We start from the raw sequence: 57,671 nt of genomic DNA, 5'->3' as shown, positions 1-57,671 counted from the left end.
ACCTCGGCATCAAGGACGCGGTTGCGCTCCAGCAGACGTTCATTTTCGGCGTGCTGGTCGGCAATTTGCTGAGTCAGTTCTTCCACCTGCGCAAAGCTGCCATTACCGACCCATAGACGGTACTGCAGGCCAGCCAGCAACAAGAGCAAGACGAGGAACAACCAATTGGGACTGCGCATCGAAATCCGGGTATCCAGTGAAAAAAGACAATCACGCAAACCTTTTGCAGCAACTGATAGCACGAAGCCTGGAAAACCCAGGCTTGTGCTTGTCAGTCAGCAGAGTAACGCCGAAACTCACACTATCGTGAGATTTCCGACGTAGTCCGCTGACTTTTTACCATTTACTGCTTAGCCGCGAAACTCGCTGCGACCGTTGTACTTGGCTTTACCCGCCAGTTGCTCTTCGATGCGCAGCAATTGATTGTACTTGGACACGCGGTCGGAACGGCACAGGGAACCGGTCTTGATCTGACCCGCCGAAGTGCCCACGGCCAGGTCGGCAATGGTGGAATCTTCGGTTTCGCCGGAGCGGTGGGAGATCACGGCAGTGTAGCCCGCAGCCTTGGCCATCTGGATGGCTTCCAGGGTTTCGGTCAGGGTGCCGATCTGATTGAATTTGATCAGGATCGAGTTGGCGATCTTCTTGTCGATGCCTTCCTTGAGGATCTTGGTGTTGGTCACGAACAGGTCGTCGCCCACCAATTGGATTTTCTCGCCGATCTTGTCGGTGAGGATTTTCCAGCCGTCCCAGTCGGACTCGTCCAGGCCGTCTTCGATCGAGATGATCGGGTAGCGCTGGGTCAGGCCTTTCAGGTACTCGGCAAAACCTTCGGAGTTGAACACCTGGCCTTCACCGGACAGATTGTACTTGCCGTCTTCATAGAATTCGCTGGCGGCGCAGTCCAGCGCCAGAGTCACGTCGGTGCCCAGTTTGTAGCCGGCGTTGGCCACGGCTTCGGAGATCACTTTCAGTGCATCTTCGTTGGACGCCAGGTTCGGCGCGAAACCACCTTCGTCACCCACAGCAGTGCTCAGGCCACGGGCCTTCAGTACAGCCTTGAGGTGATGGAAAATTTCGGTGCCCATGCGCAGGCCTTCGGAGAAGGTCTTGGCGCCCACTGGCTGCACCATGAATTCCTGGATGTCGACGTTGTTATCAGCGTGCTCGCCACCGTTGATGATGTTCATCATCGGCACCGGCATCGAGTACACGCCCGGAGTGCCGTTCAGGTTGGCGATGTGCGCGTACAACGGCAGGTCCTGATCCTGGGCAGCCGCCTTGGCGGCGGCCAGGGACACGGCGAGGATCGCGTTGGCGCCCAGGCTGCCTTTGTTTTCGGTGCCGTCGAGCTTGATCATCGCGTGGTCCAGGGCTTTCTGGTCCAGCGGGTCCTTGCCCAGCAACAGGTCACGGATCGGGCCGTTGATGTTGGCCACGGCCTTGAGTACACCCTTGCCCAGGTAACGGCTCTTGTCGCCATCACGCAGTTCCAGCGCTTCACGGGAACCTGTGGAAGCACCGGACGGCGCGCAGGCGCTGCCGATGATGCCGTTATCGAGAAGCACGTCGGCTTCGACGGTTGGGTTGCCACGGGAGTCGAGAACTTCACGACCTTTGATGTCGACGATTTTTGCCATTGTTGTAAACACTCCAAAGTTGACGAAAACGACGCAGCTGAAGGAAATCTTTTGACCGACCGCAAGGGTGGAACAACAGGGCAGGCTTGCAGACGACAAGGCTCAGGCCTGGGGCCTGAGCATAAAGCGTGGGAAATTCTACCGGAGAAACGACACTTACGCGGTCTCTACCGTCGGAAAACTCTTGACCAACTCGTCCAACTGCTTGAGCTGGGCCAGGAACGGCTCCAGCTTGTCCAGGCGCAGGGCACAAGGGCCGTCGCATTTGGCGTTGTCCGGGTCCGGGTGGGCTTCCAGGAACAGGCCGGCGAGGGATTGGCTCATGCCCGCCTTGGCCAGGTCGGTGACCTGGGCGCGACGCCCACCGGCGGAGTCCGAGCGACCGCCGGGCATTTGCAGCGCGTGGGTCACGTCGAAGAACACCGGGTATTCAAACTGTTTCATGATGCCGAAACCGAGCATGTCCACCACGAGGTTGTTGTAGCCGAAGCTCGAACCGCGCTCGCAGAGGATCAACTGATCATTACCCGCCTCCACGCATTTGCTCAGGATATGCTTCATTTCCTGAGGTGCGAGGAACTGGGCTTTCTTGATATTGATCACAGCGCCGGTTTTGGCCATCGCGACCACGAGGTCGGTCTGGCGCGACAGGAAGGCCGGCAGCTGGATGATGTCGCACACCTCGGCGACCACGGCAGCCTGCTCAGGCTCGTGGACGTCGGTGATGATCGGCACGCCGAAGGCTTGCTTGATGTCCTGGAAGATCCGCATGCCTTCTTCAAGGCCCGGGCCGCGATAGGAGGTCACGGACGAACGGTTGGCCTTGTCGAAGCTGGCCTTGAACACATAAGGGATACCCAGCTTCTGGGTAACCCGCACGTACTCTTCACAGACCTGCATCGCCATGTCGCGGCTTTCCAGTACGTTCATGCCGCCGAACAGCACCATGGGCTTGTCGTTGGCAATTTCAATGTCGCCTACGCGAATGATCTTCTGGGCCATCAGGGTTATGCCTTCTTCTGATGTTGCGTCAGTGCAGCTTTGACGAAACCGCTGAACAACGGATGACCATCGCGCGGCGTCGAGGTGAACTCAGGGTGGAACTGGCAGGCCACGAACCAAGGATGATCCGGCGCCTCGACCACCTCAACCAACTTGCCGTCACCGGAGCGACCGGAAATCTTCAGGCCGGCTTCTTTGATCTGTGGCAGCAGGTTGTTGTTCACTTCGTAACGGTGACGGTGACGTTCGACGATCACGTCCTTGCCATAACAGTCGTGTACCAGGGAACCGGCTTCCAGCAGGCAGTCCTGTGCCCCAAGGCGCATGGTGCCGCCCAGGTCGGAGCTTTCGGTACGCGTTTCAACGGCGCCAGTGGCGTCTTCCCACTCGGTGATCAGACCCACGACCGGATGGCCACTGGTGTGATCGAATTCGGTGGAATTGGCGTCTTTCCAGCCCAGCACGTTACGGGCGAACTCGATAACGGCCACTTGCATGCCCAGGCAGATACCCAGGTAAGGCACCTTGTTCTCGCGAGCGTATTGCACGGCAGTGATCTTGCCTTCCACGCCGCGCAGGCCGAAACCGCCGGGAACCAGGATCGCGTCAACACCTTCGAGCAGCGCGGTGCCCTGGTTCTCGATGTCTTCGGAGTCGATGTAACGCAGGTTGACCTTGGTACGGTTGCTGATACCGGCGTGGCTCATGGCCTCGATCAGCGACTTGTACGCATCGAGCAGTTCCATGTACTTGCCGACCATGGCGATGGTGACTTCGTGCTCGGGGTTGAGCTTGGCGTCGACCACAGCTTCCCACTCGGACAGATCCGCGCCATTGCACTGCAGGCCGAAACGCTCGACCACAAAATCGTCCAGGCCTTGCGAGTGCAGGATGCCCGGAATCTTGTAGATGGTGTCGGCGTCTTCCAGGGCAATTACCGCACGTTCTTCAACGTTGGTGAACTGCGCGATCTTGCGACGCGAGGAAATGTCGATCGGGTGATCGGAACGGCATACCAGCACGTCCGGCTGCAGGCCGATGGAACGCAGCTCCTTGACCGAGTGCTGGGTGGGCTTGGTTTTGGTTTCGCCGGCGGTGGCGATGTAAGGCACCAATGTCAGGTGCATCAGCATTGCGCGCTTGGCGCCGACTTCGAAACGCAATTGGCGGATGGCTTCGAGGAACGGTTGGGATTCGATGTCACCCACGGTGCCACCGATCTCGACCATCGCCACGTCGGCATCGCCCGCGCCCTTGATGATGCGGCGCTTGATTTCGTCGGTGATGTGCGGGATGACCTGGATGGTTGCCCCCAGGTAGTCACCACGGCGCTCCTTGCGCAGCACGTGCTCGTAGACACGGCCGGTGGTGAAATTGTTGTTCTGGGTCATGGTCGTGCGGATGAACCGCTCGTAGTGGCCCAGGTCCAGGTCGGTCTCGGCGCCGTCATGCGTGACGAACACTTCACCGTGCTGGAACGGGCTCATGGTGCCCGGGTCGACGTTGATGTACGGGTCCAGCTTGAGCATGGTGACTTTAAGCCCCCGCGCCTCCAGGATGGCCGCCAATGAAGCGGAGGCAATGCCTTTCCCCAATGAAGAAACAACACCGCCCGTGACGAATATGTAGCGCGTCATGAAAAACCCTAGAAGTCTGCGTTAAAGCGGTCCGAGCCGCCGGGGAAAGCGAAGAGAGGCCGAAGCCCCCGATCACCTGCATTAATCACAGTGCACCTTTCAAAAAAACCGCCGCGTTGTGACAGACCAGCAATGGAACACCGGTACGTTGATCGCTACACATTTTTTGGAATCGCCCAGCAAAGACTGCTTGGTAATCGGCAACTGCTGCGATTCAGGCGAATCCACAGAAGTTGTATCAAGAAGGGAGCGTAGTCTACCGGAAAGGCGCTATCAGCTCAAACCTTGATCGCAGGTCTGTGGCATCCAATGTAATTGCCAGCCCTCACTTGGCACTGCCCAGCGTCCAGCGACGCTGGGCACCCCCAGCAATTGCTCGCTCCGATACAGCAGCGGCAATCTGCCACGCACGAAGCCCGGCAGCCCGCTTTCGTTAAGCAGCCGCTTCAGGTCGCGCCGACCGCGATTTGGCACTTCGATGACTTCACCACCCTGTCGGTAACGGACCTGCAACGGACCTTCGGGAGCGTTGCCAGTGAACTTCAACTGACCGTTGCCGGGTAACTCCAGTGGTTTTTGCGCATCGGGCCAGCTCACTGACGCGTCGGAAAATTCCGACCACATAGACGGCAACCACCAGATGCGGTCACCGCAACGGTGCAGCTCGCCGTCGGCCAGACGCCACAGGGGCTGCGCATCATCTTTGGCATCGCGCAGAGAAATCCAGCCGGCCCAATGGCCGCTGTCGGGTAGGCGGGTCAGCGGAGCCAGCCAATGGCGCAGTGCGTTGCGCTGACGGGCATCGGGAAGCTCGCGCAAGGGTGCAAGAAGCAAAGAGCGCAACGGCAGCCAGGGAAACGGCGAGGGTTGATCGGCGCACTGCTGGTCCATGACGGCCAGCTCATCGAGCAAACCCTGGGCTTCTCGCAAATGCTCAGCCGTGCGGACCAGGCTTGAAACCACTTGCGGCCAGCGCTGCGCCAGCCCTGGGAAGACATGGTGTCGAAGATAATTGCGGGAGAAGCGTGGATCGGCGTTCGAAGGGTCTTCGATCCACTTCAAGTGATGTTCGTGGGCGTAGGCTTGCAGCTCGACACGCCCGACATCCAGCAACGGCCGCACCAGATGCCCCGCCGCCAGCGTACGCTGCGCAGGCATTGCGGCAAGCCCACGCACGCCCGCACCGCGCAGCAGGCGGAACAACAGGGTTTCGGCTTGATCGTCGCGATGTTGTCCGGTGAGCAACACCTCCCCTGCGCCGATCACTCCGGAAAAGGCCAGATAACGCGCGTCGCGGGCCGCGCGTTCAAGGCTGGGACCGGGTTGTACCTGCACGCGCAGGATGCGCAAGCGCACGCCCTGGCTGTCGCAGACCGACTGGCAATGAGCGGGCCACGCATCGGCGGCCGCTTGCAGGCCATGATGAACATGCACGGCGCAGAGGGGCGGTAATGTTTCGGACTTTGCCAGGGTGGCCAGAAGATGCAGCAGCACGGTGGAATCGAGCCCACCAGAGAAAGCGATATGCCAGGCCGGGGCGTCGCGCCAGGGGGCCAGGGCTTGCAGGAACCTGGCGGGCAGAGCCGGTTTCATCAGAGGTTACCGCCGCAAATCTGGAATACATTGACCGAGCATACACAAAGCAATGTGGGAGGGGGCTTGCTCCCGATAGCGGTGTGTCAGTCACCTGATACAGTGACTGATACTCGGCAATCGGGGGCAAGCCCCCTCCCACATTAACTTACGGCGTCGACTTAGAGACCGTAGCTCATCAGGCGCTCATAACGACGGGCCAGCAGCGCTTCGTTATCCAGCTTCTTGAGCATCGCCAGTTGCGAGCCCAGTTCGGCGCGGATGGTTGCGGCAGCGGCAGCCGGATCACGGTGCGCGCCACCCAGTGGCTCGGCAATCACTTTGTCCACGATCCCCAGGCCTTTGAGGCGATCCGCGGTGATGCCCATGGCTTCGGCAGCGTCCGGCGCCTTTTCGGCGGTTTTCCACAGGATCGAGGCGCAACCTTCCGGTGAGATCACTGCATAGGTCGAATATTGCAGCATGTTCAGTTGGTCGCAGACGCCAATGGCCAATGCACCGCCGGAACCGCCTTCACCGATCACGGTGGCGATGATCGGGGTTTTCAGGCGCGCCATGACGCGCAGGTTCCAGGCAATCGCTTCGCTCTGGTTGCGCTCTTCGGCGTCGATCCCAGGATAAGCACCCGGGGTGTCGATGAACGTCAGGATCGGCATCTTGAAGCGTTCGGCCATTTCCATCAGGCGGCACGCTTTGCGGTAGCCTTCCGGACGCGGCATGCCGAAGTTGCGACGCACTTTTTCACGTACTTCACGGCCTTTCTGATGACCGATCACCATCACCGGCTGGTCGTCCAGGCGTGCGATACCGCCCACGATGGCCGCGTCGTCGGAGAAATGGCGGTCGCCATGCAGCTCGTCGAATTCGGTGAAGATGTGCTGAATGTAGTCCAGGGTGTAAGGACGGCGCGGATGGCGAGCCAGACGCGCGATCTGCCAGCTGGTCAGCTTGCCGAAGATGTCTTCGGTGAGCGTGCTGCTCTTGTCTTGCAGGCGGGCGATCTCATCGCCGATATTCAGCGAATTGTCATTGCCGACCAGGCGCAGCTCTTCGATCTTGGCTTGCAGGTCAGCGATCGGCTGTTCGAAATCAAGAAAATTCGGGTTCATAAGCGTCCGTCTTGGGTCGACGGCCAAGGGGTGCCTGGCCAGCCGGTTGTCTGTTCGCGCCCTACCTTAAGGGAGAGGCGCGTTCAGGTCGAGATTAAATGTTCAGCCGAGGTCAGGGTCGCTGACCATCAACGGTATTGGAGGAAGACGTTGTCTCGCCCGAACTGGTCACGCAATGCTTGAATCAAGCCATCCGCCGGATCAATTCGCCAGGTCTCGCCAAACTGCAACATGGCCTTGGCGTCGTTGCCGGTGTACTCCATGGTCACCGGACACGCGCCACGGTGACGCTTGAGCAGGTCGCCCAACCAGCGTAGCTGATCGCCCTTGAGTGCGTCGGTCCTGACCTTCAGGCGCAGGCTTTCGGCCAGATTGGTGCGTGCATCTTCCATGCTCATCACGCGCTTGATGCGCAGGCGCAGGCCGCCGGAGAAGTCGTCGTTGCTGACCTCCCCTTCCACCACCACCATGGCGTCGGTCTGCAGCAGCGACTGGGCGGAGTGGAACGCGTCGGCGAACAGCGAGGCTTCGATCCGGCCCGAGCGGTCATCGAGGGTAATGAAGCCCATCTTGTCGCCCTTCTTATTTTTCATCACGCGCAGGGCAATGATCATGCCGGCGACGGTCTGGGTATCGCGCGCCGGTTTCAGGTCGATGATGCGCTGGCGGGCAAAACGGCGGATCTCGCCTTCGTACTCATCAATCGGGTGACCGGTGAGGTACAGGCCCAAGGTGTCTTTCTCACCCTTGAGGCGTTCCTTGAGGGTCAGATCCTTGGCTTTGCGGTGGTTGGCATACACATCCGCGTCTTCTTCGACGAACAACCCGCCGAACAGGTCGGCGTGGCCGCTGTCATGGGTCCGGGCGGTCTGTTCGGCGGCCTTGATCGCTTCTTCCATGGCGGTGAGCAACACCGCGCGATTGCGGTCGATATTGGCCTGGTAGGCCTTCGGCTCGTCATGGAAGTACGGGCCAAGACGGTCCAGCGCGCCGCTGCGGATCAGGCCGTCGAGGGTACGTTTGTTGATGCGCTTGAGGTCGACCCGCGCGCAGAAGTCGAACAGGTCCTTGAAGGGCCCGTCCTGACGCGCCTCGGTGATGGCTTCCACGGGGCCTTCACCGACTCCCTTGATCGCGCCGAGGCCATAAATGATGCGGCCTTCGTCGTTCACCGTGAACTTGAACTCAGAGGCGTTCACGTCCGGCGCGTCGAGGCGCAGCTTCATGGTGCGCACTTCCTCGATCAAGGTCACGACCTTGTCGGTGTTGTGCATATCCGCCGAGAGTACCGCCGCCATGAACGGCGCCGGATAGTGGGCTTTCAGCCAGGCGGTCTGGTACGACACCAGGCCATAGGCGGCGGAGTGGGATTTGTTGAAGCCGTAACCGGCGAACTTCTCCACCAGGTCGAAGATGTTACCCGCCAGGTCAGCGTCAATATTGTTGGTGGCGCAGCCCTCAATGAAACCGCCGCGCTGCTTGGCCATTTCCTCGGGTTTCTTTTTACCCATGGCGCGACGCAACATGTCCGCGCCGCCGAGGGTGTAGCCCGCCATGACCTGGGCAATCTGCATCACCTGTTCCTGATACAGGATGATGCCGTAGGTCGGCGCCAGTACCGGCTTGAGGCCTTCGTACTGATAGTCGGAGTGCGGGTACGCCAGTTCGGCGCGGCCGTGCTTACGGTTGATGAAGTCATCCACCATGCCGGACTGCAACGGCCCCGGACGGAACAGGGCCACCAGTGCGATCAGGTCTTCCAGGCAGTCGGGCTTGAGCTTTTTGATCAGCTCCTTCATGCCCCGGGATTCAAGCTGGAACACTGCCGTAGTTTCGGCTTTCTGCAGCAGGCTGTAGGTCGGTTTGTCATCCAGCGGGATGAACGCGATATCCAGCGGCTCCTCGCCCACCTTGGCGCGATCGCGGTTGATGGTCTTGAGCGCCCAGTCGATGATCGTCAGGGTGCGCAGGCCGAGGAAGTCGAACTTCACCAGGCCGGCCGCCTCCACGTCATCCTTGTCGAACTGGGTAACCAGGCCGTCGCCTTCTTCATCGCAGTAGATCGGCGAGAAGTCCGTCAGCTTGGTCGGCGCGATCACCACGCCGCCGGCGTGCTTACCGACGTTACGCACCACGCCTTCGAGCTTGCGCGCCATGTCCCAGATTTCAGCGGCTTCTTCATCAACCTTGATGAAGTCGCGCAGGATTTCTTCCTGCTCGTAGGCTTTTTCCAGAGTCATGCCGACTTCGAAAGGGATCATCTTCGACAGGCGGTCGGCCAGGCCGTAGGACTTGCCTTGCACCCGGGCCACGTCGCGGATTACGGCCTTGGCGGCCATGGAACCGAAGGTGATGATCTGGCTCACCGCATTGCGGCCATACTTCTCGGCCACGTATTCGATCACGCGGTCGCGGCCGTCCATGCAGAAGTCGACATCGAAGTCGGGCATGGACACCCGTTCCGGGTTCAGGAAGCGTTCGAACAGCAGATCATATTCCAATGGGTCAAGGTCGGTGATCTTCTGCACGTAGGCCACCAACGAGCCCGCACCTGACCCCCGGCCCGGACCTACCGGTACACCGTTGTTCTTGGCCCACTGGATAAAGTCCATCACGATCAGGAAGTAACCGGGGAACCCCATCTGGATAATGATATCCAGCTCGAAATTCAGCCGGTCGACGTAGACCTGGCGCTTGGCGTCGTAGTCTTCGGTGGTGTCCTTGGGCAACAGGACGCGCAGGCGATCCTCAAGGCCGTCGAACGACACTTTGCGAAAGTACTCGTCGATGGTCATGCCATCGGGAATCGGGAAGTTGGGCAGGAAGTGCTTGCCCAGCTTCACTTCGATATTGCAGCGCTTGGCGATTTCGACCGAGTTTTCCAAGGCCTCGGGCAGGTCGCTGAACAGTTCGGCCATTTCCTCGGCGCTTTTGAGGTACTGCTCTTCGCTGTAGTTCTTCGAACGGCGCGGGTCGTCCAGGGCGCGGCCTTCACCGATGCACACGCGGGTTTCGTGGGCTTCGAAATCTTCCTTCTTGATAAAGCGCACATCGTTGGTCGCCACCAGCGGCGCGCCCAGCTTGTCGGCCAGGGCCACGGCGGCGTGCAGATGCTCTTCATCGTTGGGACGGTTGGTGCGCTGCACTTCGAGATAAAAGCGGTCGGGAAAGACCTGCATCCACTCGCGGGCCAGCACTTCGGCTTCCTGCGGGTTGCCGCCAAGCAGCGCGATACCGATCTCGCCCTCCTTGGCGGCCGAGAGCATGATCACGCCTTCGCTGGCTTCGGCCACCCACTCGCGCTCGATGATGATCGAGCCATTGCGCTGCCCCTCGATAAAGCCACGGGAAATCAGTTCGGTCAGGTTGCGGTAACCCACGCCGTTCATCGCCAGCAGGCTGATGCGGCTCAGGGGGTTATCCGGGTCCTTGTTGGACAACCACAGGTCGGCGCCGCAGATCGGCTTGATACCCGCGCCCATGGCGTTTTTGTAGAACTTGACCAGGGAGCACATGTTGTTCTGGTCGGTAACCGCCACCGCAGGCATGTTCATGCCCACCAGGGTTTTGACCAGCGGCTTGATCCGCACCAGGCCGTCGACCAGGGAATATTCAGTGTGCAGGCGTAGATGAACGAATGAAGCCGGCATAGTGATCCTGTGCAGTAACTTGGAAACAACAAGGCCCGGGATTGTACCGAGCCTTGAGCAAAACATCAGCCTGGCGGACTAGACCTCGATGAGGCTGTCACGCAACTCATAAGCCTGACGCACCGGGGCGAACGAGCGGCGATGGATCGGCGTAGGACCGAGTCGCGCCAAAGCTTCCAGATGAACGGGCGTCGGGTAGCCTTTGTGGCCGCCCATGCCGTAGCCGGGATAAACCAACTCGAAAGCCGCCATTTCGCGGTCGCGGCTGACCTTGGCCAGGATCGACGCCGCCGCAATGGCCGGTACCTTGCTGTCGCCCTGGACCACGGCTTCGGCGCGCATCGTCAGTTTGGGGCAACGGTTGCCGTCGATCATCGCGAGCCTGGGCGTGATATGCAGCCCTTCAACCGCACGCTGCATGGCCAGCATAGTGGCGTGCAGGATGTTCAGCTCGTCGATTTCTTCCACTTCCGCCCGGGCGATGTGCCAACTCAGGGCCTTCTCACAGATTTCGTCATAGAGCTTTTCACGACGGGCCTCAGTGAGTTTTTTCGAATCATTAAGGCCCAGGATCGGACGGTTCGGGTCGAGGATCACTGCCGCCGTCACGACTGCGCCGCACAACGGGCCGCGCCCGACTTCGTCGACACCCGCCACCAGTTCATGGGCCTGTGCAACCAGGCTGAAATCCAGGCCCATCTGCGTGCTCATAAGGCTTCCTGTTTATGGACGATCAAGTTCAGCACGGCATCCGCCGCCTGGTTCGATGCATCACGGCGCAAGATACGGTGAATATCGTCGAAACCACGGGTCTGCTCTTCGCCGCCGTCAATCAAGGGTAGTAGAGTTTGCGCAAGCGCTTCGGGCGTAGCATCGTCCTGCAACAACTCCGGCACCAGCAACCGTTGGGCCAGCAGATTGGGCAAGGAAATATACGGGCTCTTGACCATGCGCTTTAGAATCCAGAAGGTCAGCGGCGCCAGGCGATAGGCCACGACCATCGGACGCTTGTACAGCAGGGCTTCCAGGGTTGCGGTGCCCGACGCGATGAGTACGGCATCGCAAGCGGCCAGGGCCAGGTGCGACTGACCGTCGAGCAGGGTCAGGGGCAGGTTGCGCCCTTCCAGCAGTGTTTCAATTTGCGCGCGACGCTGCGGGCTGGCGCACGGCAGCACAAAACGAACGCCTGGCTTGAGTGCCTGCAGACGTTCGGCGGCATCAAAAAACAGGCTGCCAAGGCGTCCGACTTCCCCTCCCCGGCTGCCCGGCATCAACGCGACCAGCGGGCCGGCGGCCAACCCCAACTCGGTCCGCGCCGCGTCACGGTCAGCCTGCAAAGGAATGGCATCGGCCAGGGTATGGCCGACAAACCGCACCGGCACGCCCTTCTCTTCGTAGAACCTGGCCTCGAACGGCAGCAGGGTCAGCATCAAGTCGCAGCCTTCGCGAATCTTCAGCACACGCTTTTGCCGCCACGCCCATACGGACGGGCTGACATAGTGCACAGTCTTGATCCCGGCCTGGCGCAGCTTGAGCTCAATATTGAGGGTGAAATCCGGGGCATCGATACCGATAAAGACGTCGGGTTTTTCGTCGATCAGCGTCTTGATCAGCAGCTTGCGCCGAGCGAGCAATTCACGCAGGCGCCCCAGCACCTCGACCAATCCCATGACCGACAGGCGCTCCATCGGAAAGTAGGAGGTGAGGCCTTCAGCCTGCATCAAGGGGCCGCCGACACCGATAAATTCGATTGCCGGGTGCTGGACCTTGAGAGCCCGCATCAGGCCGGCGCCGAGAATATCGCCGGAAGCTTCCCCGGCGACCAATGCGATACGCAACTTGGCCATGATCAGCGGGTAATGCCGCGAGTCGACGCCTGGATCGAGTCACGAAACACCGCGACTTCCGGGAACGACGCTGCAGGTTCTGCCAGTTCGATCAGCGCCTGCTCAACCGTCAGCCCTTGACGGTAAACCGTCTTGTAGGCGCGGCGCAGGGCCTGGATTGCGTCGTCGCTGAAACCGCGACGGCGCATGCCTTCGAAATTCATGCTGCGGGCTTCGGCAGGGTTGCCGAACACTGTGACGAATGCAGGGACATCCTTGCCGATGGCGGTGCCCATGCCGGAAAAGCTGTGGGCGCCGATATGGCAGTATTGATGCACCAGGGTGAAACCGGACAGAATCGCCCAGTCATCCACATGCACATGCCCGGCCAACGCGGTGTTGTTGACCAGGATGCAATGGTTGCCTATCACGCTGTCGTGGCCGATATGCGCATAGGCCATCACCAGGTTGTGATCACCCAGCGTAGTCTCGGCGCGGTCTTGCACGGTGCCACGGTGAATGGTCACGCCTTCACGGATGATGTTGTGGTCACCGATGACCAGGCGTGTTTCTTCACCCTTGTACTTCATGTCCGGGGTGTCTTCGCCTACCGAGGAAAACTGGTAGATACGATTGTGTTTGCCAATGCGGGTCGGACCCTTGAGGATCACGTGTGGCCCGATGACAGTCCCCTCGCCGATTTCCACACCTGCGCCGACGATCGACCAGGGGCCGACCTCAACGTCGGCGGCCAGTACGGCCGACGGATCGATGATTGCGCGAGGGTCAATCAAACTCATAGTTTGCGTTCCGCACAGATGATCTCGGCAGAGCACACCGGCTTGCCATCCACCGAAGCCTGGCATTCGAACTTCCAGATCTGGCGCTTGCAGCTGATGAACTTGGCTTCCAGGATCAACTGGTCGCCCGGAGTGACCGGATTGCGGAAACGCAACTTGTCCGAGCCCACGAAATAGTAGAGCGTGCCGTCAGCAGGCTTGAGGTCAAGCATTTTGAAACCAAGGATACCGGCAGCCTGGGCCATTGCTTCGATGATCAACACACCCGGCATGATGGGATGCGCAGGAAAGTGGCCATTGAAAAACGGTTCGTTGATGCTGACATTCTTATAGGCACGAATGCGCTTTTCCTCAACATTGAGGTCCACTACACGATCCACCAGCAGGAACGGATAACGGTGAGGCAGGTATTCGCGAATCTCGTTGATGTCCATCATTTCGGGGGGAAGCCTGTAATAAAGATTGGGGGCGGGCGGACTAAAAGCACGCCCCGCTAGCAAATCAAGGAGGCAGTCTAGCGGCTGTGCACACTTGATATGGAAATGGTATCAGCCTTCTGATGAAGCATTACCGCCAGGGGTCACGTCCCCAACACGCTTTTCCAGCTGTTTGAGACGTCGAGCCATGTCGTCGAGCTGCCGCAAGCGTGCTGCACTCTTGCGCCATTCAGCCGAGGGCTGCATGGCGGTACCGGAAGAATAGGAACCCGGCTCGGTAATCGAGTGGGTGACCATGGTCATGCCGGTGATGAAGACGTTGTCGCAAATATCGATATGCCCCACCAGCCCGACGCCACCGGCGAGCATGCAATGCTTGCCGATTTTGGTACTGCCGGAAATGCCCACGCATGCCGCCATGGCGGTGTGGTCGCCAATCTGCACGTTGTGAGCGATATGGATCTGGTTGTCGAGCTTCACGCCGTTGCCTATGACCGTATCGGCCAAGGCTCCACGATCGACGGCAGTATTCACGCCGATTTCCACGTCATCGCCGATCAATACGCCGCCGACGTGGGCAACCTTGTGCCAAATACCTTTGGAATTGGCAAAACCAAAACCTTCACCACCGATCACAGCGCCCGACTGCAGAACCACCCGCTCACCGATACGCACGTCGTGGTAAAGGGTCACGCGAGGAGCAAGCCAGCCATCGACACCGATTTCACAACGCGCGCCGATAAAGCAATGAGCGCCGACCGTTACACCCGCGCCAATACGTGCGCCGTTCTCGATCACCGCAAAGGCACCAATGCTGGCCGAGGGATCAACCTGGGCATCATCGGCGATCACCGCAGACGGATGAATACCAGCGCTGGCCTTGGATTTTGGAGCGAACAGGTGCGACGCCCGGGCAAAAGCCAGGTAAGGGTCAGCCACCACCAGCGCGTCCCCAGTAAACCCTTCGGCATCGACGGCCGTAAGCAACACGGCGCCGGCTTGGCAGTCGACCAGATACTTACGGTATTGGGGCTTCGCCAGGAAGCTCAACTGAGCTGGGCCAGCCTCCTGCAAGGTGGCTAGCCCAGTGATTTCCTTCTCCCTGGAGCCACGCAAGGTGGCCCCCAGGAACTCGGCCAACTCGCCGAGCTTGATAGTCGCAGTCATGGTTTACTTCAGCTGGTTCATGCGCTCGATCACCTGGCGGGTGATGTCGTATTGAGGCTTGACGTCAATCACGGCGCCACGTTCGAACACCAGGTCAAAGGCACCCTTCTTGATGACTTCTTCCACGGCGCTGTCGAGCTTGGGCTTGAGCTGCTTGAGCATTTCGCGGTCGGCAACCGCCTTGGCTTCGTTCAGTTCCTTGGACTGGAACTGGTAGTCACGGGCCTTTTGCTTGAACTCAAGCTCCAGACGCTCGCGCTCGCCTTGCTGCATCTTGTCGCCACCGGCAACCAGACGGTCCTGGATGCCCTTGGCGCTGCTTTCCAGAGTCTTGAGCTTGGTCAGTTGCGGACCGAATTTCTTCTCGGCATCCACGGCGTAACGCTTGGCCGCGTCAGATTCCAGAAGGGCCATCTGATAGTTCAGCACGGCAATTTTCATTTCGGCGAAGGCCGGGGTGGTTACCAGCACAGTGGCCAGCAGGACCAATTGAGTCAACTTACGCACGATGTACTCCTACAGAATCCGTTGTCGTTATCTTAGGTCAGACGCTTAGAACGTCTGGCCAAGGGAGAATTGGAAAATCTGGGTTTCAGCGTTATCCGGTTTCTTGATCGGCATGGCCAGAGCAAAGCTCAACGGGCCCAGCGCGGTCACCCAGGTCACACCCACACCGACGGAGCTCGCCAGATTGCTGAGGCTCACGTCGTTGCACTGGGTGTTGGACCGCGAACCGTTGGGGTTGGTGACCTGTTCACACTTGGAGTCGAACACGTTACCCACGTCCCAGAAGACCGAAGTACGCAGGGAACGCTGATCTTTCACGAATGGCAGCGGGAACAGAATTTCCGCACCACCCTGGATCAATACGTTACCGCCGAACGGCAGCGGGTCGTTATCAGAGTCAACCACAGTGCCTTGGTTACCGGTCGCAGCAAAACCACGGCTCGGCGTACCACGAGGACCCAAGGTGCTGTCCTTGAAGCCACGTACCGAGTTGAAGCCACCCGCGTAGTAGTTTTCATAGAACGGCAAGCCATTGGTCGAACCGTAACCGTCGCCATAGCCCAGTTCGGTATGCAGGCGCATGGTGTAGTTGTCGCTCAACGGCTGGAACAACTGGCCGCGGTAGTCGAGCTTGAAGAACGACAGGTCGCTGCCCGGCGTGGTGACTTCCGCAGTCAGGCTCTGGGAATGGCCACGGGTGGCCAGTACGCCTTTGTTCAGGGTCGACTCGGACCAGCCGGCAGACGCCTTGAAGTTCAGGAATTTGTCGCCTTCACGGCGGGTGAAATCGAAGATTTCGTCCACGGTGTAGACACCGGTCTTGATCTCATCCTGCTGCGCGGTCAGGCCGAAGGTGAGACGCGAGGTCTCGCTGATCGGGTAACCCACGTTCACACCGGCACCGAGGCTGTCGATCGCATAGCTTGCAACGTCAACGTCGAGGTCTTTGTAGTCAGTGGTGCGATAGAACGCGTTGTAGCCCAGGCTCACACCGTCTGCAGTCCAGTAGGGGTCGGTGTAGCCGAAGTTGTATCGGCTCTGGTATTCGCTTCGGGTCAGGCCGATGGAGACACGGTTACCGGTACCGAGGAAGTTGTTCTGGGTAATGGAACCACCCAGGATCAAACCGGCGCTCTGCGCGAAACCGACACTGGCGGTGATCGAGCCCGAGGCTTGTTCTTCAACGGCGTAGTTCACGTCGACCTGGTCATCCACACCCGGTACGGCCGGGGTTTCGACGTTGACTTCCTTGAAGAAGCCCAGGCGCTCAAGTCGGGTCTTGGATTGGTCGATCAGGTAAGTCGACGCCCAACCGCCTTCCATCTGGCGCATTTCACGACGCAGCACTTCGTCCGAGGACTTGGTGTTGCCGCGGAAGTTGATGCGATTGACGTAGGCTCGCTTGCCTGGATCGACCACGAACGTGATGTCCACGGTGTGGTCTTCATCGTTCGGGGTCGGCACGCCGTTGACGTTGGCGAAGGTGTAGCCTTCGTTACCCAGGCGACGGGTGATCAGCTCGGAGGTGGTGGTCATCAGCTTGCGCGAGAACACCTGGTCCTTCTGGACCAGCAGCAGGGACTTGACCTGGTCTTCAGGCACTTTCAAGTCACCGCTGAGCTTGACGTCACGAACCTTGTACTTCTCGCCTTCGTTGACGTTGACGGTGATGTAGACGTGCTTCTTGTCCGGGGTGATGGACACCTGGGTCGAAGCGATGTCCATATTGATGTAGCCACGGTCCAGGTAGTAGGAGCGCAGGCGTTCCAGGTCGCCGGACAATTTCTCACGGGCGTACTTGTCATCATTCTTGAAGAATGACAACCAGTTGGTGGTCTTGAGCTCGAACAGGCCGATCAGGTCTTCATCAGCGAACTTGGTGTTGCCCACCACGTTGATGTGCTGAATGGCCGCGACGGTGCCTTCGTTGATGTTGACCTTCAAGCCTACCCGGTTACGCGGCTGCGGAATCACTTCCGTTTCCACGCTCGCCGAGTAGCGGCCCTGGGCAACGTACTGGCGCTGCAGTTCGTTACGCACACCTTCAAGGGTGGCGCGCTGGAAGATCTCGCCCTCGGCCAGACCCGACTGCTTCAACCCTTTCATCAGGTCTTCAGTGGAGATGGCCTTGTTGCCTTCGATCGTGATGCTCGCGACGGAAGGCCGCTCGACGACGGTGATGACCAGGACATTGCCTTCGCGACCCAGTTGGATATCTTGAAAGAACCCGGTTTTGAACAGCGCACGAGTGGATTCCACCAGGCGACGATCATCAGCCTGTTCCCCGACGTTCAACGGCAAGGCACCAAAGACGCTACCCGCGGAAACCCGCTGGAGGCCGTTGACGCGAATATCGGAGATGGTGAAGGACTCGGCGTGAACTTCGGCGATCATCAATACGGTGAGAACCGCAGTTAGCAGCAGACGTTTCATGAAGTCCTTTCTTATTCCAACTGGCAATAAACAAACTGCCGCAAAATGCGGCAGATTCGCAATTCAGCGAAGCGTTACAGTCGTCCCAGATCGTTGACCAGAGCTAACAACATCACTCCGACCACCAAACTGATACCGATCTGTATCCCCCAACCCTGCACCCGATCCGACAAGGGGCGACCACGCACCCACTCGACCAGATAAAACAGCAGATGCCCCCCATCCAATACTGGAATGGGCAGCAAATTCAGAACTCCAAGGCTGATACTCAGATAAGCCAGGAAATTCAGGAAATCCGCGACACCCGACTGGGCAGAAGCGCCCGCCACTTTAGCAATGGTTATCGGTCCACTCAAGTTTTTTACCGAGAGCTCGCCGAACAACATTTTCTTGAGGGATTCGAGGGTCAGCACGCTCATGGTCCAAGTGCGTTTGGCACCCTCGCCAATCGCGGCCAACGGCCCGAAGCTGACCTCTCGCACCATCGATGGCGGCCATTCGACACCTTTGACCCCGGCCCCCAGGTAACCCCCGGCGGCCTTGGCTTCCCCACGAACCGACAAAGTCACCGGGACGTCGATTTGAGCACCTTCACGCTCAACTTTCAGCACAATTTGGGTATCAGGACGTACACGCACCAGGTCGACCACTTGCTGCCAGTCACCCAGCGCCTGGCCATCGAGGGCCAACAGCCGGTCGCCGGCTTTAAGACCTGCGGCCTGGGCCGGGCCTTTGGGGTCAAGCTCGGCCAGCACTGGCGGCAACGCCGGACGCCACGGACGAATGCCCAGGGACTTGATCGGATCCGGCTCGTCAGCGCCTTGAAGCCAATGGTCCAGAGCCAGCTCACGCGGGCTTTCGGCACTGGAGTCCTGCTCGCGCACCACCACATTGACGGTACCGCTCTCGCCCAGTCGGCGCACCAACTGCAAATTGACCGCACCCCAACCGGTGGTGGGCTCGCCATCAATAGAAACAATTTCCTGACCCGCAACCAGCCCGGCCTTGGCCGCCATACTGCCTGACTCGACCGCACCGATCACCGGTCGCACTTGCTGGCTGCCGAGCATGGCAAGGACCCAGAAAAACACCATCGCCAACAAAAAGTTGGCAATGGGGCCGGCAGCCACGATGGCGATACGCTGGCGCACGGTCTTGCGGTTGAAGGATTGGTCCAACTGATCCGCAGGCACCTCGCCTTCTCGCTCATCGAGCATCTTCACATAGCCACCCAACGGGATGGCTGCGATCACGAACTCAGTGCCACGACGATCATGCCAGCGAACCAGCGGCATGCCGAAACCGACGGAAAAGCGCAGTACCTTGACGCCGCAACGACGCGCCACCCAGAAGTGGCCGAATTCGTGGAAGGTAACCAGCACACCCAGAGCAACCAGGGTGCCGACAATCATGTAGAGCGCACTCATCTAATTTCTCCGCATTTCAATCCGATGCCTGAAGGCCCTCACCCGCCCACAGCCTGACGCGCGTTGTGGTCCAGCCATTGCTCGGCCAGGGCCCGAGCCTTGGTATCCGCCTCGAACACGGCCCCCAGATCATTCACCGCCACTACCGGCTCAAGATTCAGAACGTCCTCGATGATACTCGCGATCTGAGGAAAGCGGATGCGCCGTTCGAGAAACGCCGCCACGGCCACCTCATTGGCCGCATTAAGCATGGCCGGCGCACTGTTGCCCGCCTCGGCCGCTTGCCGGGCCAGACGCAGGCAGGGGAAGCGCTGCTCGTCCGGCGCCTGGAAATCCAGACGCGCAATTGCAAACAGGTCCAATGGCGCCACACCGGAGTCAATCCGCTCCGGCCAGGCCAATGCGTTGGCGATCGGCGTGCGCATATCGGGGTTGCCCAATTGCGCCAGTACCGAGCCGTCCACGTAATCGACCAGGGAATGAATCACACTTTGCGGGTGAATCACCACTTCCACCTGATCCGGCCGCGCATCGAACAACCAGCACGCCTCGATCAGCTCCAGCCCTTTGTTCATCATGCTTGCCGAGTCTACGGAGATTTTGCGCCCCATGGACCAGTTCGGATGCGCGCACGCCTGGTCCGGCGACACATGCTCCAGCTCATCCAGCGGAGTTTGCCGGAAGGGGCCACCGGAAGCCGTCAGTAAAATCCGGCGTACCCCCACCTGGCTCAAGCCACGGGCGAAATCGACGGGCATGCACTGAAAGATCGCGTTGTGCTCGCTGTCGAGGGGTAACAGAACCGCACCGCTCTTGCGCACGGCCTGCATAAAGAGCGCACCGGACATGACCAAGGCTTCTTTGTTGGCCAGCAGGATTTTTTTGCCCGCGTCGACTGCGGCCAACGTGGGGCGCAAACCCGCCGCCCCGACTATCGCCGCCACCACCGTATCCACTTCGGCATCGGCCGACACCTGGCACAGCCCCTCCTCACCCACCAATACTCGGGTGGCAAGGCCGGCAGCGCGCAGATCATCCTGCAGGCCTCGCGCGGCAGCCGTCTGCGGCACCACCGCAAAACGCGGCGAGTGGCGCACGCACAGCGCCAGCAGTTCGCTCATACGCGTGAAGCCAGTCAGGGCAAACACTTGATAGCGATCAGGATGACGAGCGATCACATCCAGGCTGCTCAGGCCGACCGAGCCCGTTGCACCCAGCACGGTGACCTGTTGCAAGCGGCTCACGAAGCGATCATCCACAGCAACACGGCAAAGATCGGCAACGCAGCGGTAAGGCTATCGATACGGTCCAGCACGCCACCGTGACCTGGCAGCAGGTTACTGCTGTCCTTGATCCCGGCCTGGCGCTTGAACATGCTTTCGGTGAGGTCGCCCACCACCGAAATGAATACGACCACGGCGGTCCCCAGCAAGGTCAGGAAAATCTGTTTCACCGACCAGTCGCGCAGCACACCGACCACCAACGCAATCAGCAGCGTCAAGGCCAGGCCACCGTATACACCCTCCCAGCTCTTGCCCGGACTGACGGCCGGCGCCAGCTTACGCTTGCCAAAGGCACGACCCGAAAAGTAGGCGCCAATATCAGCGCCCCAGACCAGCACCATGACGGCCAGGATCAATTCGTTGCCATTCGGGAAACGCTTGATTTCCACCAGCCCCTGCCAGGCCGGCAGCAGGATCAGCAAGCCAATCACCAACTTGCACGCCACACTGGACCACTGGCCGCTGGTACGTGGATAGGTCAGCACCAGGAACGTCGCCATGGCCCACCACAGTACTGCCGCACCCAGCACCCAAGGCGCGATATCGGGCAGGATGTACATCAGGAACAGCAACAGTGCGACGATTGCGGCGTACGCCATACGAGGCAATTGATCGCTGAACCCCGCCAGACGCGCCCACTCCCAGGCGCCGAGGGTGACGACCAGACCGATGAACAGCGCAAAACCGGAACCCTCGAGCAGGAAAAAACCACACAAGGCAATCGGCAGCAGGATCAGTGCCGTGATGATTCGTTGTTTAAGCATTTAAACCCGGGCTCCAGCTTCGATCTGCTCGCTCGTTTTACCGAAGCGACGCTGACGGGAAGCGAAATCGGCCAGCGCATTGCGCATGGCATCGTGTTTGAAGTCCGGCCAGAACAGGTCGGAGAAGTACAGCTCGGTATAAGCCAGCTGCCACAGCAGGAAATTGCTGATGCGGTGCTCGCCACCGGTACGGATGCACAAGTCCGGCAACGGCAGGTCGCCGGTCACCAGGCAGGTTTGCAGCAGTTCGGGCGTGATGTCGTCGGGCCGCAGATGACCGGCCTGCACTTCGCGGGCCAGTCGCTGCGCAGCCTGGGCGATGTCCCATTGGCCACCGTAGTTGGCTGCGATCTGCAGCACAAAACGGTTGCTGCCCGCAGTGATAGCCTCGGCTTCACGCATGGCCGCCTGCAGTTCCGGGTGGAACCGGGAGCGATCACCAATGATGCGCAGGCTGATGCCATTGTCATTGAGGCGCTTGGCCTCGCGACGCAGCGCCTTGAAGAACAGGTCCATCAAGGCGGTGACTTCTTCGGCAGGCCGTTGCCAGTTCTCACTGGAAAAGGCAAACAACGTCAGCACTTCGACCTTGGCCTCGGCACACACTTCGATGACGGCGCGCACCGCATCGACACCCGCTTTATGCCCGGCAACACCCGGCATAAAGCGTTTCTTCGCCCAGCGATTATTCCCGTCCATGATGATCGCGACATGGCGCGGCACCACAGAGGGCACAGTCTGCTTGGTCTTTTCCATGAAGGCGTCCTGACCCTTTATACGGCCATCAGGTCCTTTTCTTTTTCTTCGGTGGCCTTGGTGATCTGGGCCTCCGCATCCTTGGTCAGCTTATCGATATCGGCAACGGCGCGACGCTCTTCGTCTTCGCTGATTTCCTTGTCCTTGACCAGCTTCTTCAGATCACCCAATGCATCGCGACGGATGTTGCGCACGGCCACGCGTGCATCTTCAGCCGCGCTGCGCGCCTGCTTGGTGAAGCCCTTGCGGGTTTCTTCGGTCAGGGCAGGCATGGAGATCAGCAGCAACTCGCCCAGGTTGGTCGGGTTGAGGTTCAAGCCGGCGCTCTGAATAGCCTTGTCGACAGCGCCGAGCATGTTGCGCTCGAAAGCCACGACCTGCAGGGTGCGCGAGTCTTTTACAGTGATGTTGGCCACCTGGGTGATGGAGGTGTCCGTACCGTAGTACGGCACCATCACGCTGCCCAGGATGCTCGGGTGCGCCTTGCCGGTACGGATCTGGCCGAACGCGTGGTTCAGAGACTCCAGGGATTTTTGCATACGGTCTTGAGCGTCTTTCTTGATTTCGTTGATCATTGTTGGCCTTCCTCGATCAGAGTCCCTTCCGCACCGCCGTGTACGATATTCAGCAGGGCGCCGGGCTTGTTCATGTTAAATACGCGCAGCGGCATCTTGTGGTCGCGGCACAGGCAGATTGCCGTCAGGTCCATCACACCCAGCTTGCGATCCAGTACTTCATCGTAGGTCAGATGATCGAACTTCTCGGCATGCGGGTCTTTGAATGGATCTGCAGTGTATACGCCATCCACCTTGGTCGCCTTCAGCACCACGTCAGCGTCGATTTCGATGGCGCGCAGACACGCGGCCGAATCAGTGGTGAAGAACGGGTTACCGGTGCCTGCGGCAAAGATCACCACTTCCTTGGAATTCAGGTGGCGCATGGCTTTGCGGCGATCATAGTGATCGGTCACGCCGACCATGGAAATCGCCGACATCACGATCGCCGAGATATTGGCGCGCTCCAGGGCGTCACGCATGGCCAGGGCATTCATCACAGTGGCCAGCATGCCCATGTGGTCGCCAGTGACCCGATCCATGCCGGCGGCACTCAGCGCCGCGCCGCGGAACAGGTTGCCGCCGCCGATCACCAGGCCCACCTGAACACCGATGCCGACCAGTTGGCCGACTTCGAGCGCCATGCGGTCAAGCACCTTGGGGTCGATCCCGAACTCTTCCGAGCCCATCAGGGCCTCGCCGCTGAGCTTGAGTAGAATGCGTTTATAGCGAGCCTGATAACCACTGCCCTGCTGAGCCATTGCGAATCTCTCCTGCGGCGTATTTTTTAAAAATTCTTGGCAAGCCGTTTACGGCTTGCGTTCACTCTAGCTGGACGCTATCACAGCGCCATCGGAACACGGCTTTGTAAGCCAGTTCCGACAGGAAGCCAAATAAAATTAGCCTTCCCATTTGAAAAGAGGCTGCGCGCGTGAGCGGGCAGCCTCTTTCGGGCGACAGTTGAAAACTGTCTTATTGCTTGGCGGCAGCCAACTGGGCGGCAACTTCTTCAGCGAAGTTGTCGACCGGCTTCTCGATGCCTTCGCCTACCTTGAAGTAGGTGAAGGAAACGATTTCAGCACCGGCTTTCTTGGCCAGTTCGCCGACCTTGATTTCAGGGTTCTTGACGAACGCCTGCTCTACCAGGCTTGCTTCAGCCAGGAACTTGCTGATGCGGCCCTTGATCATGTTTTCAACGATATTCTCTGGCTTGCCGGCGATCTTGTCGGCGTTCAGGCTCAGGAACACGGCTTTTTCACGTTCGATGGCGTCGGCGGACACTTCCGAAGGCAGCAGGAACTCAGGGTTGCTGGCCGCCACGTGCATAGCGATGTCTTTGGCCAGCTCAACGTCGCCGCCCTTCAGAACGACGGCTACGCCGATCTTGTTGCCGTGCAGGTAGCCACCCACAACGTCACCTTCAACACGAACCAGGCGACGGATGTTGACGTTTTCGCCAACCTTGCCGACCAGTACCAGGCGATCGGCTTCTTGAGCTTCGATCAGCGGAGCAGCGTCAGTCATTTTCTCGGCGAACGCTTTTTCAACGCTGGCAGCAACGAATGCCTTGAAGTCATCCTGCAGAGCCAGGAAGTCGGTCTGGGAGTTCACTTCCAGCAGAACGGCGGATTTGCCGTCTTCTTTCAGAGCGATCGCGCCTTCAGCAGCGACGTTGCCGGCTTTCTTGGCAGCCTTGATGGCGCCGGAAGCACGCATGTCGTCGATGGCTTTTTCGATGTCGCCGCCGGCCTTGGTCAAGGCCTTTTTGCAATCCATCATGCCTTCGCCGGTACGCTCACGCAGTTCTTTAACCAACGCTGCAGTAATCTCTGCCATTTCAAAATCCTCTTGGATAGGTTTTCAACCATTCCACCCGATCAAACGGGCGATCAATTCTTCCCGAACCACCGTTGTTAGCCGCTGCACGTTACAGTCACTAGGTTGCGCCGTCACAAGTGAGCGCCGACAAACGGTTTTCGAGGTGGCAAAAAGGGGGCCAAGCCCCCTTTTTGCTTACTGAGTCAACGCCAGGGCGTCAGTTACTCAGCGGCAGCTACCGGAGCTTCTTCAACGAACTGCTCGGTACCACCAGCAACGTGGTTGCGACCACGGATTACAGCGTCAGCCATCGAACCCATGTACAGCTGGATAGCGCGGATTGCGTCATCGTTGCCTGGGATGATGTAGTCAACGCCTTCCGGGCTGCTGTTGGTATCGACTACGCCGATAACAGGGATGCCCAGCTTGTTGGCTTCGGTAATCGCGATGCGCTCGTGATCAACGTCGATAACGAACAGTGCGTCAGGCAGACCGCCCATGTCCTTGATACCACCCAGGGAACGATCGAGCTTTTCCAGGTCGCGAGTGCGCATCAGCGCCTCTTTCTTGGTCAGCTTGGCGAAAGTACCGTCTTCGGCTTGCACTTCAAGGTCACGCAGACGCTTGATGGAAGCACGGATGGTTTTGAAGTTGGTCAGCATGCCGCCCAACCAGCGGTGATCGACGTACGGCGAACCGCAACGTGCTGCTTCTTCAGCAACGATCTTGCCAGCGGAACGCTTGGTGCCGACGAACAGAATCTTGTTTTTGCCCTGAGCCAGGCGCTCTACGAAGGTCAGCGCTTCGTTGAACATTGGCAGGGTTTTTTCAAGGTTGATAATGTGGATCTTGTTACGTGCGCCGAAAATGTACTTACCCATTTTCGGGTTCCAGTAACGGGTCTGGTGACCGAAGTGCACACCGGCCTTCAGCATATCGCGCATGTTGACTTGGGACATGATAGTTCCTTAATAAGTCGGGTTTGGCCTCCACGTATCCCAATGACCAACCAGCGGCATCAAGGCCTCCGGCACCCAGGTCATCGTGTCGACACGTGTGTGGATTTAAGCTCTGCGGGGTATCCCCGGAAAGCGGCGCATTTTATACCACAGCATCGGCAAAAACGGAACACGCATTCACGTTTGCCGCGCGTCGCGTTCATGTAACCCCTTGAATAGAGCCGATCTACCCCTACCTTATAGAGAGAAGCGATCATCAGAGGCTCATGATTTGACGCCATCGTCTGTTAGAATCGCGTTTTTTGTGGCTTGTGCGAATTCTGCAACCTTTTGTAGCACGCCCGTGAACCGAATTGATTTCAGCGTATTGCGCTAGAGAGAGCCTGTATGACCGTGAGTTTGAAAACCGCCGAAGACATCGCCGGCATGCGCATTGCCGGCAAGCTGGCCGCCGACGTGCTGGAAATGATCGCCGAGCACGTCAAGCCCGGCGTGACCACCGAGGAACTGAACCGAATCTGCCACGACTATATAGTCAACGTGCAAGGCGCCATCCCTGCACCGCTGAACTACAAGGGCTTTCCCAAGTCGATCTGCACCTCGGTCAACCACGTGGTTTGCCACGGAATCCCAGGTGACAAGCCGTTGAAGGATGGCGACACCCTGAACATCGACGTCACCGTGATCAAGGACCGCTACTTCGGCGACACCAGCCGCATGTTCCATGTCGGCACCGTGGCGCCGTGGGCCGAGCGCCTGTCCCAAGTGACCCAGGAATGCATGTACAAGGCCATCGAGATCGTCAAGCCTGGCTGCCGCCTGGGCGATATCGGTGAAGTGATCCAGAAGCACGCCGAAAAGAACGGTTTTTCGGTGGTTCGCGAGTTCTGCGGCCACGGCATCGGCACCGTGTTCCATGAAGAACCGCAGATCCTGCACTACGGCCGCGCCGGCACCGGCATGGAACTCAAGGCCGGCATGACCTTTACCATCGAGCCCATGATCAACCAGGGCAAGGCTGATACCAAGGTGCTGGGCGACGGCTGGACCGCCATCACCAAGGATCGCAAGCTCTCGGCGCAGTGGGAACACACCCTGCTGGTCACCGAGACCGGCTACGAGATTTTCACCCTGCGCGCCGACGACACGATTCCACGCGTATCGGCGTAAAGGCCGGACAGGTTTTCCCAACGGTGTAATGACTGACTGACAGATAGAAAGGAAAGCCGATCGATGCCCCAGGTGGATCCCGAACTCTTCGACCGTGGCCAGTTCCAGGCCGAACTGGCGTTGAAGGCAAGCCCCATCGCCGCGTTCAAGAAGGCGATCCGCCAGGCGCGCGAGGTGCTCGACGCACGTTTTCGCAGCGGCCGCGACATACGACGGCTGATTGAGGACCGCGCCTGGTTTGTCGACAATATCCTGCAAAAAGCCTGGGAACAGTTCAACTGGAGCACCGAGGCGGATATCGCCCTGGTGGCGGTCGGCGGCTACGGGCGTGGCGAGTTGCACCCCTACTCCGACATCGACCTGCTGATCCTGCTGGGCAGCGCCGACCATGAAATTTTTCGCGATTCCATCGAGCGCTTTCTGACGCTGCTGTGGGACATCGGCCTGGAAGTCGGCCAGAGCGTACGCTCGGTCGAAGAGTGCGCCGAAGAGGCCCGCGCCGACTTGACTGTGGTCACCAACCTGATGGAAAGCCGTACCATCTGTGGCCCCGAGCGTCTGCGCCAGCGCATGCTCGAAGTCACCAGCACCGCGCACATGTGGCCAAGCAAGGAGTTCTTCCTGGCCAAGCGCGCCGAGCAAAAGGCACGGCACCACAAATACAACGACACCGAATACAACCTGGAACCCAACGTCAAGGGTTCGCCGGGCGGGCTGCGCGATATCCAGACGATTTTGTGGGTGGCCCGTCGTCAGTACGGCACCCTGAACCTGCGCGCCCTGGCCGGCGAGGGTTTTCTGGTGGAGAGCGAAAACACCCTGCTGGCCTCGTCCCAGGAGTTCCTGTGGAAGGTGCGCTACGCCCTGCACATGCTTGCCGGGCGCTCCGAGGACCGCCTGCTGTTCGACCATCAGCGCTCCATCGCCACCCTGCTGGGTTTTGAAGGCGAAGATGCGAAGACCAGCATCGAAAGCTTCATGCAGCAGTATTACCGGGTGGTGATGAGCATCGCGCAGCTCAGCGACCTGATCATCCAGCACTTCGAAGAAGTGATCCTGGCGCCCGAAGACGAAGCGCCGCCGCAGCCGATCAACGCACGCTTCCAGCTGCATGATGGCTATATCGAGGCGCGCAACGACAACGTGTTCCGCCGCACGCCGTTCGCCATGCTGGAAATCTTCGTGTTGATGGCCCAGCAGCCGGAAATCAAAGGCGTGCGCGCCGACACCATCCGCCTGCTGCGGGAAAACCGTCATCTGATCGACGACGCGTTTCGTCACGACATCCGCAACACCAGCCTGTTTATCGAGCTGTTCAAGTGCAAGATCGGCATCCACCGCAACCTGCGGCGGATGAACCGTTACGGCATCCTCGGGCGCTATCTGCCGGAGTTCGGCTTTATCGTCGGGCAGATGCAGCATGACCTGTTCCACATCTATACCGTGGACGCCCACACCCTGAACCTGATCAAGCACTTGCGTAAGTTGCAGTACACCCAGGTGTCAGAGAAATTCCCACTGGCCAGCAAGCTCATGGCCAAGCTGCCCAAGCCGGAACTGATTTACCTGGCTGGCCTGTACCACGACATCGGCAAAGGTCGACATGGCGACCACTCGGAAATCGGCGCGGTCGATGCCGAAGCGTTCTGCCAGCGCCACCAGTTACCGTTGTGGGACAGCCGCCTGATTGTCTGGCTGGTGCAGAACCACCTGGTCATGTCGACCACTGCCCAGCGCAAGGACTTGTCCGATCCGCAAGTCATCCACGACTTCGCGCAGATCGTCGGCGATGAAACCCGCCTCGACTACCTCTACGTGCTGACCGTCTCCGACATCAATGCCACCAACCCCACGCTCTGGAATTCCTGGCGCGCCAGCCTGTTGCGCCAGTTGTACACCGAGACCAAGCGCGCCCTGCGCCGTGGCCTGGAAAACCCGGTGGACCGTGAAGAGCAGATCCGCCGCACCCAAAACGCGGCCCTGGATATCCTGGTGCGCGGCGGCAACGACCCGGATGACGTCGAGCAACTGTGGTCGCAACTGGGTGATGATTACTTCCTGCGCCATACCGCCGGCGATGTCGCCTGGCACAGTGACGCCATTCTTCAACAGCCGCCCGAGGGTGACCCGCTGGTGCTGATCAAGGAAACCACCCAGCGCGAATTCGAAGGCGGCACGCAGATCTTCATCTACGCGCCGGACCAGCACGACTTCTTCGCCGTAACCGTTGCAGCCATGGACCAGCTGAACCTGAACATTCATGACGCCCGGGTGATCACCTCCAGCAGCCAGTTCACCCTCGACACCTATATTGTGCTCGACACCGATGGCGACTCGATTGGCGATAATCCGGTGCGCGTCAAGAAGATCCGTGAAGGCCTGACCGAAGCCCTGCGCAATCCGGATGATTACCCGACCATCATCCAGCGCCGCGTACCGCGCCAGCTCAAGCACTTTGCCTTTGCGCCCCAGGTGACTATTTCCAACGACGCCCAGCGTCCGGTCACCGTTCTGGAGCTCAGCGCGCCGGACCGGCCGGGTCTGCTGGCGCGGATTGGCGGGATTTTCCTGGAGTTCGACCTGTCGCTGCAAAACGCAAAGATCGCGACCCTCGGCGAGCGCGTGGAAGACGTATTCTTCATCACCGACGCCGATAACCAGCCGCTGTCCGACCCGGAGCTGTGCCGCCGCTTGCAGGCTGCGATCGTGGAGCAATTGAGCGTCACCCAGGAACCGGGCGTCGAGCTGACACGCTTGACCCTATGAACACCGGGCTTATGTGGGAGGGAGCTTGCTCCCGATAGCAGTGGATCAGATAACAATCAGCTGACTGACACAACGCAATCGGGAGCAAGCCCCCTCCCACATTTAATTTTCGCCGGCAACCAGACCGCGTGCCGACAACTGAATTTGACGAGACTTGCGATGAACAACGCCCTGAACCAGCTGCAGCCCTACCCGTTCGAAAAACTGCGCGCACTGCTCGGCAGCGTCACACCAAACCCGGACAAACGTCCGATTGCGCTGTCCATCGGCGAACCCAAGCACAAATCTCCGGCGTTCGTCGCCGAGGCGCTGAGCAACAACCTCGACCAGATGGCGGTGTACCCCACCACACTGGGCATCCCCGCACTGCGCGAGGCGATTGGCGCCTGGTGTGAGCGTCGCTTCAACGTACCTGCAGGCTGGCTGGACCCGGCGCGCAACATCCTGCCGGTCAACGGTACGCGAGAAGCGCTGTTCGCCTTTACCCAGACCGTGGTCAATCGCGGTGACGAGGCGCTGGTGGTCAGCCCGAACCCGTTCTACCAGATCTATGAAGGCGCCGCGTTCCTGGCCGGGGCCAAGCCGCATTACCTGGCGTGCCTGGACACCAATGGTTTCAACCCGGACTTCGATGCCGTGTCTCCAGACATCTGGAAACGTTGCCAGATCCTGTTCCTGTGCTCCCCGGGCAACCCGACCGGCGCGCTGATTCCGCTGGACACCCTGAAAAAGCTGATCGCCCTGGCCGACGAGTACGACTTCGTGATCGCCGCCGACGAATGCTATAGCGAGCTGTACTTTGACGAGCAAACCCCGCCACCAGGCCTGTTGAGTGCCTGCGTCGAACTGGGACGTCAAGACTTCAAGCGTTGTGTGGTGTTCCACAGCCTGTCCAAGCGTTCCAACCTGCCCGGCCTGCGCTCGGGCTTTGTCGCCGGCGACGCCGACATCCTTAAGGCGTTCTTGCTGTATCGCACCTATCACGGCTGCGCGATGCCGGTGCAAACCCAGTTGGCCAGCATTGCAGCCTGGCAGGACGAGGCCCACGTACTGGCCAACCGTGACCTGTATCGCGAAAAGTTCGACGCAGTGCTGGCGATCCTCAAGCCGGTGCTGGATGTGCGCAGCCCGGACGGCGGCTTTTATCTGTGGCCGGATGTAAACGGTGACGACGCAGCGTTCTGTCGTGATTTGTTCGTGGAAGAACATGTGACGGTGGTGCCGGGCTCTTACCTGTCCCGCGAAGTCGATGGTTTCAACCCAGGCGCAGGACGTGTGCGCCTGGCATTGGTTGCACCCTTGGCCGAATGCGTCGAAGCGGCTGAGCGGATTCGCGCTTTCATTCAGCGTCGCGTTTGAATTTCAGGCCGCTCCCCCACCATGGGAGCGGCCATTACCGATGTATCTTGCAACCCATAAACGGGAACAAAGCCTGTTAAATGCTCCACCCACGTTCATCCGGTACAAATGCTCAGGTGAACGAAATGCCCCTCACAATCCCAACCAGCCCCATCTCTCCTCACTCCGTGAGCGCACCTGCAAGTAGACGTAAACGCGGCGTCGCCATGCCCGACAAACTCTGGCCTCAACATTCAGTGCTGACCATCTCGCGGCTGAACATGACCCAGGAACAAAAGGATCTGGTAAAGCACAACATCAATAAATGGGCGCCGCACACCAATCTCTACTTCAAGTTCATTGACAGCCCCGACGGCGATATACGCATCACGGCAGACAATACCACTGGCCCTGGATGGTCAAAAGTGGGTACCGATGCCAAAAAGGTTGCGTTATCCGAGCCCACCATGGGCATCAGCTTCACACGCTCCGCCGACAGCGTCGCCGCCACGATCCAGCATGAATTCGGCCATGCCTTGGGCTTGAAACACGAGCACCAGCACCCTGACCGGACATTGGACTTGAACAGGCAGAATATCTATGACGAGTACGAATCGCGGGGACAATTCAGCTATGAGGCCGATAACGATATCGTCAGTACATTTTCGCGCAGCCAGGTAAAGACCTCTGCAGACTATGATGACAAATCCATCATGCACTATGGCTTTCCCGCTTCACGGCTCAACAGCGGCGCCCCTATACCGCGCAACTTCAAACTGTCTGAAGGCGATAAAAAGTTCATGCAGTCGCTTTATCCAGAAGATCAGACACTGTTGGGCAAAGTGCTCAGCTCAAGCATCCGTGCAATGATCAGCAGCACCACTACTTGATACTTCCCAAGTTCGCTTCACTCATATCCAGGTCGGCCAATACTTCGCGCAGTACATCGTCGCCAATCTGGTGTTGACGACTCAAACGGTAGAGCTCCAGGCGCTGTGCGCGTAGCGCCTTGAGCCTCAGCCTGCGCTCCAGCAGATCCATCTGCAACGCCAGTGCCTGGGCCTCGGCCGAGTCATTGAATACGTCCAACTGGTGGCGATACTCCGCCATCAGCCGCGCCTTGAGTTCGGTGGCCAATGCCGCTTGAGCGGCGTCCGGCGTTTGGGCTTCGACGGGTTCTTCGACCTCCAGCGCATGGATCGCCGCCACGGCGGTCTTTTTCCAGGCTTCGCGCACTTCGTTGTGGCGCTTTTCATCCGGGCCTTTCTCGACACCACGCAGCAGCAATGGCAGGGCAATACAGGCAGCCACCAGCGACAAAAGAATCACCCCGGCTGCGATAAAGATCAGCAGGTCACGCTCGGGGAAGTCCTGGCCCGGGGCCATCAGCAACGGCACCGACATGACACCTGCCAACGTCACCGCACCGCGCACACCGCCGACGGTCAACAACCAGCAGGAACGGGCCGTCGGCACCAGGGTCAGCGCACCTTTGCCACGCAGCCTGCGCAGCAGACCCGACAGCCGCCAGATGCTCTGCACCCAGATAAAGCGCAATACCACCAGCACCAGGAAGATCGCCACCACATCCAGGCAGCGATACATCAGGGTGGGCCACAACGTGGCTTCATGACTGACCACGGCCTTGACGATGTCCGGCAGTTGCAGACCGAGCAGCAGGAAGATCAAACCGTTGAAGGCAAACTCGAGCAACGACCACACGCTGCGGTTGAGCAGACGCGTGCTGGTCTGGCGCGGCAACAGGTCGAGCCAGCTTTGCATCATGCCTGCCGCCACCGCCGAGAGAATGCCGGACGCGCCCAGGCGTTCAGCCAGTACATAGGCAGCAAAGGGCAGCAACAACATGAACACCACATGGGTCGCCGGGTCATCCCAGCCTCGCGCGATCATCCAGGCGCGCAGGCGGCCGACCAGCCAGCTCAGCGCCACCCCGATCGCCAGCCCGCCCACAGCCACCAGTACAAACGTCAGACTGGCATCGGCCAGCGAAAACACGCCGGTCAATGCCGCCGCCAGGGCAAATTTGAAGGTCACCAAGCCCGAAGCGTCATTCATCAAGGCTTCGCCTTGAAGCATGTGCATCAGCGGCTTGGGCAAACGATTCTGGGAAATGGCCGACACCGCCACGGCGTCCGTGGGCGACAACACCGCTGCCAGGGCAAAGGCCACGGGCAAGGGAATCGAGGGCAGCAACCAATGAATGAAGTATCCGGCGCCGACCACGGTGAACAGCACCAGACCGACTGCCAACGTCAGGATCGGCCCGCGCAGGCGCCACAATTCACGCTTGGGCATGCGCCAGCCATCGGAAAACAGCAACGGCGGCAAGAACAGAAACAGAAACAGCTCCGGGTCCAGTGCCACGTGCAGGCCCAACGTGGGCCAGGCGAGCAAGGCACCGGCGGCGATCTGCAGCAACGGCAAGGGCAGCGGGATGATGCGCCCGACCAGGCGCGAAACGCTGACCAGCATCAGCAGGATAAGAACGGTGTAGGCGGTTTGCATAACGCGGGGTTCCCGGACAATCGACTTGCAATGACACACATCAGGCAACAACTGGCCGTCGAAGTGCCTTACTACTCCGCTATGTTACCCGCCTGTACCGCGCACTGGCGTTTACACAAACGTCGCATCCTGCTGACGAGCGGAGCCGAAACGCGCCGAGCGTGGCATAATCCGCGATCTTCCATTTTTCATTCGTCCAGAGGAGGGCAATTCCTTGACTGCTTCAAGCAAAACCTTGCACCTTTTCGGCATCAAAGCCTGCGACACCATGAAAAAGGCGCGCACCTGGCTCGATGAGCATGCGGTGACCTATGAGTTCCATGACTACAAAACGGCCGGTATCGACCGCGAACACTTGACCCAATGGTGCAACGAGCACGGTTGGCAGGTGGTGTTGAACCGTGCAGGCACCACCTTTCGCAAACTCGAAGACGAACGCAAAGCCGATCTCGATCAGCCGAAAGCCATTGAGTTGATGCTCGCACAACCCTCGATGATCAAGCGCCCGGTGCTCGATCTCGGTGACAGAACCCTGATTGGCTTCAAGCCAGATAGTTATTCGGCGGCCCTCAAGTAGGCCAGCCTTCCATTTTTGTAGAGGTAACAGCATGTCCCATTCCCTGTTCAGCCTGGGCTTCGGCGTCGGCACTCAGAACCGCCAAGGTGCTTGGCTGGAAGTGTTTTACGCACAGCCGCTGCTCAATCCACCGGCTGAAATCGTCGCGGCCATCGCGCCGATCCTGGGTTACACCGAAGGTAATCAAGCGATCACGTTCACCATCAGCCAGGCGCTGCAATTGGCTGATGCACTCAAAAATGTCGACGCGACCCAAGCCGCGCTGCTCAATCGGCTCGCCGAAAGCCACACCCCGCTGGTCGCGACGCTGCTGGCCGAAGACGCCGCACTGACCTCCACGCCTGAGGCTTACCTCAAGCTGCACCTGCTGTCCCATCGCCTGGTCAAGCCTCACGGCTTGAGCCTGGCCGGTGTGTTCCCGCAGCTGCCGAACGTGGCGTGGACCAGCCAGGGCGCCATCGATATCGCTGAGCTGGCCGAACGCCAGCTGGAAGCGCGCCTGCGAGGCGAGCTGCTGGAAGTGTTCTCGGTGGACAAGTTCCCGAAAATGACCGACTACGTGGTGCCGAGCGGTGTGCGTATCGCTGACGCTGCGCGCCTGCGCCTGGGCGCCTACGTTGGCGAAGGCACCACCGTGATGCACGAAGGCTTCGTCAACTTCAACGCCGGCACCGAAGGCCCGGGCATGATCGAAGGCCGCGTATCGGCGGGCGTATTCGTCGGCAAGGGCTCGGACCTGGGCGGCGGTTGCTCCACCATGGGCACCCTGTCGGGCGGCGGCAACATCGTGATCAAGGTGGGCGAAGGCTGCCTGATCGGCGCCAACGCCGGTATCGGTATCCCGTTGGGCGACCGCAACACCGTGGAGTCCGGCCTGTATGTGACCGCCGGGACCAAAGTGGCGTTGCTGGACGAGAAGAACCAACTGGTCAAAGTGGTCAAGGCGCGTGAACTGGCCGGCCAGCCGGACCTGCTGTTCCGCCGCAACTCCGAGACCGGTGCCGTGGAGTGCAAAACCCACAAATCGGCCATCGAACTGAACGAAGCGCTGCACGCTCACAACTAAGCAGCCACTCGATGCCCCCTGGCGGGTCGCACCTCTGGTTGCGGCTCGCTTATACGAGTTTTGAACATCATGCTTGTGCCCTCCCCCTGGCGCGCTGACTTTCCAGCCATCGCCACCCTGCAACGGCAAGACCAGACCTACCTGGACAGCGCCGCTACCACGCAGAAACCTCAAGCCCTGTTGGACGCGATCAGCCATTACTACGCCAATGGCGCAGCCAATGTGCACCGTGCCCAGCATTTGCCGGGGGCCCATGCGACCCAGGCGTTTGAGGACAGTCGCAGCAAGGTGGCGCAGTGGTTGAATGCGGGCGACAGCGGGCAGGTGGTGTTTACCCACGGCGCAACTTCTGCGCTGAACCTCCTGGCCTATGGCCTGGAGCATTTATTCAATGCGGGCGATGAGATTGCCATCAGCGCCCTGGAGCACCACGCCAACCTGCTGCCCTGGCAGCAACTGGCAAAACGTCGCGCGCTCACGCTGGTGGTATTGCCCCTGGACGATGACGGCGTGATTGACCTTGAAGCCGCCGCCACCTTGATCGGTCCGCGCACGCGGTTGCTGGCAGTGAGCCAGTTGTCCAACGTGCTCGGCGCGTGGCAGCCGCTGGAAGCCTTGTCAAAAATGGCTAAGACGCACGGCGCCCTTACTGTGGTGGATGGCGCGCAAGGCATCGTCCATGGTCGCCACGATGTGCAAGCCCTGGGCTGCGACTTCTATGTATTTTCCAGTCACAAACTCTACGGCCCGGACGGCGTTGGCGTGCTGTATGGCCGCACTGAGTCCCTGCATCACTTGCGTCACTGGCAGTTCGGCGGCGAGATGGTGCAACAGGCGGACTACCACAGCGCCAGTTTCCGCCCTGCCCCGCTGGGGTTTGAAGCCGGCACGCCGCCGATTGCCGGCGTGATCGGCCTGGGGGCGACGCTGGATTACCTGGCTTCGCTGGATCAACAGGCGGTGGTCAGCCACGAAGCGGCGCTGCACGACTATTTATTGCGCGGCTTGAAAGCGCGCAATGGCGTGCGCGTATTGGGTACGCCGCAGGTGGCACTGGCCAGTTTTGTGGTCGAGGGCGTACACAACGCCGACCTTGCGCACCTGCTGACCGAGCAGGGGATTGCCGTGCGTGCCGGTCATCATTGTGCGATGCCGTTGCTCAAGACATTGCAGCTATCGGGCGCGATTCGTGTGTCCCTGGCGCTGTACAACGATTCCGATGATCTGGAGCGCTTCTTTGAAGCGCTGGACCAGGCGCTGGACATGCTGCGATGAGCTTGCCTGAACAGGCAGCCACCGCACTTGAGGCGTTCCAGGCCGTAGGCGGCTGGGAGCAACGTGCACGCCTGTTGATGCAATGGGGCGAGCAACTGCCGGCGCTGGCGGAGGCAGACAAGGTCGACGCCAACCTAGTACACGGCTGCGAAAGCCTGGTGTGGCTGGTGGGCCACTTGCAGGACGGCCATTGGCAGTTTGCCGCCAGCAGCGATGCGCGGATGATTCGTGGGTTGGTGGCATTGCTGCTGGCCCGGGTCAACGGCTTGTCGACTGATCAATTGCAAGCGGTTGACCTGCCTGACTGGTTCAATCAACTGGGCTTGTCGCGCCAGTTGTCGCCGTCGCGCAGCAATGGCCTGAATGCGGTCTTGCAGCGGATGCGGGCATTGAGCCAGATAAAGGACTAAATGTGGGAGGGGGCTTGCCCCCGATGCGGTGTGTCAGCCAAAAATTTATTGGCTGATTCATCGCTATCGGGGGCAAGCCCCCTCCCACATTTTGAACCCTGTAAAGTCTGCGATTCAGGTGGGCTTGACCCGCTCCGACGGCCTGCGTACCCCGGCCACAATCTTGTCCACCGCCTTGGTCGCCGCCACCATGCCGAAGGTTGCGGTGACCATCATCACCGCGCCAAACCCTCCCGCGCAGTCAAGCTTGACCCCATCGCCGACAAAACTCTTCTGCAAACAAATGCTGCCGTCCGGCTTGGGATAGCGCAGCTGCTCGGTGGAAAACACGCACGGCACGCTGTAGTGGCGGGTCACCGTGCGTGAGAAACCGTAGTCACGGCGCAACGTGGAGCGCACTTTCGAGGCCAGCGGGTCATTGAAGGTGCGGTTGAGGTCGCACACCTGAATCAGCGTCGGATCGATCTGCCCGCCGGCGCCACCGGTAGTGATGATCTGGATCTTGCGGCGCTTGCACCAGGCAATCAGCGCCGCCTTGGCGTTGACGGCGTCGATGCAGTCGATCACGCAATCAATATTCGGGGTGATGTATTCGGCCATGGTGTCGCGGGTGACGAAGTCCGCTACCGCATGCACCGTGCAATCCGGGTTGATGCCACGCAGGCGTTCGGCCATCACCTCGACCTTGGGTTTGCCCACGGTGCTGTCCAGCGCGTGCAACTGGCGGTTGCTGTTGCTGACGCAGACGTCATCCAGGTCAAACAGCGAAATCTCGCCGACCCCGCAACGGGCGATGGCTTCCGCCGCCCACGAGCCCACGCCGCCGACCCCGACGATTGCCACATGGGCCGCTTTCAAGCGTTCCAGACCTTCAATGCCATACAAGCGGGCGACGCCTGCAAACCGCGGATCTTCTGTGCTCATGACCATTACCCTAAAAACCGGCGCGCATTATGGACTACGCCGCGACAAGTTCGAAGCGACAAGCTACAAGTAAAGAACTTAGATGGCCTTTCGCTGACTAACGTCCGGCTTTTCTTTGTCTGCTGTACGCTCAGGGAAAGGCCGGTGTAGGATGCGCGCCGGTTGGCGTAGGCCAACACCTCTTTTCGTTCCACACCCTTTGGAACCCGACATAACCATGGCATCGCGTAAATTTGGACTCAACCTGGTGATCGTGCTGGCAATTGCCGCGCTGTTCACCGGTTTCTGGGCGCTGATCAACCGCCCGGTCACCGCTCCCAACTGGCCCGAGCAGATCTCCGGTTTTTCCTACTCGCCGTTCCAGCAAGGCCAGTACCCCCAGAAAGACCAGTACCCGACCGACGAACAGATGCGTCGCGACCTCGAAATCATGAGCAAGCTGACGGACAACATCCGCACCTACTCGGTCGACGGTACGCTGGGTGATATCCCCAAGCTGGCCGAAGAGTTCGGCCTGCGGGTGACCCTGGGGATCTGGATCAGCCCGGACCTTGAGCGCAACGAGCGGGAAATCCAGCGCGCCATCGAGATCGCCAACAACTCCCGCAGTGTGGTGCGGGTGGTGGTCGGTAACGAGGCGCTGTTTCGCGAGGAAATTACCCCCGAAGCGCTGATCGTGCTGCTGGACCGGGTGCGCGCCGCCGTGAAAGTGCCGGTGACCACCTCCGAGCAATGGCACATCTGGGAAAAGAACCCGCAACTGGCCAGGCACGTCGACTTGATCGCCGCGCACATCCTGCCGTTCTGGGAATTTATTCCGATGGACAAGGCCGGCCAGTACGTACTCGACCGCGCCAGGGATCTGAAGAAACTGTTCCCGAAAAAGCCGCTGCTGCTGTCAGAGGTTGGCTGGCCGAGCAACGGGCGCATGCGCGGTGGCAATGAAACGTCGCCAGCGGACCAGGCGGTTTACCTGCGCACACTGGTTAACAAACTGAACCGCCAAGGGTTCAACTACTTCGTCATCGAAGCCTTCGACCAGCCCTGGAAGGTCAGCGACGAAGGCTCGGCCGGCGCTTATTGGGGCGTGTTCAACGCCGCGCGCCAGCAGAAATTCAACTTTGAAGGCCCGGTGGTCGCGATCCCGCAGTGGCGCGTACTGGCCATCGGCTCGGTGGTGCTGGCCCTGCTGTCCCTGACGTTGTTGATGATCGACGGTTCGGCCCTGCGCCAGCGTGGCCGCACCTTCCTCACGTTTATCGCGTTCCTGTGCGGTTCGGTACTGGTGTGGATCGGCTACGACTACAGCCAGCAATACAGCACCTGGTTCAGCGTCACCGTCGGCATCCTCCTGGCCCTCGGCGCCCTGGGTGTGTTTATCGTGTTGCTGACCGAAGCCCACGAACTGGCCGAAGCGGTGTGGACCCACAAGCGCCGGCGTGAATTCCTGCCGGTCGAGGGGGAATCGGACTACCGACCCAAAGTGTCGATCCATGTGCCGTGCTACAACGAGCCGCCGGAGATGGTCAAACAGACCCTCGACGCCCTCGCGGCGCTCGATTACCCGGACTACGAAGTCCTGATCATCGACAACAACACCAAGGACCCGGCGGTGTGGGAGCCGGTGCGCGACTACTGCGAAACCCTCGGTCCGCGCTTCAAGTTCTTCCACGTCGCGCCCCTGGCCGGTTTCAAGGGCGGAGCGCTGAACTACCTGATCCCGCACACCGCCAAGGACGCCGAAGTGATTGCGGTGATCGACTCCGATTACTGCGTGTCGCCCAATTGGCTCAAGCACATGGTGCCGCACTTCGCCGACCCGAAAATCGCCGTGGTGCAGTCGCCGCAGGATTATCGCGACCAGAACGAAAGCACCTTCAAGAAGCTCTGCTACGCCGAATACAAAGGCTTTTTCCATATCGGCATGGTCACTCGCAACGACCGTGACGCGATCATCCAGCACGGCACCATGACCATGACCCGCCGCTCGGTACTCGAAGAACTGGGCTGGGCCGACTGGTGCATCTGTGAAGACGCGGAACTTGGCCTGCGCGTGTTCGAGAAAGGCCTGTCGGCGGCGTATTACCACGACAGCTATGGCAAGGGCCTGATGCCGGATACCTTTATCGACTTCAAGAAACAGCGTTTCCGCTGGGCCTACGGTGCGATCCAGATCATCAAGCGACACACCGCCAGCCTGCTGCGCGGCAAAGGCACCGAGCTGACCCGTGGCCAGCGCTATCACTTCCTCGCGGGCTGGCTGCCGTGGGTGGCCGATGGCATGAACATCTTCTTCACCGTCGGCGCACTGCTGTGGTCGGCGGCGATGATCATCGTGCCGACCCGCGTCGATCCGCCGTTGCTGATCTTCGCGATTCCGCCGCTGGCGCTGTTCGTGTTCAAGGTGGGCAAAATCATCTTCCTGTACCGCCGTGCGGTCGGGGTGAACCTCAAGGATGCCTTCTGCGCGGCCCTGGCCGGCCTGGCGTTGTCGCACACCATCGCCAAGGCGGTGCTGTACGGTTTCTTCACCACCAGCATTCCGTTCTTTCGTACACCGAAGAACGCCGACAACCATGGCTTCTGGGTGGCGATTTCCGAGGCCCGCGAAGAAATGTTCATCATGCTGCTGTTGTGGGGCGCGGCACTGGGGATCTACCTGGTGCAAGGCCTGCCGAGCAATGACATGCGCTTCTGGGTGGTGATGCTGCTCGTGCAGTCGCTGCCGTATGTGGCCGCGTTGATCATGGCGTTTCTGTCGTCGCTGCCCAAACCGGCACCGAAGGCCGAGCCTGTCACGGCGGTGTAAAAACTTGCGTCATGCACTAAACGGCGGCCCTTGGCCGCCGTTTTGCTATAAGATAACGGCCGTTTTGTTGGATCAGGCAAGCACCGATTGCCTTATGTGGGAGGGGGCTTGCCCCCGATAGCAGCGTATCAGTCAGCTAATTTATTGCTGATAAACCGCCATCGGGGGCAAGCCCCCTCCCACATTGAATCTGCGCCGTTTCAGCACATTCGTCCTGCGCCCATTACACGCTTTCCGGAGTTTCCCCATGACGGCCCATGCCGACCTTTCGCCGACCCTTCAACTCGCCATCGACCTGATCCGTCGCCCATCGGTCACGCCGATCGATGCCGATTGCCAGAAGCTGATGATGCAGCGCCTGGGCGACGCCGGTTTCGCGCTCGAGCCGATGCGCATCGAGGACGTGGATAACTTCTGGGCCACCCATGGCCAACATGACGGCCCGGTGCTGTGCTTCGCCGGCCACACCGACGTGGTCCCCACCGGCCCGGTGCAGGCCTGGCAGAACGATCCGTTCGACGCGCTGATCGACGAGCACGGCATGCTGTGCGGGCGTGGCGCGGCGGATATGAAAGGCAGCCTGGCGGCGATGCTGGTGGCGTCGGAACGCTTCGTCAGGGATTACCCGGACCACAAGGGTTCGGTGGCTTTTTTGATCACCAGCGATGAAGAAGGCCCGGCGCACCATGGCACCAAGGCCGTGATCGAACGCCTGGCCGCGCGCAAGGAGCGCCTGGACTGGTGCATCGTCGGCGAACCGTCAAGCACCACTCTGGTGGGCGACGTGGTCAAGAACGGCCGTCGCGGCTCCCTCGGCGCCACCTTGACCGTACGCGGCGTCCAGGGCCACGTGGCCTACCCGCACCTGGCGAAGAACCCGATCCACATCGCCGCGCCGGCCCTGGCTGAACTGGCCGCCGAGCATTGGGATGACGGCAACACCTTCTTCCCGCCGACCAGTTTCCAGATCTCCAACCTCAATTCCGGCACCGGCGCCACCAACGTGATTCCCGGCGACCTGACGGCCGTGTTCAATTTCCGATTCTCCACCGAGTCCACCGTGGAAGGCTTGCAGCAGCGGGTCGCCGCGATTCTGGATAAACACGGCCTGGACTGGCATGTGGACTGGGCGCTGTCGGGCCTGCCCTTTCTCACCGAGCCGGGCGCATTGCTCGACGCGGTATCGGCCAGCATCAAGGCGATCACCGGGCGCGAGACCAAGGCGTCCACCAGTGGCGGTACGTCCGACGGCCGTTTCATCGCGACCCTGGGCACCCAGGTGGTCGAGCTGGGCCCGGTGAATGCGACGATCCATCAGGTCAACGAGCGCATCCTTGCCAGCGACCTCGATGTCTTGACCGAAATCTACTACCAGACCCTGATCAAGTTGCTCGCCTGATGCTTGCCTGCCCCCTCTGCACTGCCCCGCTCACTGCGGTGGACAATGGCGTGGCCTGCCCCGCCGGGCACCGTTTCGACCGCGCACGCCAGGGTTACCTCAACCTGCTGCCGGTGCAGCACAAGAACAGCCGCGACCCAGGCGATAACCTCGCCATGGTCGAGGCACGCCGTGATTTCCTCAACGCCGGCCACTACGCCCCGGTGGCCAGGCGCCTGGCTGAACTGGCCGCTGAACGCGCACCGCAACGCTGGGTGGACATTGGCTGTGGCGAGGGTTACTACACCGCGCAGATCGCCGATGCCCTGCCCCGCGCCGACGGCTACGCCCTGGATATTTCCAGGGAAGCGGTCAAGCGTGCATGCAAGCGCAACCCGGCGCTGACCTGGTTGATCGCCAGCATGGCCCGTGTACCGTTGGCCGACGCCAGCTGCCAGTTTCTCGCCAGCGTGTTCAGCCCGTTGGACTGGCAGGAAGCCAAGCGCCTGCTCAGCCCGGGCGGCGGCCTGATGAAGGTCGGTCCGACACGTGGTCATCTGATGGAACTGCGCGAGCGCTTGTACGACGAAGTACGCGAGTACACCGACGACAAACACCTGGCCCTGGTGCCGGATGGCATGCACCTGGCGCACAGCGAAACCCTAGAGTTCACCCTGAGCCTGGCCGAAGCCGCGGACCGCGCCAACCTGCTGGCCATGACCCCGCACGGCTGGCGCGCCAGTGCCGAGCGGCGCAGCGAGGTCATCCAAGCCGCCGAGCCGCTGCAGGTCACGGTGTCGATGCGCTACGATTATTTCGTGCTTCAATAACCTTTTTTCAGCACCCGCGAATGGATTTTCGAATCCCGCAACGAGGAACATCCATGCGCCAACCCGATATCGAGATTTACCTGAAGGACGCCGACGTCGACTACAAGGCCATCGCCGCCTGGCTGGGCGCCGCCCTGGGCCCATGCAGCGACTGGGTACAGAAGGGCCAGACCTACAAGTGCAAGGCCGGCAACGTGCCGGTAACCTGGCTGCCAAAAGCCGTGGGCAAGTGGAACAGCCTGTACCTGGAAAGCGACCAGACCCCATGGGACGACGACATCGCCTGCGCCCGCGCCGCGTTTGCCGCATTGAATGTTGAAGTGCGCTGCGCGCCGGGGACCTGGGTCGAGGAAGAGGGTGAGGAAAGTGCTGACCGCTGGATGCGCATCAGCGCGGACGGTGAAGAAGAGATCACCTGGAAAACCGCCTGACCCTGGGCAGCGAACCCAATCAAATGTGGGAGGGGGCTTGCTCCCGATAGCAGTGGCTCAGTCAATATAGCTGGTGACTGACACACTGCAATCGGGGGCAAGCCCCCTCCCACAGGGGTTCAGTGGTGAACTTACAGGCCCACCACATCCTCGGCCTGCAAGCCTTTCTCGCCGGTCACCACGGCATACTCCACCTGCTGGCCCTCGGCCAACGAGCGGTGCCCGTCACCACGAATGGCGCGGTAGTGCACGAACACATCCTTGCCATCTTCACGCTGTATAAAGCCGTAGCCCTTTGCATCGTTGAACCACTTCACGTTGCCGGTTTCGCGCGTTGTCATCTGTTCACTCCCACTGGTTTTTATTATTGAGTCGCTGGCGTTGAACTGCCGAGTATAAGACAGGTTCAAAAACCATCAACTCAACTTTACATCGCTGCTTTTTTGCCGATTTTCGGTGAATACGGCACACTACCCGCCCGAGCACCTGCTCGGTTTTTTCCACTTGAAGCAGTTCGCCTATGACCCGCTCCCCGTTCCGCCGTCTGGTGTTTGGCACCTTGCGCCGACTGTTGTATCTCTGGGTTCGCTCGGAGACGATCAACCAGTCGTCCCTAACCCTTAACCTGGACCGCAGCCGGCCGGTGTTCTACGTCCTGCAATCGCCCTCAATGACCGAATTGGCCGTGGTCGATGCCGAGTGCACCAAGGCCGGCCTGCCGCGCCCGGTGCTGCCGGTCTCGGTGGGCCCGTTGATGGAGCCTGCGGCGTTCTTCTACCTCACGCCCGACCCGGACTGGCTTGGCCGCCAGGACAAGCGCGGCGCACCGCCCACCCTGACGCGCCTGGTCAACACCCTGAGCGAACATGCCGAAGAGAATGCACAAATCATTCCGGTCAGCGTGTTCTGGGGCCAATCCCCCGAAAGCGAGTCCAGTCCCTGGAAGCTATTGTTCGCCGACAGTTGGGCGGTCACCGGGCGTCTGCGCCGGTTGTTGAGCATCCTGATCCTCGGTCGCAAGACCCGCGTGCAATTCTCCGCGCCCATCAACCTGCGTGAATTGATCGAGCACAATAAAGGGCACGAACGCACCGTAAGAATGGCCCAGCGCATCCTGCGTGTGCACTTTCGTAACCTCAAGACCGCCGTGATCGGCCCCGACCTGTCGCACCGGCGCAACCTGGTGAAGGGTCTGGTCAATATGCCCCTGGTGCGCCAGGCGATTGCCGATGAAGCCGAGCGCGAAAAGATTTCGCCGGAAAAAGCCAAGGCCCTGGCCCTGCGCTATGGCAACGAAATCGCCTCGGACTACACCTACACGGCGATCCGTTTTCTGGAAGTGGTACTGAGCTGGTTCTGGAACAAGATCTACGACGGCATCAAGGTCAATAACATCGAGGGTGTGCAACAGGTTGCCCAAGGCTACGAAGTGATCTACGTGCCGTGCCACCGCAGTCATATCGACTACCTGTTGCTGTCCTACCTGCTGTTCAAGAATGGCCTGACCCCGCCGCACATTGCCGCCGGCATCAACCTGAACATGCCGGTGATCGGCAGCCTGCTGCGCCGTGGCGGTGCGTTTTTCATGCGCCGTACCTTCAAGGGCAACCCCCTGTACACCTCGGTGTTCAACGAATACCTGCACACCCTGTTTACCAAGGGCTTCCCGGTGGAGTACTTCGTCGAAGGCGGACGCTCGCGCACCGGTCGCATGCTGCAGCCGAAAACCGGGATGCTGGCCATCACCCTGCGCAGTTTCCTGCGCTCTTCGCGCATGCCCATCGTGTTCGTGCCGGTGTACATCGGTTACGAACGCGTGCTCGAAGGCCGCACCTATCTCGGCGAACTGCGCGGTGCGAGCAAGAAGAAAGAGTCGATCTTCGATATTTTCAAAGTGGTGGGCGCGCTCAAGCAGCGCTTCGGCCAGGTGGCGGTCAACTTCGGCGAGCCGATCAAGCTGGCGGAGTTTCTCGACCGCGAGCAACCGGACTGGCGCGCCCAGGAACTGGGCCCGAACTTCAAGCCGGCGTGGCTGAATGAAACCACCCACCGCCTCAGCGAAAAGGTGGCCCGCCACCTCAACGAAGCCGCTGCGGTGAACCCGGTGAACCTGGTGGCGTTGGCGCTGCTGTCGACCACCCGCCTGGCCCTGGATGAGCAAGCCATGGCCCGCCAGTTGGACCTGTACCTGGCGCTGCTGCGCCGCGTGCCCTATTCACCGCACACCACCCTGCCGGAAGGCGATGGCCTGGCGCTGATCAAGCACGTCAAGGACATGGACCTGCTGTCGGAGCAAAGCGATGCCCTGGGCAAGATTGTCTATCTGGATGAGCAAAATGCCGTCCTGATGACCTATTACCGCAACAACGTGCTGCACATCTTCGCCCTGCCGGCGCTGCTGGCGAGCTTTTTCCAGAGCAGTTCGCGGATGAGCCGCGAGCAGATCCTGCGCTATACCCAGGCGCTCTATCCGTACCTGCAATCGGAGCTGTTTATCCGCTGGTCACTGGAAGAGCTCGATGGCGTGGTCGACCAGTGGCTGGAGGCCTTTGTCGAACAAGGCCTGCTGCGTTTTGAAAACGGCGTGTATCTGCGCGCGGCGCCGAGTTCGCGGCATTTTGTACTGCTGACGCTGCTGTCCAAGAGCATCGCCCAAACCCTGCAACGCTTCTACATGGCGATTTCGCTGTTGCTCAACAGCGGGCAGAACAGCATCAGCGCTGAAGAGCTGGAGGACCTGTGCACAATCATGGCCCAGCGCCTGTCGATCCTGCATGGCCTCAACGCCCCTGAATTCTTCGACAAGAGCCTTTTCCGACATTTCATCCAGACCTTGCTGGAGCAAGATGTGCTGCGCCGCGATGAAGCCGGCAAGCTGAGCTATCGCGATCTGCTTGGCGAACTGGCCGAAGGCGCGGCGAAACGTGTACTGCCGGCAGACATTCGCCTGTCGATTCGCCAGGTGGCGCTGCATCGCGTCGATGGCGCGGCCGAGCAAGCGGTGGAACCCGCGCAAATCCGCTAGATTGAACAAGGCGCCGGGCGGTTTCCGGCGCCGTTGAAAAGGAGCTGCACCATGAAAAAGATCATCCTCCTGGGCCTCACTGCCCTGCTCGGAGCCTGCCAATCCATGCCTCCTGCCCCAACGGCCAGCCTCGACGGCGAAGTGTTCTACCTGCAGCGCATCGCACTGCCGCCAACCGCCACCTTGAGCGTCAGCCTGCAGGATGTGTCCTTGATGGACGCTCCCGCCGTGGTCCTGGCCGAACAGAAAGGCCCGATCAAGGGCCAGGTGCCGCTGCCGTTTCACCTGAACTATGACCCGACTCAGCTCAAGCCTGGTCACAGCTACTCGGTCAGCGCTCGCATCGAGGTGGATGGCAAGCTACTGTTCATCACCACGCAGCGGCACGCGGTACAACTCAACGGCCAGGACCCACAGCCACTGCGCGTGCGTGTCGACGCGGCAGCCCACTGAACCCAACCACAAGGAAGCGCCCATGCTCCGTAACCCTCTTCGTCTCACCGCCCTGTTCGCCGGACTGCTGCTGGGCGCCAACGTCATGGCGCTGGACCTTGGCAGCCTGTCCCAGGGCGACGCCAGCGGCGGCCTGAAGGACGCCCTGACCCAAGGCGCACAGATCGCCGTGAAACAACTGGGCACGCCCGGCGGTTTCAGCAATAACCCCGAGGTGAAAATCGGCCTGCCGGGCAAGCTGGGCAAGGTCGCTGACAAGCTGAAGATGTTCGGCATGGGCGATCAGGTCACCCAGCTGGAAACCAGTATGAACAAAGCGGCGGAAACCGCCGTGACCCAGGCTCAGCCGATCCTGGTCAATGCCGTGAAAAACATGAGCGTGACCGATGCCAAAGGCATCCTCAGCGGTGGCCAGGACTCAGCCACCCAGTACCTGAACAAAAGCAGTCGCGAACAGATCCGCGCCAAATTCCTGCCCATCGTCAAGGCCGCAACCGACAAGGTCGGCGTGGCCCAGCAGTACAACGCACTGGCCGGCAAGGCGGCGGCGTTTGGTGCCGTGGATTCCAAGAGCGCCAACGTTGAAAACTACGTGACCGAACAGGCACTGGACGGCTTGTTCAAGATGATCGCGCAGCAGGAAGAAACGATTCGCAAGAATCCGGCAGCTGCCGCCACCAGCCTTGCCAAAAAAGTGTTTGGCGCACTGTAAACACTTCGGTACACCCGAGCAGGTGGGGAAGGATCACCTGCCCGGGCGCCCTTATTTACTGCACCGTCAAAACAGCTTGCCGGCCAGCCCGCCAAAGATCACCGCGCCCAATGGCATCACGCTCACACCGAACTTGATCGAGCCGCCACCGCCATGGCAGTCGGGCTTGGGTTTGCACTTGTCGTTGCAGTCATCTGCAGGTGGCTTGGGCTTGGCACAGTTGCCGCCGCCAAAGCTGCTGTTGACCGAAACGTTCAACGATTTACCGATGAATAATCCCATTGGATACTCCTTGAATCATCAGATTTGAGATCCGGCCAGCCGGCGTGAAGTCCGACGGACCGAATACCTGTCATCAGGTAGTCCATGAGTGGCGAAACGTTAAGAAACGTTCCTCGCCATAAGCACCGTCATTCCTGTTTGACCCTGAACCACGCCGCGTAAAGCGCCGGTAGAAACAGCAGCGTCAGCGCCGTCGCCACAATCAGCCCGCCCATGATTGCAACCGCCATCGGCCCGAAGAATACGCTGCGTGACAGTGGAATCATCGCCAGCACCGCCGCGAGTGCCGTCAGAACGATCGGGCGGAAACGCCGAACAGTCGCTTCAATGATCGCCTGCCATGGCGTCAGCCCCGCCTTGATGTCCTGTTCGATCTGGTCCACCAATATCACCGAGTTGCGCATGATCATCCCCGACAGGGCAATCGTGCCGAGCATGGCCACGAAACCAAACGGCTGACGAAACACCAGCAGGAACAACGTGACGCCGATCAAGCCCAGGGGCGCGGTCAGAAACACCATCGCCGTGCGTGAGAAGCTGCGCAGTTGCAGCATCAGCAAGGTCAGCACGACCACGATGAACAATGGCACGCCGGCCTTCACCGAGTTCTGTCCGCGCGCAGAGTCTTCAACCGTGCCACCGACGTCCAACAGGTAGCCATCCGGCAACTCGGCACGTATACCTTCGAGGGTCGGGAGGATTTGCTGGACCAGGGTCGCAGGTTGTTCCTTGCCGTAGATATCGGCACGCACGGTCACTGTCGGCAGGCGGTTACGGTGCCAGATGATGCCCTCTTCAAAGCCATACTCGAGGGTTGCAATCTGCGCCAGGGTCACACTTCTACCGTTGTCGGTCGGTACCGCCAGGCTTGGCAGCAGCGACAACTCGGTGCGTTCATGGACGGTGCCGCGCAGAAGGATCTCGATCAACTCGTTATCCTCCCGGTACTGGCTGACGGTGGAGCCGGTCAGGGAGCTTTGCAGGAATTTCGACAGGTTGGCGGTACTCACGCCAAGCGCCCGGGCGCGGTCCTGATCGATATTCAGATAGACGATCTTGCTCGGCTCTTCCCAGTCCAGGTGCACATTGACCACGTGGGAATTTTCGCGAACCCTGGCCGCGACTTTCCGCGCCAGGGCGCGGACTTCGTCGATGTGCTCGCCGGTCACGCGAAACTGCACCGGGTAGCCCACCGGAGGGCCATTCTCCAGGCGAGTAACGCGCGAGCGCAGGTCGGGAAACTGTTCGTCGAGGGTTGCAATCAGCCAGGTGCGCAGGCTTTCGCGCTCTTCGATGGTGTGGGCCAGCACCACAAATTGCGCGAAGCTGGCAGCCGGCAGTTGCTGATCGAGCGGCAGGTAGAAACGCGGCGAACCGGTGCCCACGTAGGCGACGTAGTTGTCGATGCCAGCGTGTGCCTTGAGCAAGGTCTCGAGGCGTTTGACCTGGTCGGCGGTGTTGCTCAGGGAGGCGCCTTCGGCCAGTTTCAGGTCGACCATCAGCTCCAGGCGACCCGAGGCCGGGAAGAACTGTTGCGGCACGAAACGAAATAGCCCAACCGAGCCGATAAACAGCAACAGGGTCAGGACAATCACCGTCTTGCGCCGACGTACACACCACTGCACCAAACGTCTTACACGCTGATAGAAGGGCGTGCCATAGGGGTCCGGACCGTCGGTGCCGTGCTTGGCCGCATGTATTTTCGCCAGGTCCGGCAGCAGCTTTTCCCCCAGGTACGGTACAAACACCACCGCAGCGACCCATGAGGCCAGCAGTGCAATGGTCACCACTTGGAAGATCGACCGGGTGTACTCGCCGGTACTCGATTGCGCGGTGGCAATCGGCAAAAAGCCTGCGGCGGTGATCAACGTGCCGGTCAGCATGGGGAAGGCGGTGCTGGTCCAGGCGAAGCTTGCGGCCTTGATCCGGTCGTAGCCCTGCTCCATTTTGATCGCCATCATCTCCACCGCGATGATCGCGTCATCCACCAGCAAGCCCAGGGCTAGCACCAGGGCGCCCAGGGAAATTTTGTGCAGGCCGATACCCAGGTAATACATGGTGGCAAAGGTCATGGCCAGCACCAGCGGAATCGCCAGGGCCACCACCATGCCAGTGCGTACCCCCAGAGAAAAGAAGCTCACCAGCAACACGATGGCCAAGGCTTCGGCCAGCACCTGGACGAATTCGCCGACACTGGTCTTCACCGCTGCGGGCTGGTCCGAAACCTTGCGCAATTCCATGCCCGCCGGAAGGTTCTTCTGCAAGCGTGCGAATTCATGCTCCAGTGCCTTGCCCAGTACCAGAATATCGCCACCTTCACGCATGGCCACCGCCAGGCCGATGGCGTCGGCGCCCATGTAGCGCATGCGCGGTGCCGGTGGGTCGTTGAAACCACGGTGGATATCGGCCACATCGCCGATCCGGAAAGTCCGGTCCGCCACCCGAATAGGGAAGTTACGGATCTCTTCCACGCTCTTGAAGTTGCCCGACACCCGCAGTTGCACCCGTTCACTCGGGGTTTCAAAGAAGCCGGCGGTCGACACCGCATTCTGCTCCTGCAAGGCTTGCTGCACAGCGGCCAGTGGCAGGCCGAGGGTGGCGAGCTTGAGGTTGGACAGCTCGATCCAGATCTTCTCGTCCTGCAGGCCGAGCAACTCGACCTTGCCCACATCCGGCACCCGTTGCAGCTGAATCTGGATGCGGTCGGCGTAGTCCTTGAGCACGGCGTAGTCAAAACCGTCACCGGTCAAGGCGTAGATATTGCCGAACGTGGTGCCGAACTCATCGTTGAAAAACGGCCCCTGGATATCCGGCGGCAAGGTCTGACGGATATCGCTGATCTTCTTGCGCACCTGGTACCACAGCTCGGGAATCTGCGCCGAGTGCATGGCGTCGCGCGCGATGAAGGTCACCTGGGACTCGCCGGGCCGCGAGAACGAGACGATGCGCTCGTACTCGCCGGTCTCCATGAGTTTTTTCTCGATGCGCTCGGTGACCTGGCGAGACACTTCCTGGGCGGTTGCCCCCGGCCAGTTGGTCTTGATCACCATGGCCTTGAAGGTGAAGGGAGGGTCTTCGCTTTGTCCCAGTTTGGTGTAGGACAAGGTGCCGACGACCGCCAGCAGGATCATCAGGAACAGTACGATCTGGCGATTACGCAACGCCCACTCGGAAAGATTGAAACCCATCGGGGACTACTCCTTGGCCGCCAGATTCACCACGCGGTTGGCGCGATCCACCGGGCGCACTTGCTGGCCCTCATGGAGCACATGCACGCCCGCCGCAACCACCCAGTCGGTGGGCGCCAGGCCTTCCAGTACCGGCACGCTCTTTTCGCCAAACGCGCCGATGCGCACGGGGGTGCGCTTGAGGGTGTTGTCCGGCGCCACACGCCAGACATAAGACGTGCCGTTCTCCGCACTCAGGGCAGACAGCGGCACCGACAACGGCATCACCCCGTCAACCGGTATGAATACCCGAGCGCTCTGCCCGAGTTCTGCAGGGACTTTGCCGCCAGTGAATGCCACCCGTGCGGCGAAGGTGCGCGACCTCGGATCGGCGGCGGGCGACAGCTCGCGAATGCGTCCGGCAAAGCGTTGATCCGGCTGGCTCCACAGCTCAACCGAGACCGGCTGGCCGATCTTGAAGCGGCCGAAACCTTGCTCCGGCAGGCTGATCACTACTTCACGCTCGCCATCGGTGGCCAGGGTGAACACGGTTTGGCCGGCGGCGACGACCTGGCCCACTTCCACCGCACGCTTGGCGACGACACCATCCTGGGGCGCACGCAGCACCGCATACCCGGCCTGGTTGCTGGACACGTCGAACTCAGCCTTGATCTGCTTGAGGCGTGCCACACCGGCTCGATAGAGATTTTCGGAATTGTCGTACTGGGATCGGCTGACCATCTGACGATCCATCAGGGTCTTGTAGCGGTCACGCTCGGCGCGCACCAGGCTCAGATTGGCCTCGGCGCCAGCCACCTGGGCACGGGTGGCTTCCAGTTGCAGGCGTACATCCTGTGGGTCGAGCTCGGCCAGGGGCTGGTTGGCCTTGACCCGCTCGCCCTCCTCCACCAGGCGCTTGCTGACTTTGCCACCGATGCGGAAAGCCAGGTCCGGTTCATAGCGGGCACGCACTTCACCAGGATAACTGTCCATTGCCTGTGCCAAGGGCTGAGGTTGCACCACCATGGCCGGGCGAGGGGCAGTGGGGGCCGCTTCTTCATGGCCGCACGCGGCCAACAGGAACATCAGGCTGACAGGCAAAGCAAAGGGCAGGAAAGTGCTGCGCATGCTGTGGGACCTTTCGCAAATGAGGCTTGGAATAATTATACTGGCCGGTATGTTATTAATACCAAACTCACCAGTCCAGTATTAAAGGTGAAAATGTCCGACAATCCTGTAAACACCAACAGTCCCGGGCGCCCCAAGGACATGGCAAAACGCCAAGCTATCCTTGAATCCGCGAAATCGCTGTTCCTTGACAAGGGTTACGCCAATACCAGCATGGACGCCGTGGCTCTTGCGGCCGGCGTATCTAAACTCACCGTCTATAGCCACTTCACCGACAAAGAGACCCTGTTCACCGCGGCGGTGGTGGCCAAGTGTGAAGAGCAATTGCCGGTGATGTACTTCGAGCTGCCTGCAGGCGTGCCTGTAGCCACCGTGTTGCTGAACATCGCGCGGGGCTTCCATCGGTTGATCAACAGTGAAGAGTCGGTGAACCTGCATCGCTTGATGATGACCACTGGCAGTCAGGACGTGAAACTCTCACAGATCTTCTTTGAAGCCGGCCCTATGCGCATGCTGCAAGGTATGGAGCGCCTGCTCGGCAAGATTGACCAGGGCGGCGCCCTGAGCATCGACAAACCCTTCAAGGCCGCGGAGCACTTTTTTTGCCTGCTCAAGGGCACGGCAAATTTCCGTTTGCTGTATGGCTGCGGCGGGCAACTGAGCGAAGAAGCGGCCGAAGAGCATGTTCGGGAGGTGGTGGGGTTGTTTATGCGGGCGTATGGGGCGTAGGTATCTACGCAGCTTTGATATGGCACCGGCATGTGGCGAGGGAGCTAGCGTCCGATGGCGGCCTCTGGGCCGACCAGGATGTTAGTGTCGATCCCGGTCCAATGTGGGAGGGGGCCTGCCCCCGATGGCGGCCTCTGGGCCGACCAGGATGTTAGTGTCGATCCCGGTCCAATGTGGGAGGGGCTTGCCCCCGATGGCGGCATCCGGGCCGACCAGGATGTTAGTGTCGATCCCGGTCCAATGTGGGAGGGGGCTTGCCCCCGATGGCGGCCTCTGGGCCGACCAGGATGTTAGTGTCGATCCCGGTCCAATGTGGGAGGGGGCTTGCCCCCGATGGCGGCATCCGGGCCGACCAGGATGTTAGTGTCGATCCCGGTCCAATGTGGGAGGGGGCTTGCCCCCGATGGCGGCATCCGGGCCGACCAGGATGTTGGATTGGGCGAGTACATATCCGTTTCTGCGGTAACGGCCACTTAGGGTTCCGCCCTGACGGCGGCTCACTTTTGAAAAGCGCAAAAGTAAGCAAAACGCTCTTGCCCCACCACTCGGCACCTCGCCTAGGCTCGGTGTGCCCGAACGCAGGCTTGAATCCGTGGGCCGCCGCAATGGGCCATCCATGGCCCAGTGCGGCTAACCCGGCGTCCTGCCGGGTTACCCACGGATTCAAGCCTGCGTTCGGCCAGCGTGGTTTAACGGGGCGCCTAAGATCAAGATCAAAAGCCAGATCAAGAGCGGCTCGCTTCGCATCGTGGTTACGGTTGGGCGCTGCTGAGTTGTGTAGGTACCTGCAAGCTGCAAATGAAAGGCGCCTTTGCTTGAAACTTAAACCTTAAGCGCCTTCTTGGGATAAATATCATAACGACTGGACTTGCCCTCCAGCGCATGGCTCGGCTTGTGCCCGTCAATGCACGGCGCCTTGCGCGGGCGCTTGACCACTACGCGATGGCTGGCCAGGGCGAGGGCCGCCGCGAGCAATGCCGGTGCATCCAGGTCATCACCGACCAGTGGCCGGAACAGGCGCATTTCCTTCTTCACGAGGGCGGTTTTCTCGCGGTGCGGGAACATTGGGTCCAGGTAGATCACTTGCGGCGGCTCGCCTTCCCAATTGAGCATCACTTCAATGGCGTTGCCCTTGAGCAGCGTCATGCGCGCCACGATCGGCGCCACGTCAAAATCCTGCGCAGCGCGTGCCAGGCCGTCTTCCAGCAAGGCACCAATCAACGGCTGGCGCTCGATCAGGCTCATCTCACAGCCCAGGCTTGCCAGCACAAACGCATCCTTGCCCAGCCCGGCCGTGGCGTCCAGTACACGGGGGCGCACGCCTTGGGCGACGCCCACGGCCTTGGCGATCATCTGCCCGCTGCCACCGCCATATAGACGCCGGTGCGCCGCGCCGCCTTCGACAAAGTCGACCCGTACCGGGCCCGGTGCGTCCGGTCCGAGCTGTTGCAATTGCAGGCCTTGTTCGCCGACCTGCAGGGAAAAATCCGCCTCATCGCGTTGCACAGGCAAGCCCAACAGCGCAGCCCACTGCGCGGCGCGGGCCTGGAATTCTTCGGCCAAGGCCTCGACCCGAATGCGGCTGGCCGCTGGTTGTTCACTCATCAATCGCTACGCTCGAAAATATTAAGGATCGGCCAATACCGGCCGATAAAAACAACAGTCAGGTATTTTGCCAGAGCTGAGCGTCGACCGAAAAAAATGTCAGACATTCTTCCCCTAACCATCGGTGTACTGCCGACCCACAACCACTACGGCCTGCGCAATACTCAAGCGCTGGCCGGGGTGAGTCATGTGTGGCAGGACTTCTTCGCCCGAGCCCTGGCCGAACAGCTCGGCGCTGCGCCGGGCGCGCTGGCCGCCACGGCGCCTGCACCGCAGGACCCGGCGGTGGAGCCCGGCGAAGGCGCCGACCTGCTGGCGCAGATCCTCACCCAGCGTGGGTGTGACGTGAAAGACACCGAAGTCGCCCCACCTGAGCCGCTGTTCCTGCCGATTGCCGAATTCGAGACCGAGCTGCTGCCACCCGCGCCCGCGCCGTTCCCTGACGAAGAAATCATCGCCCAGCAACACCAGCAGCATTTCGAAAGCAGCTGGGTACGGCCAATTGTCCTGAATGCCGGCCAACCGGTCGCTGAACCCGGCCCGGCGCCACAACCGCGTCCGTTGCATCTGCCGATTGCCGAGTTCGAGCTGGACTTGTTGCCACCGCCCGCGACCCCGTTCACCGAACAGGATCTGGTCGAACAACAGAAGGCGCTGGATTTTGACTACCACTGGGCGCGTCCGTTGATCGTCAACAACCTGCGCCTGGCCGCCTGACGCCTAGCGGCACACCCACCAGCGGCCCATATCCAGGTGAAAATGGTTACGGTGTGCGGCGTTGTAGTCGGGGCTCAATACCCCGTTGAACGCGTTACACGCACTGTCACGCACCTGACGCAGAAACCGTGCGTCAGCGTCGTCGCCCGGCCAATCCTTGAGCACACTGATACGGCGTCCATCGGCCAGGCGAAACCCGGCGATATCCAGGGCATTGGCCGAGGCGTGCTGACTGAGGCGGCCTTCGGCGCGGTTGTAGATATTGCGACAGGCAAAACTGCCCAGGTGATCGACCCGCGTCACCGCCTCGCCATAGATCGCCTGAGCCGCTGGCTGCAGGCCGTGCCGCTCGAACAACGCAAAGGCTACGGCCAGCGGGCAACTGGCCAGAAAACTGCTGCTCAAGCCCACCTCCCCGCCCTGTACCCGCAATGTGTTGCGCAACGGGCAGGCGGCGTCGGGGGCTGAGTCCGCCTGGCGGGTCACCCGCAACCCCGAGGTTTTCAGCACCTGGTCGCACAGCAACGGATCATCCTGCAGCCGCCCCAGCTTGTAGCGCGTCAACAGGTTCGGACTGGCGCGCACATCCAGCGGCGCCCAGGGGTTCCACTCGTCCGGCACCGGCACACAGCCCCGCCATGCGCCCACCGCAACAGCGCCGCCGAGCACCAGCAACGCGCCCATCCACCCGATCAACCGCACGGCTCAGCCCTTGAAGAATTGGTTGGCCTGATCGAACGGCATCTTGCGTTCGGTAAAGGTGAAGGTGCCCGATCCATAGACCTCCTGCGCCGCCCGATAAAACTCGCCATAGGCCGCCAGGGCCAGGGCCGAGCCGACGCTGATGCGCCGCACGCCCAACTCACTCAACTGCACGACGCTGAGGTTCAAGCCACCGGACATCAACACGTTCACCGGCTTGGGCGCGACGGCCTTGACCACCGCCAACACCTCTTCGGCACTGCGCAGGCCCGGCGCATACAGCACATCGGCGCCCGCCTCGGCGTAGGCTTGCAGGCGGCGAATGGTGTCGGGCAAATCCAGGCGGCCATGCAGGAGGTTTTCTGCGCGAGCTGTCAGCGTGAAGGGAAATGCCAGGCTGCGGGCAGCGGCAACGGCAGCCTCGACGCGCTCGACGGCCAGGTCGAAGGGGTAGATAGAGTCGGCGGCAACGCCCGTGGCGTCTTCGATGGAGCCACCGACGATACCGGTGGCGGCGGCTCGCAGAATGGTCTGGGCACAGCCTTCGGGGGTGTCGCTGAATCCGTTTTCCAGGTCAGCGGCGACCGGCAGCGCAGTCGCCCGGACGATGCTGCCGGCATTGCCCAGGGTGTCCTCCAGCGATAGCGCGCCTTCGGCATCCGGCCGCCCCAGGCTGAACGCAAAGCCCGCGCTGGTGGTGGCCAACGCTTCGAAGCCAAGGCTGGCAAGCATGATGGCGGAACCGGCATCCCACGGGTTGGGCATGACAAAGGCACGATCACGCTCATGCAGGGCTCTGAAGGCTTCGGCGCGAAGGGTTTGGGCATCCATGACGGGCTCCTGGCGGGGGAAAGGAGCATTAGAGTAACCCCAGTTGCTCCGCGACGGGTTCTCGATGCAAGGTCGGGAGCGGCGCCAGCCCTGGCAAGCGCATCATCAGTTGGTCATGGAAACGCAAGGCCAATTGGGCGGCGAGGCGGTTGTCCGAGGTGTGCAGGAACATGTAGGGGGTGCGCCCCTCTTCGATCCAACTGGCGATCTTTTCGACCCAGGGCACCAGGAACGGATCGTTGGCCTCAAGCTCGGGGTGCCCGATAAAGCGCACCTGGGGAAACTGGGTCAACGCCGCAGGGCGTGGAGGCACCCTGGGCTTTTTCGATTGGGCATGCAATACGGCCGCCGAGGTGGAGGTGCAACTGAACAGCGCGCGCGGATCAAGGCAGACGCGCTCGACGCCGCGGTCGCGCAACAGGCGGTTGAGCATGCGCTCAGCCTCGCCTTTGGCGAAGAACGCTTCATGACGCACTTCAACGGCCAGGGGGCGATCAATGCCATCCAGGAAGCCGGCCAGCTCACCGAGGCGCTGCGGGGTAAAACCCTTCGAAAGCTGCAGCCACAGTGGCGAAACACGCTCGCCCAGGGGGCTCATCAACCCGACAAAACTTTCCGCCGCCGGCAGCTGCTCGCGCAAGTCACCGGCATGGCTGATATCACCCGGGAATTTGGCGGTGAAGCGAAAGTCATCGGGCATGATGTCGGCCCAGCGCTGCACGGTCGCGGCCGAGGGTCGAGCATAAAAAGTGGTGTTGCCTTCGACGGCGTTGAAGACCTGGGAGTAGAGCCCGAGATAATCATTGGAGCGCGCATCGGCAGGGTACAGGTACTCGCGCCAAGCGTTTTCACTCCAGGACGGGCAGCCGATGGAGTAAGGAAGGCGCATCAGATGTGGATATCGAGCCCCAGCACTTCCATATCCCATTCGACAAAACCGGCGGTGGTCAGGTAGCTGGCCAGGGCCGTCGCAACGCTTTTGCTCATGGAGCGGGGGAAGACCATGTCTTGCTGACGGGCGGGAAGACCGCTGATGCGTGCCTGAGCACCGGCCTGTGCATCGGATTGGACTTCGATGAAGTCCGGCGAATCCTCGACCGAATCGTCCACCGTGGCGTGCGCCTTGCGCGGCTTACGCTTGATCGGGTACGACTGTGAGGAAAATCCATCAATACGCATAGGCGCGAACTCGCTATCAGTAATGGCATTTTAGTGGCGCTATCCGTAACGCGCAAATGCTCTGGTGATAACTAGAACACATAATTGGTAAAAGGTTTAAAACACGGTAAAAATTCTGACGATTGGCGGAATTTGCCCCAAAATGCCATCATTTTTGGCGTCAAATAATCCCGCGTTCCGCCTTGGTTTGCGCGACCTTATCGCGCAAGTACACCGGCGCCGCCTGATCAGCGGGAATCGCCTCGCCACGCTCGAACGCGAAGCGCGCCAAGGTCAGTA

51 protein-coding genes (2 of these 51 running past the window's edge) are annotated in these 57,671 nt (G+C 60.5%); 17 read left to right on the top strand and 34 right to left on the bottom strand.

What is annotated here, in order from left to right; genetic code table 11:
- From ftsB to rpsB, 22 genes are all read right to left on the bottom strand, one after another.
- Positions 1-179 carry the 5' portion of a cell division protein FtsB gene (gene ftsB, locus BOP93_RS06390; RefSeq protein ID WP_057723188.1) on the bottom strand. It extends 100 nt beyond the left edge of the window, so the window shows 179 of its 279 coding nt (coding positions 1-179); the start codon lies at positions 177-179; the stop codon falls past the left edge of the window.
- Between the two features lie 171 nt (positions 180-350).
- Positions 351-1,640 (bottom strand): phosphopyruvate hydratase, encoded by a 1,290-nt coding sequence (gene eno, locus BOP93_RS06385; protein WP_104501953.1) that lies wholly within the window; start codon positions 1,638-1,640, stop codon positions 351-353.
- A gap of 156 nt (positions 1,641-1,796) precedes the next feature.
- Complete coding sequence (gene kdsA / locus BOP93_RS06380) at positions 1,797-2,642, bottom strand: 3-deoxy-8-phosphooctulonate synthase (RefSeq protein ID WP_003189190.1); 846 nt, start codon at positions 2,640-2,642, stop codon at positions 1,797-1,799.
- A 5-nt stretch (positions 2,643-2,647) separates the two neighbouring features.
- On the bottom strand, positions 2,648-4,279 hold the full coding sequence (locus BOP93_RS06375) for a CTP synthase (RefSeq protein ID WP_057723190.1): 1,632 nt from the start codon (positions 4,277-4,279) through the stop codon (positions 2,648-2,650).
- Between the two features lie 273 nt (positions 4,280-4,552).
- Positions 4,553-5,872, bottom strand: a complete 1,320-nt coding sequence (gene tilS / locus BOP93_RS06370; protein WP_104501952.1) for a tRNA lysidine(34) synthetase TilS — start codon at positions 5,870-5,872, stop codon at positions 4,553-4,555.
- Between the two features lie 161 nt (positions 5,873-6,033).
- Complete coding sequence (locus BOP93_RS06365) at positions 6,034-6,981, bottom strand: acetyl-CoA carboxylase carboxyltransferase subunit alpha (RefSeq protein ID WP_016976871.1); 948 nt, start codon at positions 6,979-6,981, stop codon at positions 6,034-6,036.
- Positions 6,982-7,109: 128 nt separating this feature from the next.
- Complete coding sequence (dnaE, locus tag BOP93_RS06360) at positions 7,110-10,631, bottom strand: DNA polymerase III subunit alpha (RefSeq protein ID WP_104501951.1); 3,522 nt, start codon at positions 10,629-10,631, stop codon at positions 7,110-7,112.
- A gap of 78 nt (positions 10,632-10,709) precedes the next feature.
- Positions 10,710-11,342, bottom strand: coding sequence for a ribonuclease HII (gene rnhB / locus BOP93_RS06355; protein ID WP_104501950.1), 633 nt, complete (start codon positions 11,340-11,342; stop codon positions 10,710-10,712).
- Positions 11,339-12,478: a lipid-A-disaccharide synthase gene (gene lpxB, locus BOP93_RS06350; RefSeq protein ID WP_104501949.1), complete on the bottom strand. Its 1,140-nt coding sequence runs from the start codon at positions 12,476-12,478 to the stop codon at positions 11,339-11,341. Before lpxB ends, rnhB begins: the two co-directional genes overlap by 4 nt.
- Before the next feature lie 2 nt (positions 12,479-12,480).
- Positions 12,481-13,257, bottom strand: coding sequence for an acyl-ACP--UDP-N-acetylglucosamine O-acyltransferase (gene lpxA / locus BOP93_RS06345; RefSeq protein WP_057723196.1), 777 nt, complete (start codon positions 13,255-13,257; stop codon positions 12,481-12,483).
- Positions 13,254-13,694 (bottom strand): 3-hydroxyacyl-ACP dehydratase FabZ, encoded by a 441-nt coding sequence (fabZ, locus tag BOP93_RS06340; protein WP_003172281.1) that lies wholly within the window; start codon positions 13,692-13,694, stop codon positions 13,254-13,256. Before fabZ ends, lpxA begins: the two co-directional genes overlap by 4 nt.
- A gap of 111 nt (positions 13,695-13,805) precedes the next feature.
- Complete coding sequence (gene lpxD / locus BOP93_RS06335) at positions 13,806-14,861, bottom strand: UDP-3-O-(3-hydroxymyristoyl)glucosamine N-acyltransferase (RefSeq protein WP_104501948.1); 1,056 nt, start codon at positions 14,859-14,861, stop codon at positions 13,806-13,808.
- A 3-nt stretch (positions 14,862-14,864) separates the two neighbouring features.
- Positions 14,865-15,368 carry an OmpH family outer membrane protein gene (locus BOP93_RS06330; protein WP_003189173.1) on the bottom strand — a complete coding sequence of 168 codons (504 nt, stop codon included), beginning with the start codon at positions 15,366-15,368 and terminating at the stop codon, positions 14,865-14,867.
- 45 nt (positions 15,369-15,413) lie between these two features.
- Entirely contained in the window at positions 15,414-17,801 is a 2,388-nt protein-coding gene (gene bamA, locus BOP93_RS06325; RefSeq protein WP_104501947.1) for an outer membrane protein assembly factor BamA, read from the bottom strand.
- Between the two features lie 74 nt (positions 17,802-17,875).
- On the bottom strand, positions 17,876-19,228 hold the full coding sequence (gene rseP / locus BOP93_RS06320) for a sigma E protease regulator RseP (protein WP_104501946.1): 1,353 nt from the start codon (positions 19,226-19,228) through the stop codon (positions 17,876-17,878).
- A gap of 38 nt (positions 19,229-19,266) precedes the next feature.
- Positions 19,267-20,472, bottom strand: a complete 1,206-nt coding sequence (gene ispC, locus BOP93_RS06315) for a 1-deoxy-D-xylulose-5-phosphate reductoisomerase (RefSeq protein WP_104501945.1) — start codon at positions 20,470-20,472, stop codon at positions 19,267-19,269.
- Positions 20,469-21,275 carry a phosphatidate cytidylyltransferase gene (locus BOP93_RS06310; RefSeq protein WP_104501944.1) on the bottom strand — a complete coding sequence of 269 codons (807 nt, stop codon included), beginning with the start codon at positions 21,273-21,275 and terminating at the stop codon, positions 20,469-20,471. The genes ispC and BOP93_RS06310 overlap by 4 nt, the downstream gene beginning before the upstream one ends.
- Entirely contained in the window at positions 21,276-22,031 is a 756-nt protein-coding gene (gene uppS, locus BOP93_RS06305) for a polyprenyl diphosphate synthase (RefSeq protein ID WP_104501943.1), read from the bottom strand. It lies immediately after the preceding gene.
- A 17-nt stretch (positions 22,032-22,048) separates the two neighbouring features.
- On the bottom strand, positions 22,049-22,606 hold the full coding sequence (gene frr / locus BOP93_RS06300; protein WP_104501942.1) for a ribosome recycling factor: 558 nt from the start codon (positions 22,604-22,606) through the stop codon (positions 22,049-22,051).
- On the bottom strand, positions 22,603-23,346 hold the full coding sequence (gene pyrH, locus BOP93_RS06295; RefSeq protein WP_003189161.1) for a UMP kinase: 744 nt from the start codon (positions 23,344-23,346) through the stop codon (positions 22,603-22,605). The genes frr and pyrH overlap by 4 nt, the downstream gene beginning before the upstream one ends.
- Before the next feature lie 211 nt (positions 23,347-23,557).
- Positions 23,558-24,421: a translation elongation factor Ts gene (tsf, locus tag BOP93_RS06290; RefSeq protein ID WP_003189160.1), complete on the bottom strand. Its 864-nt coding sequence runs from the start codon at positions 24,419-24,421 to the stop codon at positions 23,558-23,560.
- A gap of 203 nt (positions 24,422-24,624) precedes the next feature.
- Positions 24,625-25,362: a 30S ribosomal protein S2 gene (rpsB, locus tag BOP93_RS06285; protein WP_003219330.1), complete on the bottom strand. Its 738-nt coding sequence runs from the start codon at positions 25,360-25,362 to the stop codon at positions 24,625-24,627.
- Between the two features lie 387 nt (positions 25,363-25,749).
- Here rpsB and map point away from each other — a divergent pair, with 387 nt between their 5' ends.
- From map to BOP93_RS06265, 4 genes are all read left to right on the top strand, one after another.
- Positions 25,750-26,532 carry a type I methionyl aminopeptidase gene (gene map / locus BOP93_RS06280; protein ID WP_104501941.1) on the top strand — a complete coding sequence of 261 codons (783 nt, stop codon included), beginning with the start codon at positions 25,750-25,752 and terminating at the stop codon, positions 26,530-26,532.
- 63 nt (positions 26,533-26,595) lie between these two features.
- Positions 26,596-29,298, top strand: a complete 2,703-nt coding sequence (locus tag BOP93_RS06275; protein ID WP_104501940.1) for a [protein-PII] uridylyltransferase — start codon at positions 26,596-26,598, stop codon at positions 29,296-29,298.
- Positions 29,299-29,457: 159 nt separating this feature from the next.
- On the top strand, positions 29,458-30,657 hold the full coding sequence (dapC, locus tag BOP93_RS06270; RefSeq protein WP_104501939.1) for a succinyldiaminopimelate transaminase: 1,200 nt from the start codon (positions 29,458-29,460) through the stop codon (positions 30,655-30,657).
- Between the two features lie 206 nt (positions 30,658-30,863).
- Positions 30,864-31,526 carry a M12 family metallopeptidase gene (locus BOP93_RS06265; protein WP_157943451.1) on the top strand — a complete coding sequence of 221 codons (663 nt, stop codon included), beginning with the start codon at positions 30,864-30,866 and terminating at the stop codon, positions 31,524-31,526.
- Here BOP93_RS06265 and BOP93_RS06260 read toward each other — a convergent pair.
- Entirely contained in the window at positions 31,519-33,162 is a 1,644-nt protein-coding gene (locus BOP93_RS06260; protein WP_104501937.1) for a Na+/H+ antiporter, read from the bottom strand. The two genes, BOP93_RS06265 and BOP93_RS06260, sit on opposite strands and share 8 nt — an antisense overlap.
- Before the next feature lie 268 nt (positions 33,163-33,430).
- On the opposite strand from BOP93_RS06260, the gene BOP93_RS06255 reads away from it, so the two are divergent.
- The 4 genes from BOP93_RS06255 (at position 33,431) to BOP93_RS06240 (ending at position 36,490) form a co-directional block, all read left to right on the top strand.
- Entirely contained in the window at positions 33,431-33,739 is a 309-nt protein-coding gene (locus BOP93_RS06255; protein WP_237140425.1) for an arsenate reductase, read from the top strand.
- A 31-nt stretch (positions 33,740-33,770) separates the two neighbouring features.
- Positions 33,771-34,805, top strand: a complete 1,035-nt coding sequence (dapD, locus tag BOP93_RS06250) for a 2,3,4,5-tetrahydropyridine-2,6-dicarboxylate N-succinyltransferase (RefSeq protein WP_104501935.1) — start codon at positions 33,771-33,773, stop codon at positions 34,803-34,805.
- Positions 34,806-34,874: 69 nt separating this feature from the next.
- Positions 34,875-36,080 carry an aminotransferase class V-fold PLP-dependent enzyme gene (locus BOP93_RS06245; protein ID WP_104501934.1) on the top strand — a complete coding sequence of 402 codons (1,206 nt, stop codon included), beginning with the start codon at positions 34,875-34,877 and terminating at the stop codon, positions 36,078-36,080.
- Positions 36,077-36,490: a SufE family protein gene (locus tag BOP93_RS06240; protein ID WP_104501933.1), complete on the top strand. Its 414-nt coding sequence runs from the start codon at positions 36,077-36,079 to the stop codon at positions 36,488-36,490. Before BOP93_RS06245 ends, BOP93_RS06240 begins: the two co-directional genes overlap by 4 nt.
- Before the next feature lie 114 nt (positions 36,491-36,604).
- Here the strand turns inward: BOP93_RS06240 and tcdA are convergent, their stop codons facing one another.
- Positions 36,605-37,414, bottom strand: coding sequence for a tRNA cyclic N6-threonylcarbamoyladenosine(37) synthase TcdA (gene tcdA / locus BOP93_RS06235; protein WP_053254726.1), 810 nt, complete (start codon positions 37,412-37,414; stop codon positions 36,605-36,607).
- A 217-nt stretch (positions 37,415-37,631) separates the two neighbouring features.
- Between tcdA and BOP93_RS06230 the strand changes: the two genes are divergently transcribed.
- From BOP93_RS06230 to BOP93_RS06215, 4 genes are all read left to right on the top strand, one after another.
- Entirely contained in the window at positions 37,632-40,223 is a 2,592-nt protein-coding gene (locus BOP93_RS06230) for a glycosyltransferase (protein WP_104501932.1), read from the top strand.
- 247 nt (positions 40,224-40,470) lie between these two features.
- The gene (dapE, locus tag BOP93_RS06225; protein WP_104501931.1) at positions 40,471-41,622 is read left to right on the top strand and encodes a succinyl-diaminopimelate desuccinylase; all 1,152 of its coding nucleotides are present in this window, start codon (positions 40,471-40,473) and stop codon (positions 41,620-41,622) included.
- Positions 41,622-42,431 (top strand): putative RNA methyltransferase, encoded by an 810-nt coding sequence (locus tag BOP93_RS06220; RefSeq protein WP_104501930.1) that lies wholly within the window; start codon positions 41,622-41,624, stop codon positions 42,429-42,431. The genes dapE and BOP93_RS06220 overlap by 1 nt, the downstream gene beginning before the upstream one ends.
- Before the next feature lie 53 nt (positions 42,432-42,484).
- On the top strand, positions 42,485-42,862 hold the full coding sequence (locus BOP93_RS06215; RefSeq protein WP_104501929.1) for a hypothetical protein: 378 nt from the start codon (positions 42,485-42,487) through the stop codon (positions 42,860-42,862).
- Between the two features lie 131 nt (positions 42,863-42,993).
- On the opposite strand, the gene BOP93_RS06210 is transcribed toward BOP93_RS06215, so the two are convergent.
- On the bottom strand, positions 42,994-43,203 hold the full coding sequence (locus BOP93_RS06210) for a cold-shock protein (RefSeq protein ID WP_065886074.1): 210 nt from the start codon (positions 43,201-43,203) through the stop codon (positions 42,994-42,996).
- Between the two features lie 179 nt (positions 43,204-43,382).
- Between BOP93_RS06210 and plsB the strand changes: the two genes are divergently transcribed.
- Genes plsB through BOP93_RS06195 form a run of 3 tightly spaced genes read left to right on the top strand, consistent with a single transcriptional unit; the run spans position 43,383 to position 47,052 of the window.
- Entirely contained in the window at positions 43,383-45,887 is a 2,505-nt protein-coding gene (plsB, locus tag BOP93_RS06205; RefSeq protein WP_104501928.1) for a glycerol-3-phosphate 1-O-acyltransferase PlsB, read from the top strand.
- Between the two features lie 51 nt (positions 45,888-45,938).
- On the top strand, positions 45,939-46,340 hold the full coding sequence (locus BOP93_RS06200) for a YbaY family lipoprotein (protein ID WP_104501927.1): 402 nt from the start codon (positions 45,939-45,941) through the stop codon (positions 46,338-46,340).
- Between the two features lie 22 nt (positions 46,341-46,362).
- Positions 46,363-47,052 carry a DUF4197 domain-containing protein gene (locus BOP93_RS06195; RefSeq protein WP_104501926.1) on the top strand — a complete coding sequence of 230 codons (690 nt, stop codon included), beginning with the start codon at positions 46,363-46,365 and terminating at the stop codon, positions 47,050-47,052.
- 66 nt (positions 47,053-47,118) lie between these two features.
- Here BOP93_RS06195 and BOP93_RS06190 read toward each other — a convergent pair whose 3' ends face one another.
- The 3 genes from BOP93_RS06190 to BOP93_RS06180 form a co-directional block, all read right to left on the bottom strand.
- Positions 47,119-47,334, bottom strand: a complete 216-nt coding sequence (locus BOP93_RS06190; RefSeq protein ID WP_104501925.1) for a hypothetical protein — start codon at positions 47,332-47,334, stop codon at positions 47,119-47,121.
- A 128-nt stretch (positions 47,335-47,462) separates the two neighbouring features.
- Complete coding sequence (locus tag BOP93_RS06185) at positions 47,463-50,522, bottom strand: efflux RND transporter permease subunit (RefSeq protein WP_104501924.1); 3,060 nt, start codon at positions 50,520-50,522, stop codon at positions 47,463-47,465.
- Positions 50,523-50,528: 6 nt separating this feature from the next.
- Positions 50,529-51,629, bottom strand: a complete 1,101-nt coding sequence (locus tag BOP93_RS06180) for an efflux RND transporter periplasmic adaptor subunit (RefSeq protein ID WP_104501923.1) — start codon at positions 51,627-51,629, stop codon at positions 50,529-50,531.
- Positions 51,630-51,722: 93 nt separating this feature from the next.
- Between BOP93_RS06180 and BOP93_RS06175 the strand changes: the two genes are divergently transcribed.
- A complete protein-coding gene (locus BOP93_RS06175) occupies positions 51,723-52,358 on the top strand; it encodes a TetR/AcrR family transcriptional regulator (protein WP_104501922.1) in 636 nt (211 codons plus the stop codon).
- Between the two features lie 822 nt (positions 52,359-53,180).
- Here BOP93_RS06175 and BOP93_RS06165 read toward each other — a convergent pair.
- Positions 53,181-53,963, bottom strand: coding sequence for a class I SAM-dependent methyltransferase (locus BOP93_RS06165; RefSeq protein ID WP_104501921.1), 783 nt, complete (start codon positions 53,961-53,963; stop codon positions 53,181-53,183).
- A 96-nt stretch (positions 53,964-54,059) separates the two neighbouring features.
- Here BOP93_RS06165 and BOP93_RS06160 point away from each other — a divergent pair, with 96 nt between their 5' ends.
- Positions 54,060-54,680, top strand: coding sequence for an energy transducer TonB (locus BOP93_RS06160; protein ID WP_104501920.1), 621 nt, complete (start codon positions 54,060-54,062; stop codon positions 54,678-54,680).
- A 3-nt stretch (positions 54,681-54,683) separates the two neighbouring features.
- Here the strand turns inward: BOP93_RS06160 and BOP93_RS06155 are convergent, their stop codons facing one another.
- From BOP93_RS06155 to tsaB, 5 genes are all read right to left on the bottom strand, one after another.
- Entirely contained in the window at positions 54,684-55,364 is a 681-nt protein-coding gene (locus BOP93_RS06155; RefSeq protein WP_104501919.1) for an extensin family protein, read from the bottom strand.
- A 21-nt stretch (positions 55,365-55,385) separates the two neighbouring features.
- The gene (locus BOP93_RS06150) at positions 55,386-56,213 is read right to left on the bottom strand and encodes an isocitrate lyase/PEP mutase family protein (RefSeq protein WP_104501918.1); all 828 of its coding nucleotides are present in this window, start codon (positions 56,211-56,213) and stop codon (positions 55,386-55,388) included.
- A gap of 28 nt (positions 56,214-56,241) precedes the next feature.
- Positions 56,242-57,102 (bottom strand): DUF72 domain-containing protein, encoded by an 861-nt coding sequence (locus BOP93_RS06145; protein WP_104501917.1) that lies wholly within the window; start codon positions 57,100-57,102, stop codon positions 56,242-56,244.
- A complete protein-coding gene (locus BOP93_RS06140; protein WP_104501916.1) occupies positions 57,102-57,392 on the bottom strand; it encodes a hypothetical protein in 291 nt (96 codons plus the stop codon). Before BOP93_RS06140 ends, BOP93_RS06145 begins: the two co-directional genes overlap by 1 nt.
- A gap of 160 nt (positions 57,393-57,552) precedes the next feature.
- Positions 57,553-57,671, bottom strand: the 3' portion of a protein-coding gene (gene tsaB / locus BOP93_RS06135; RefSeq protein ID WP_104501915.1) for a tRNA (adenosine(37)-N6)-threonylcarbamoyltransferase complex dimerization subunit type 1 TsaB. It continues 568 nt past the right edge of the window; 119 of the gene's 687 nt are visible here — the last part of the coding sequence; its start codon lies beyond the right edge, outside the window; its stop codon occupies positions 57,553-57,555.

This window comes from Pseudomonas orientalis (assembly GCF_002934065.1).
GTDB classification, from domain to species: Bacteria; Pseudomonadota; Gammaproteobacteria; order Pseudomonadales; family Pseudomonadaceae; genus Aquipseudomonas; species Aquipseudomonas orientalis_A.
The sequence above is the reverse complement of the archived record's forward strand: the minus strand, read 5'-3'. Positions and strand labels throughout refer to the sequence as shown.

Coding starts and splice junctions, on each gene's coding strand:
- eno (WP_104501953.1), bottom strand. CDS start 1,640: ATGGCAAAAATCGTCGACATCAAAGGTCGTGAAGTTCTCGACTCCCGT.
- kdsA (WP_003189190.1), bottom strand. CDS start 2,642: ATGGCCCAGAAGATCATTCGCGTAGGCGACATTGAAATTGCCAACGAC.
- BOP93_RS06375 (WP_057723190.1), bottom strand. CDS start 4,279: ATGACGCGCTACATATTCGTCACGGGCGGTGTTGTTTCTTCATTGGGG.
- tilS (WP_104501952.1), bottom strand. CDS start 5,872: ATGAAACCGGCTCTGCCCGCCAGGTTCCTGCAAGCCCTGGCCCCCTGG.
- BOP93_RS06365 (WP_016976871.1), bottom strand. CDS start 6,981: ATGAACCCGAATTTTCTTGATTTCGAACAGCCGATCGCTGACCTGCAA.
- dnaE (WP_104501951.1), bottom strand. CDS start 10,631: ATGCCGGCTTCATTCGTTCATCTACGCCTGCACACTGAATATTCCCTG.
- rnhB (WP_104501950.1), bottom strand. CDS start 11,342: ATGAGCACGCAGATGGGCCTGGATTTCAGCCTGGTTGCACAGGCCCAT.
- lpxB (WP_104501949.1), bottom strand. CDS start 12,478: ATGGCCAAGTTGCGTATCGCATTGGTCGCCGGGGAAGCTTCCGGCGAT.
- lpxA (WP_057723196.1), bottom strand. CDS start 13,257: ATGAGTTTGATTGACCCTCGCGCAATCATCGATCCGTCGGCCGTACTG.
- fabZ (WP_003172281.1), bottom strand. CDS start 13,694: ATGATGGACATCAACGAGATTCGCGAATACCTGCCTCACCGTTATCCG.
- lpxD (WP_104501948.1), bottom strand. CDS start 14,861: ATGACTGCGACTATCAAGCTCGGCGAGTTGGCCGAGTTCCTGGGGGCC.
- bamA (WP_104501947.1), bottom strand. CDS start 17,801: ATGAAACGTCTGCTGCTAACTGCGGTTCTCACCGTATTGATGATCGCC.
- rseP (WP_104501946.1), bottom strand. CDS start 19,228: ATGAGTGCGCTCTACATGATTGTCGGCACCCTGGTTGCTCTGGGTGTG.
- BOP93_RS06310 (WP_104501944.1), bottom strand. CDS start 21,275: ATGCTTAAACAACGAATCATCACGGCACTGATCCTGCTGCCGATTGCC.
- uppS (WP_104501943.1), bottom strand. CDS start 22,031: ATGGAAAAGACCAAGCAGACTGTGCCCTCTGTGGTGCCGCGCCATGTC.
- frr (WP_104501942.1), bottom strand. CDS start 22,606: ATGATCAACGAAATCAAGAAAGACGCTCAAGACCGTATGCAAAAATCC.
- pyrH (WP_003189161.1), bottom strand. CDS start 23,346: ATGGCTCAGCAGGGCAGTGGTTATCAGGCTCGCTATAAACGCATTCTA.
- tsf (WP_003189160.1), bottom strand. CDS start 24,421: ATGGCAGAGATTACTGCAGCGTTGGTTAAAGAACTGCGTGAGCGTACC.
- rpsB (WP_003219330.1), bottom strand. CDS start 25,362: ATGTCCCAAGTCAACATGCGCGATATGCTGAAGGCCGGTGTGCACTTC.
- map (WP_104501941.1), top strand. CDS start 25,750: ATGACCGTGAGTTTGAAAACCGCCGAAGACATCGCCGGCATGCGCATT.
- BOP93_RS06275 (WP_104501940.1), top strand. CDS start 26,596: ATGCCCCAGGTGGATCCCGAACTCTTCGACCGTGGCCAGTTCCAGGCC.
- dapC (WP_104501939.1), top strand. CDS start 29,458: ATGAACAACGCCCTGAACCAGCTGCAGCCCTACCCGTTCGAAAAACTG.
- BOP93_RS06265 (WP_157943451.1), top strand. CDS start 30,864: ATGCCCGACAAACTCTGGCCTCAACATTCAGTGCTGACCATCTCGCGG.
- BOP93_RS06260 (WP_104501937.1), bottom strand. CDS start 33,162: ATGCAAACCGCCTACACCGTTCTTATCCTGCTGATGCTGGTCAGCGTT.
- BOP93_RS06255 (WP_237140425.1), top strand. CDS start 33,431: ATGAAAAAGGCGCGCACCTGGCTCGATGAGCATGCGGTGACCTATGAG.
- dapD (WP_104501935.1), top strand. CDS start 33,771: ATGTCCCATTCCCTGTTCAGCCTGGGCTTCGGCGTCGGCACTCAGAAC.
- BOP93_RS06245 (WP_104501934.1), top strand. CDS start 34,875: ATGCTTGTGCCCTCCCCCTGGCGCGCTGACTTTCCAGCCATCGCCACC.
- BOP93_RS06240 (WP_104501933.1), top strand. CDS start 36,077: ATGAGCTTGCCTGAACAGGCAGCCACCGCACTTGAGGCGTTCCAGGCC.
- tcdA (WP_053254726.1), bottom strand. CDS start 37,414: ATGAGCACAGAAGATCCGCGGTTTGCAGGCGTCGCCCGCTTGTATGGC.
- BOP93_RS06230 (WP_104501932.1), top strand. CDS start 37,632: ATGGCATCGCGTAAATTTGGACTCAACCTGGTGATCGTGCTGGCAATT.
- dapE (WP_104501931.1), top strand. CDS start 40,471: ATGACGGCCCATGCCGACCTTTCGCCGACCCTTCAACTCGCCATCGAC.
- BOP93_RS06220 (WP_104501930.1), top strand. CDS start 41,622: ATGCTTGCCTGCCCCCTCTGCACTGCCCCGCTCACTGCGGTGGACAAT.
- BOP93_RS06215 (WP_104501929.1), top strand. CDS start 42,485: ATGCGCCAACCCGATATCGAGATTTACCTGAAGGACGCCGACGTCGAC.
- BOP93_RS06210 (WP_065886074.1), bottom strand. CDS start 43,203: ATGACAACGCGCGAAACCGGCAACGTGAAGTGGTTCAACGATGCAAAG.
- plsB (WP_104501928.1), top strand. CDS start 43,383: ATGACCCGCTCCCCGTTCCGCCGTCTGGTGTTTGGCACCTTGCGCCGA.
- BOP93_RS06200 (WP_104501927.1), top strand. CDS start 45,939: ATGAAAAAGATCATCCTCCTGGGCCTCACTGCCCTGCTCGGAGCCTGC.
- BOP93_RS06195 (WP_104501926.1), top strand. CDS start 46,363: ATGCTCCGTAACCCTCTTCGTCTCACCGCCCTGTTCGCCGGACTGCTG.
- BOP93_RS06190 (WP_104501925.1), bottom strand. CDS start 47,334: ATGGGATTATTCATCGGTAAATCGTTGAACGTTTCGGTCAACAGCAGC.
- BOP93_RS06185 (WP_104501924.1), bottom strand. CDS start 50,522: ATGGGTTTCAATCTTTCCGAGTGGGCGTTGCGTAATCGCCAGATCGTA.
- BOP93_RS06180 (WP_104501923.1), bottom strand. CDS start 51,629: ATGCGCAGCACTTTCCTGCCCTTTGCTTTGCCTGTCAGCCTGATGTTC.
- BOP93_RS06175 (WP_104501922.1), top strand. CDS start 51,723: ATGTCCGACAATCCTGTAAACACCAACAGTCCCGGGCGCCCCAAGGAC.
- BOP93_RS06165 (WP_104501921.1), bottom strand. CDS start 53,963: ATGAGTGAACAACCAGCGGCCAGCCGCATTCGGGTCGAGGCCTTGGCC.
- BOP93_RS06160 (WP_104501920.1), top strand. CDS start 54,060: ATGTCAGACATTCTTCCCCTAACCATCGGTGTACTGCCGACCCACAAC.
- BOP93_RS06155 (WP_104501919.1), bottom strand. CDS start 55,364: ATGGGCGCGTTGCTGGTGCTCGGCGGCGCTGTTGCGGTGGGCGCATGG.
- BOP93_RS06150 (WP_104501918.1), bottom strand. CDS start 56,213: ATGGATGCCCAAACCCTTCGCGCCGAAGCCTTCAGAGCCCTGCATGAG.
- BOP93_RS06145 (WP_104501917.1), bottom strand. CDS start 57,102: ATGCGCCTTCCTTACTCCATCGGCTGCCCGTCCTGGAGTGAAAACGCT.
- BOP93_RS06140 (WP_104501916.1), bottom strand. CDS start 57,392: ATGCGTATTGATGGATTTTCCTCACAGTCGTACCCGATCAAGCGTAAG.